Source organism: Hyphomicrobium sp. GJ21, assembly GCF_001006785.1.
Lineage (GTDB): Bacteria > Pseudomonadota > Alphaproteobacteria > Rhizobiales > Hyphomicrobiaceae > Hyphomicrobium_B.
This window is the reverse complement of record NZ_CDHO01000002.1, coordinates 456,634-512,303: the sequence shown is the minus strand read 5'-3', so window position 1 is coordinate 512,303 and position 55,670 is coordinate 456,634. Positions and strand designations below refer to the sequence as shown.

The 55,670-nt window shown below is 62.0% G+C and carries 55 protein-coding genes and 2 tRNA genes (2 of these 57 only partly in view); 24 read left to right on the top strand and 33 right to left on the bottom strand.

Going from position 1 to position 55,670, the window contains the following annotated elements; translation table 11 throughout:
• The 3 genes from HYPGJ_RS05410 to carA all read right to left on the bottom strand — a co-directional run.
• A protein-coding gene (locus HYPGJ_RS05410; RefSeq protein ID WP_046846223.1) for a hypothetical protein crosses the window boundary here: on the bottom strand, positions 1-340 show its 5' portion. Its footprint begins 404 nt before the window's first position; the window shows 340 of its 744 coding nt (coding positions 1-340); its start codon is at positions 338-340; its stop codon lies beyond the left edge, outside the window.
• A gap of 37 nt (positions 341-377) precedes the next feature.
• Positions 378-1,001: a hypothetical protein gene (locus HYPGJ_RS05405; RefSeq protein WP_046846727.1), complete on the bottom strand. Its 624-nt coding sequence runs from the start codon at positions 999-1,001 to the stop codon at positions 378-380.
• Between the two features lie 113 nt (positions 1,002-1,114).
• On the bottom strand, positions 1,115-2,314 hold the full coding sequence (gene carA, locus HYPGJ_RS05400; protein WP_046846222.1) for a glutamine-hydrolyzing carbamoyl-phosphate synthase small subunit: 1,200 nt from the start codon (positions 2,312-2,314) through the stop codon (positions 1,115-1,117).
• A gap of 169 nt (positions 2,315-2,483) precedes the next feature.
• Here carA and HYPGJ_RS05395 point away from each other — a divergent pair, with 169 nt between their 5' ends.
• The 3 genes from HYPGJ_RS05395 to rpoD all read left to right on the top strand — a co-directional run bounded on the left by HYPGJ_RS05395 (position 2,484) and on the right by rpoD (position 7,164).
• A complete protein-coding gene (locus tag HYPGJ_RS05395; RefSeq protein ID WP_013215780.1) occupies positions 2,484-2,921 on the top strand; it encodes a GatB/YqeY domain-containing protein in 438 nt (145 codons plus the stop codon).
• A gap of 143 nt (positions 2,922-3,064) precedes the next feature.
• Complete coding sequence (gene dnaG / locus HYPGJ_RS05390; protein WP_046846221.1) at positions 3,065-5,050, top strand: DNA primase; 1,986 nt, start codon at positions 3,065-3,067, stop codon at positions 5,048-5,050.
• Between the two features lie 113 nt (positions 5,051-5,163).
• Positions 5,164-7,164, top strand: a complete 2,001-nt coding sequence (rpoD, locus tag HYPGJ_RS05385) for an RNA polymerase sigma factor RpoD (RefSeq protein WP_046846220.1) — start codon at positions 5,164-5,166, stop codon at positions 7,162-7,164.
• 56 nt (positions 7,165-7,220) lie between these two features.
• Here rpoD and HYPGJ_RS05380 read toward each other — a convergent pair whose 3' ends face one another.
• Positions 7,221-7,535, bottom strand: a complete 315-nt coding sequence (locus HYPGJ_RS05380) for an EthD family reductase (RefSeq protein WP_046846219.1) — start codon at positions 7,533-7,535, stop codon at positions 7,221-7,223.
• Positions 7,536-7,643: 108 nt separating this feature from the next.
• Positions 7,644-8,102 carry a transcription elongation factor GreA gene (gene greA / locus HYPGJ_RS05375; protein WP_046846218.1) on the bottom strand — a complete coding sequence of 153 codons (459 nt, stop codon included), beginning with the start codon at positions 8,100-8,102 and terminating at the stop codon, positions 7,644-7,646.
• Between the two features lie 37 nt (positions 8,103-8,139).
• Between greA and HYPGJ_RS05370 the strand changes: the two genes are divergently transcribed.
• The 4 genes from HYPGJ_RS05370 to HYPGJ_RS05355 all read left to right on the top strand — a co-directional run bounded on the left by HYPGJ_RS05370 (position 8,140) and on the right by HYPGJ_RS05355 (position 10,677).
• On the top strand, positions 8,140-8,559 hold the full coding sequence (locus tag HYPGJ_RS05370; RefSeq protein WP_046846217.1) for a secondary thiamine-phosphate synthase enzyme YjbQ: 420 nt from the start codon (positions 8,140-8,142) through the stop codon (positions 8,557-8,559).
• A 153-nt stretch (positions 8,560-8,712) separates the two neighbouring features.
• On the top strand, positions 8,713-9,147 hold the full coding sequence (locus HYPGJ_RS05365; RefSeq protein ID WP_046846216.1) for a ketosteroid isomerase-related protein: 435 nt from the start codon (positions 8,713-8,715) through the stop codon (positions 9,145-9,147).
• 13 nt (positions 9,148-9,160) lie between these two features.
• The gene (locus tag HYPGJ_RS05360; protein WP_046846215.1) at positions 9,161-9,769 is read left to right on the top strand and encodes a hypothetical protein; all 609 of its coding nucleotides are present in this window, start codon (positions 9,161-9,163) and stop codon (positions 9,767-9,769) included.
• Positions 9,766-10,677 carry a carbon-nitrogen hydrolase family protein gene (locus HYPGJ_RS05355; protein ID WP_046846214.1) on the top strand — a complete coding sequence of 304 codons (912 nt, stop codon included), beginning with the start codon at positions 9,766-9,768 and terminating at the stop codon, positions 10,675-10,677. Before HYPGJ_RS05360 ends, HYPGJ_RS05355 begins: the two co-directional genes overlap by 4 nt.
• Before the next feature lie 7 nt (positions 10,678-10,684).
• On the opposite strand, the gene HYPGJ_RS05350 is transcribed toward HYPGJ_RS05355, so the two are convergent.
• Entirely contained in the window at positions 10,685-11,422 is a 738-nt protein-coding gene (locus tag HYPGJ_RS05350) for an SIMPL domain-containing protein (protein ID WP_046846213.1), read from the bottom strand.
• 108 nt (positions 11,423-11,530) lie between these two features.
• On the opposite strand from HYPGJ_RS05350, the gene HYPGJ_RS05345 reads away from it, so the two are divergent.
• From HYPGJ_RS05345 to HYPGJ_RS05335, 3 genes are all read left to right on the top strand, one after another.
• Positions 11,531-11,606, top strand: a tRNA-Ile gene (locus tag HYPGJ_RS05345).
• A 511-nt stretch (positions 11,607-12,117) separates the two neighbouring features.
• Entirely contained in the window at positions 12,118-13,509 is a 1,392-nt protein-coding gene (gene nhaD, locus HYPGJ_RS05340) for a sodium:proton antiporter NhaD (RefSeq protein ID WP_046846212.1), read from the top strand.
• A 191-nt stretch (positions 13,510-13,700) separates the two neighbouring features.
• Positions 13,701-14,000 (top strand): hypothetical protein, encoded by a 300-nt coding sequence (locus HYPGJ_RS05335; protein ID WP_046846726.1) that lies wholly within the window; start codon positions 13,701-13,703, stop codon positions 13,998-14,000.
• A 103-nt stretch (positions 14,001-14,103) separates the two neighbouring features.
• Here the strand turns inward: HYPGJ_RS05335 and HYPGJ_RS05330 are convergent, their stop codons facing one another.
• Positions 14,104-14,457, bottom strand: a complete 354-nt coding sequence (locus tag HYPGJ_RS05330) for a YbaN family protein (protein WP_046846211.1) — start codon at positions 14,455-14,457, stop codon at positions 14,104-14,106.
• Between the two features lie 185 nt (positions 14,458-14,642).
• Between HYPGJ_RS05330 and HYPGJ_RS05325 the strand changes: the two genes are divergently transcribed.
• Positions 14,643-15,047 carry a GNAT family N-acetyltransferase gene (locus tag HYPGJ_RS05325; protein WP_046846210.1) on the top strand — a complete coding sequence of 135 codons (405 nt, stop codon included), beginning with the start codon at positions 14,643-14,645 and terminating at the stop codon, positions 15,045-15,047.
• 8 nt (positions 15,048-15,055) lie between these two features.
• On the opposite strand, the gene HYPGJ_RS05320 is transcribed toward HYPGJ_RS05325, so the two are convergent.
• From HYPGJ_RS05320 to HYPGJ_RS05305, 4 genes are all read right to left on the bottom strand, one after another.
• Complete coding sequence (locus tag HYPGJ_RS05320) at positions 15,056-16,198, bottom strand: alpha-hydroxy acid oxidase (protein WP_046846725.1); 1,143 nt, start codon at positions 16,196-16,198, stop codon at positions 15,056-15,058.
• 48 nt (positions 16,199-16,246) lie between these two features.
• The gene (locus HYPGJ_RS05315) at positions 16,247-16,624 is read right to left on the bottom strand and encodes a cyclophilin-like fold protein (protein ID WP_046846209.1); all 378 of its coding nucleotides are present in this window, start codon (positions 16,622-16,624) and stop codon (positions 16,247-16,249) included.
• A 272-nt stretch (positions 16,625-16,896) separates the two neighbouring features.
• The gene (locus HYPGJ_RS05310; protein WP_046846208.1) at positions 16,897-18,141 is read right to left on the bottom strand and encodes a beta-ketoacyl-[acyl-carrier-protein] synthase family protein; all 1,245 of its coding nucleotides are present in this window, start codon (positions 18,139-18,141) and stop codon (positions 16,897-16,899) included.
• Between the two features lie 93 nt (positions 18,142-18,234).
• The gene (locus HYPGJ_RS05305) at positions 18,235-18,504 is read right to left on the bottom strand and encodes a phosphopantetheine-binding protein (RefSeq protein ID WP_013215797.1); all 270 of its coding nucleotides are present in this window, start codon (positions 18,502-18,504) and stop codon (positions 18,235-18,237) included.
• A 316-nt stretch (positions 18,505-18,820) separates the two neighbouring features.
• On the opposite strand from HYPGJ_RS05305, the gene HYPGJ_RS05300 reads away from it, so the two are divergent.
• On the top strand, positions 18,821-20,533 hold the full coding sequence (locus tag HYPGJ_RS05300) for a long-chain fatty acid--CoA ligase (protein ID WP_046846207.1): 1,713 nt from the start codon (positions 18,821-18,823) through the stop codon (positions 20,531-20,533).
• Positions 20,534-21,274: 741 nt separating this feature from the next.
• On the opposite strand, the gene cysS is transcribed toward HYPGJ_RS05300, so the two are convergent.
• Entirely contained in the window at positions 21,275-22,684 is a 1,410-nt protein-coding gene (gene cysS, locus HYPGJ_RS05295; protein ID WP_046846206.1) for a cysteine--tRNA ligase, read from the bottom strand.
• Between the two features lie 286 nt (positions 22,685-22,970).
• Between cysS and HYPGJ_RS05290 the strand changes: the two genes are divergently transcribed.
• A complete protein-coding gene (locus tag HYPGJ_RS05290) occupies positions 22,971-24,173 on the top strand; it encodes a DUF2865 domain-containing protein (protein WP_046846205.1) in 1,203 nt (400 codons plus the stop codon).
• Between the two features lie 30 nt (positions 24,174-24,203).
• On the opposite strand, the gene gltX is transcribed toward HYPGJ_RS05290, so the two are convergent.
• The 9 genes from gltX to rpiA form a co-directional block, all read right to left on the bottom strand.
• Complete coding sequence (gltX, locus tag HYPGJ_RS05285; protein WP_046846204.1) at positions 24,204-25,574, bottom strand: glutamate--tRNA ligase; 1,371 nt, start codon at positions 25,572-25,574, stop codon at positions 24,204-24,206.
• A 67-nt stretch (positions 25,575-25,641) separates the two neighbouring features.
• The gene (locus HYPGJ_RS05280) at positions 25,642-27,369 is read right to left on the bottom strand and encodes an NAD+ synthase (RefSeq protein WP_046846203.1); all 1,728 of its coding nucleotides are present in this window, start codon (positions 27,367-27,369) and stop codon (positions 25,642-25,644) included.
• 96 nt (positions 27,370-27,465) lie between these two features.
• On the bottom strand, positions 27,466-27,879 hold the full coding sequence (locus HYPGJ_RS05275; protein ID WP_046846202.1) for a universal stress protein: 414 nt from the start codon (positions 27,877-27,879) through the stop codon (positions 27,466-27,468).
• Between the two features lie 175 nt (positions 27,880-28,054).
• A complete protein-coding gene (locus HYPGJ_RS19310) occupies positions 28,055-28,213 on the bottom strand; it encodes a hypothetical protein (RefSeq protein WP_200185673.1) in 159 nt (52 codons plus the stop codon).
• An 88-nt stretch (positions 28,214-28,301) separates the two neighbouring features.
• Positions 28,302-29,705: a 3-deoxy-7-phosphoheptulonate synthase class II gene (locus HYPGJ_RS05270; RefSeq protein WP_046846201.1), complete on the bottom strand. Its 1,404-nt coding sequence runs from the start codon at positions 29,703-29,705 to the stop codon at positions 28,302-28,304.
• 133 nt (positions 29,706-29,838) lie between these two features.
• Positions 29,839-30,594: a glucose 1-dehydrogenase gene (locus HYPGJ_RS05265; RefSeq protein WP_046846200.1), complete on the bottom strand. Its 756-nt coding sequence runs from the start codon at positions 30,592-30,594 to the stop codon at positions 29,839-29,841.
• 55 nt (positions 30,595-30,649) lie between these two features.
• On the bottom strand, positions 30,650-32,029 hold the full coding sequence (gene gor / locus HYPGJ_RS05260; RefSeq protein ID WP_046846199.1) for a glutathione-disulfide reductase: 1,380 nt from the start codon (positions 32,027-32,029) through the stop codon (positions 30,650-30,652).
• Between the two features lie 16 nt (positions 32,030-32,045).
• Positions 32,046-32,564 (bottom strand): DUF2059 domain-containing protein, encoded by a 519-nt coding sequence (locus HYPGJ_RS05255; RefSeq protein ID WP_046846198.1) that lies wholly within the window; start codon positions 32,562-32,564, stop codon positions 32,046-32,048.
• Positions 32,564-33,289 (bottom strand): ribose-5-phosphate isomerase RpiA, encoded by a 726-nt coding sequence (gene rpiA, locus HYPGJ_RS05250; RefSeq protein WP_046846197.1) that lies wholly within the window; start codon positions 33,287-33,289, stop codon positions 32,564-32,566. Before rpiA ends, HYPGJ_RS05255 begins: the two co-directional genes overlap by 1 nt.
• A 171-nt stretch (positions 33,290-33,460) precedes the next feature.
• Between rpiA and HYPGJ_RS05245 the strand changes: the two genes are divergently transcribed.
• Positions 33,461-34,144 (top strand): HAD family hydrolase, encoded by a 684-nt coding sequence (locus tag HYPGJ_RS05245; RefSeq protein WP_046846196.1) that lies wholly within the window; start codon positions 33,461-33,463, stop codon positions 34,142-34,144.
• Here HYPGJ_RS05245 and HYPGJ_RS05240 read toward each other — a convergent pair.
• Positions 34,134-34,511 carry a DsrE/DsrF/DrsH-like family protein gene (locus tag HYPGJ_RS05240; RefSeq protein WP_013215811.1) on the bottom strand — a complete coding sequence of 126 codons (378 nt, stop codon included), beginning with the start codon at positions 34,509-34,511 and terminating at the stop codon, positions 34,134-34,136. The genes HYPGJ_RS05245 and HYPGJ_RS05240 overlap by 11 nt on opposite strands.
• Before the next feature lie 72 nt (positions 34,512-34,583).
• A complete protein-coding gene (locus HYPGJ_RS05235; RefSeq protein WP_070104057.1) occupies positions 34,584-36,896 on the bottom strand; it encodes an MMPL family transporter in 2,313 nt (770 codons plus the stop codon).
• A 285-nt stretch (positions 36,897-37,181) separates the two neighbouring features.
• Here HYPGJ_RS05235 and HYPGJ_RS05230 point away from each other — a divergent pair.
• From HYPGJ_RS05230 to msrA, 3 genes are all read left to right on the top strand, one after another.
• A tRNA-Val gene (locus tag HYPGJ_RS05230) sits at positions 37,182-37,256 on the top strand.
• A gap of 114 nt (positions 37,257-37,370) precedes the next feature.
• A complete protein-coding gene (locus HYPGJ_RS05225; protein ID WP_046846194.1) occupies positions 37,371-37,919 on the top strand; it encodes a YSC84-related protein in 549 nt (182 codons plus the stop codon).
• A 103-nt stretch (positions 37,920-38,022) separates the two neighbouring features.
• Entirely contained in the window at positions 38,023-38,769 is a 747-nt protein-coding gene (msrA, locus tag HYPGJ_RS05220) for a peptide-methionine (S)-S-oxide reductase MsrA (protein ID WP_046846193.1), read from the top strand.
• Positions 38,770-38,898: 129 nt separating this feature from the next.
• Here msrA and HYPGJ_RS05215 read toward each other — a convergent pair whose 3' ends face one another.
• Together HYPGJ_RS05215 and HYPGJ_RS05210 are read right to left on the bottom strand one after the other, a co-directional pair.
• A complete protein-coding gene (locus HYPGJ_RS05215) occupies positions 38,899-40,077 on the bottom strand; it encodes a decarboxylase (protein WP_046846192.1) in 1,179 nt (392 codons plus the stop codon).
• Positions 40,078-40,302: 225 nt separating this feature from the next.
• Positions 40,303-42,627, bottom strand: a complete 2,325-nt coding sequence (locus tag HYPGJ_RS05210) for a DUF4384 domain-containing protein (protein WP_244466015.1) — start codon at positions 42,625-42,627, stop codon at positions 40,303-40,305.
• A gap of 340 nt (positions 42,628-42,967) precedes the next feature.
• Here HYPGJ_RS05210 and HYPGJ_RS19305 point away from each other — a divergent pair, with 340 nt between their 5' ends.
• Positions 42,968-43,132, top strand: a complete 165-nt coding sequence (locus HYPGJ_RS19305; RefSeq protein WP_200185671.1) for a hypothetical protein — start codon at positions 42,968-42,970, stop codon at positions 43,130-43,132.
• Positions 43,133-43,230: 98 nt separating this feature from the next.
• Here the strand turns inward: HYPGJ_RS19305 and HYPGJ_RS05205 are convergent, their stop codons facing one another.
• A complete protein-coding gene (locus HYPGJ_RS05205) occupies positions 43,231-44,466 on the bottom strand; it encodes a threonine ammonia-lyase (protein ID WP_046846190.1) in 1,236 nt (411 codons plus the stop codon).
• Positions 44,467-44,683: 217 nt separating this feature from the next.
• On the opposite strand from HYPGJ_RS05205, the gene HYPGJ_RS05200 reads away from it, so the two are divergent.
• The gene (locus HYPGJ_RS05200) at positions 44,684-45,346 is read left to right on the top strand and encodes a hypothetical protein (RefSeq protein WP_046846189.1); all 663 of its coding nucleotides are present in this window, start codon (positions 44,684-44,686) and stop codon (positions 45,344-45,346) included.
• A gap of 100 nt (positions 45,347-45,446) precedes the next feature.
• Positions 45,447-46,340 (top strand): NAD(P)-dependent oxidoreductase, encoded by an 894-nt coding sequence (locus tag HYPGJ_RS05195; RefSeq protein ID WP_046846188.1) that lies wholly within the window; start codon positions 45,447-45,449, stop codon positions 46,338-46,340.
• 12 nt (positions 46,341-46,352) lie between these two features.
• Here the strand turns inward: HYPGJ_RS05195 and HYPGJ_RS05190 are convergent, their stop codons facing one another.
• The 3 genes from HYPGJ_RS05190 to HYPGJ_RS05180 form a co-directional block, all read right to left on the bottom strand.
• Complete coding sequence (locus HYPGJ_RS05190) at positions 46,353-46,850, bottom strand: Lrp/AsnC family transcriptional regulator (protein WP_046846724.1); 498 nt, start codon at positions 46,848-46,850, stop codon at positions 46,353-46,355.
• Positions 46,851-46,962: 112 nt separating this feature from the next.
• Complete coding sequence (locus HYPGJ_RS05185; RefSeq protein WP_046846187.1) at positions 46,963-47,574, bottom strand: glutathione S-transferase; 612 nt, start codon at positions 47,572-47,574, stop codon at positions 46,963-46,965.
• 5 nt (positions 47,575-47,579) lie between these two features.
• Positions 47,580-48,146 carry a thermonuclease family protein gene (locus HYPGJ_RS05180; protein WP_046846186.1) on the bottom strand — a complete coding sequence of 189 codons (567 nt, stop codon included), beginning with the start codon at positions 48,144-48,146 and terminating at the stop codon, positions 47,580-47,582.
• A gap of 98 nt (positions 48,147-48,244) precedes the next feature.
• Here HYPGJ_RS05180 and HYPGJ_RS05175 point away from each other — a divergent pair, with 98 nt between their 5' ends.
• The 4 genes from HYPGJ_RS05175 to HYPGJ_RS05160 all read left to right on the top strand — a co-directional run bounded on the left by HYPGJ_RS05175 (position 48,245) and on the right by HYPGJ_RS05160 (position 52,814).
• Positions 48,245-49,873, top strand: a complete 1,629-nt coding sequence (locus tag HYPGJ_RS05175) for a HAMP domain-containing sensor histidine kinase (protein ID WP_046846185.1) — start codon at positions 48,245-48,247, stop codon at positions 49,871-49,873.
• Positions 49,874-49,879: 6 nt separating this feature from the next.
• The gene (locus tag HYPGJ_RS05170) at positions 49,880-50,584 is read left to right on the top strand and encodes a TIGR02281 family clan AA aspartic protease (protein ID WP_046846184.1); all 705 of its coding nucleotides are present in this window, start codon (positions 49,880-49,882) and stop codon (positions 50,582-50,584) included.
• Positions 50,585-50,627: 43 nt separating this feature from the next.
• On the top strand, positions 50,628-51,203 hold the full coding sequence (locus tag HYPGJ_RS05165) for a TIGR02281 family clan AA aspartic protease (RefSeq protein WP_046846183.1): 576 nt from the start codon (positions 50,628-50,630) through the stop codon (positions 51,201-51,203).
• A gap of 105 nt (positions 51,204-51,308) precedes the next feature.
• On the top strand, positions 51,309-52,814 hold the full coding sequence (locus HYPGJ_RS05160; RefSeq protein ID WP_046846182.1) for a phosphomannomutase/phosphoglucomutase: 1,506 nt from the start codon (positions 51,309-51,311) through the stop codon (positions 52,812-52,814).
• Between the two features lie 63 nt (positions 52,815-52,877).
• On the opposite strand, the gene HYPGJ_RS05155 is transcribed toward HYPGJ_RS05160, so the two are convergent.
• The 4 genes from HYPGJ_RS05155 to HYPGJ_RS05140 form a co-directional block, all read right to left on the bottom strand.
• Positions 52,878-53,702, bottom strand: a complete 825-nt coding sequence (locus HYPGJ_RS05155; protein ID WP_046846181.1) for a sulfite exporter TauE/SafE family protein — start codon at positions 53,700-53,702, stop codon at positions 52,878-52,880.
• Between the two features lie 9 nt (positions 53,703-53,711).
• Positions 53,712-54,719 (bottom strand): tRNA dihydrouridine(20/20a) synthase DusA, encoded by a 1,008-nt coding sequence (dusA, locus tag HYPGJ_RS05150; RefSeq protein ID WP_083984039.1) that lies wholly within the window; start codon positions 54,717-54,719, stop codon positions 53,712-53,714.
• A gap of 146 nt (positions 54,720-54,865) precedes the next feature.
• A complete protein-coding gene (locus tag HYPGJ_RS05145; protein ID WP_046846179.1) occupies positions 54,866-55,576 on the bottom strand; it encodes an MOSC domain-containing protein in 711 nt (236 codons plus the stop codon).
• A 90-nt stretch (positions 55,577-55,666) separates the two neighbouring features.
• Positions 55,667-55,670, bottom strand: partial view of a methanol/ethanol family PQQ-dependent dehydrogenase gene (locus HYPGJ_RS05140; RefSeq protein WP_046846178.1) — the final stretch only. 1,820 nt of this gene lie beyond the right edge of the window; only the last 4 of its 1,824 coding nucleotides appear in the window; its start codon lies beyond the right edge, outside the window — the gene reads right to left on this strand; it ends in the stop codon at positions 55,667-55,669.

Genomic DNA, 55,670 nt, shown 5'->3' with positions numbered 1-55,670 from the left:
AGCTTCCCTCGCCGCGGCGCGACCACGCTTCGCGGCCGATGAGGATGATCTCCGATGACGCCTTCGTCACGGTGTTTGTCACCTTCTGGTGCATACGATCGGGGAGGATGTAGTCGACCTCCATCGTCGACGGACCGTTCTCGGTGATCATGTTGCTGGTCATGCGGAACCAGGACGACTTGCGCAGCTTCTGCAGCGACGCGGCGACTTCCTGGCTGCACGGGTTCGGCGGCGTCTTCGCTTCGGCGGCTTCAGGCGCGGTTCCGAGCGGGATCGGCTCCGCCTGCGCAACGCTCACGAAGGAGGCGACGGCGGCAAGGGCACTTGCAAAGCGGCGCATTGACGAAATCCTTGAGAAAAGCCGGACGCAGCGAAACCTAGTGAAGCTTTTGCACGGGCGCGTTTGCCGGCGCAACGATCTCGACATCGGTCGGATAAGAATACTTCACTTTCAACGCGGGAGGCGCGCTGCCGCCGAGCGCCGCGATGATGTTGTAGGCGGGTTTGCCGCTTGCCGGATCGACGTAGACCGTACGCGCCATGACCGTTGATGGGTCCGCGCCCTCGGCGGCTTTCTCCGCAAGCCGGTACGCGACGAAATCCTGATCGTCGAGCTTCAAGTTGCCGACGCACTCGAAATCACCGAGGTTTTTCGGCTCGCCGACCGCTGAGGCAAACTCCGCGATGATCGATTGCGTGAATTGCGGCAGAAGCTCTTCGAACGCCCCACCGGATCCGGCATAGGCGCGATTGCCGATCAGCATCGTCTGCTGCTCGCCGGGCATCGCAGGCGACGTCACCGTCTGCAGCATCTTATCGGGCGGCATATAGTCGATAACCATATGCACTTCGCCTTCCGCCGACGGCTGGCTGAACTCGACGCGGAAGACCTTGGATGTGCGCTGCTTCTCGAATGCCGCGAGAACGTCCTTGCTGCAATCGGCAGCGGATGCGGGGGCGGCCACCGCAATCATGAGACAAGCCAAACCAAGTGCGCGCATCATTCCTCCGGGTGTTTTTTCCTGGCTTATAGCCAAGTTTGCCCGTGGCGCGTGCTTAAAGTTCAGCAAGGTTTATCGGGCGGCAATGGCTCGGCCGCCTCGGTCGCTTCGGCTCAGCGCTCGCGGCGCACGGCCTGGCCTTTCTGCTCGCGCATCAGGTTGACGAAGCGCGTGAAGAGATAGTGGCTGTCCTGCGGGCCGGGCGACGCCTCGGGGTGATGCTGCACCGAGAACACCGGCTTGCCTTCGAGCGCGAGGCCGCAATTCGAGCCGTCGAACAACGACACGTGCGTTTCGACGACGCCTTTCGGCAGGCTCTCGCGATCGACGGCGAAGCCGTGGTTCATCGAGACGATCTCGACCTTGTTGGTCGTGAAGTCCTTCACGGGATGGTTGGCGCCATGATGGCCCTGATGCATTTTGCGGGTCTTGCCGCCGAGCGCGAGGCCCAGCATCTGGTGGCCGAGGCAGATGCCGAAAACGGGCTTGCCGCTGTCGACCAGCTTCTTGATTTCGGGCACCGCGTATTCGCCGGTTGCCGCGGGATCTCCAGGGCCGTTCGACAGGAAGACGCCGTCGGGATTGCGGGCGAGCACGTCCTCGGCCTTCTCGGTGGCAGGGACGACCGTCACCTTGCAACCCGCCGAGGCGAGGCAGCGGAGAATATTGCGCTTCAAGCCGTAGTCGATGGCGACGACGTGGAACTCGGGATTTTCGTTGCGGGTAAAGCCCTGGTTCCACACCCAGCGCTGCTCGTCCCAGGAATAGCTCTGGCCGCTCGTCACGTCGGGGACGAGATCGAGACCGAGAAGGCCGGGCCAGGCTTTCGCCTCGGCTTTCAGTTTATCGATGTCGAAATTGCCTGACGGATCGTGCGCGATGACGGCATTCGGCATGCCCTTCTCACGGATGCGGGCGGTGAGCGCGCGCGTATCGATGCCGCTGATGGCGATGATGCCGCGCGTCTTCAGCCAGGCATCGAGATTTTCGGCGGAGCGATAGTTCGAGGGCTCGGTGATGTCGGCGCGCAGAACGCAGCCGCGCACACCCGAACGCGAGGCAAGGTTCGACGTTTCGGTGTCTTCCGAATTGGCGCCGACGTTGCCGATATGCGGGAACGTGAAGGTGATGATCTGGCCGGCGTAGCTCGGATCGGTCAGGATTTCCTGATAGCCGGTGATGGCGGTGTTGAAGCACACCTCGCCGACGGCCGAGCCTGTCGCGCCGAGACCGCGCCCGGCGATCACGGTGCCGTCGTCGAAAACGAGGCGTGCGGTCAGGGGCACATCTGTCCAGGGTTCAGGTGCAGTCATCGGTCATCCGGGTGTTGGAGCGCCAAGCCGCTTAGCGGCTGAAATTGCGCCGGAACCTATGGGAACGTCCCTGCTCCGTCAATTGCGCGAGATATGCCGCACCGGGGGCCTCTCTTGCCCTGGCGGACATGCCCTCCTAAACCACGGTCTTGCAATTCAGGAGGCGACCATGCGTGCCAAGATCAGCAACGACCTCAAGGGGGCGATGAAAGCCGGAGAGAAACAGCGCGTCGCGACGCTGCGTCTCATCAACGCCGCCATCCAGTCTGCCGAGATCGAAGCGAAGAAAGACCTCGACGACGCAGGCATCCTCGCCGTCATGACCAAGATGGTGAAGCAACGTCGCGATTCCATCGAGCAGTATACCAATGGCGGCCGTCCCGACCTCGCCGAGACCGAGCAGGCCGAGATCGCCATCATCGAGGCGTATCTGCCCAAGCAGATGGACGAGAGCGAGGTCGCGGCCGCGGTCCAGTCGGCGATTCAGGAAGCTGGCGCTGCTTCGGCGAAGGACATGGGCAAGGTCATGGGCGTGCTGAAAGCGAAGTACGCCGGGAAGATGGATTTTCAGAAGGCGAGCGCCGCCGTCAAAGCCGCGCTCGGCTAGAGCTTTCTCGCTGGCCCGGCAGGGCTGTGGAAAGCGGGTATGCCTGCTGGCATTTTGCTCAAGCCGCGCAACGCGCTCCGGCGAATCACTTAATCCGGTCGTACAGGACGAAATCTGGGATTTGCCGAGGCTTCCGCGCACCGATGCGATTCAATCCGAATTTTCTGGATGAGATCCGCGCGCGGCTGCCGGTCAGTCAGGTCGTCGGGCGCAAGGTGGCGCTGAAGAAGGCCGGGCGCGAATACAGGGGCCTGTCGCCGTTCAAGACCGAGAAAAGCCCGTCTTTCTTCGTCAACGACCAGAAGGGCTTCTACCATTGCTTCGCCTCGGGCGAGCACGGCGACATCTTCACCTTCCTGATGAAGACGGAAGGCCTCGAATTTCCGGAGGCCGTCGAGCGTCTCGCGCAGGAAGCGGGCGTTCCGATGCCGAAGCAGCCGGAGCGCAACGTCGCCGAGGAAGACCAGCGCGACAGGCTTTATCGGCTGCTCGAAGCCTCAGCGGCGTTTTTCGAGGAGAGCCTGCGTTCGGGCCTCGGCGCGGAGGCGCGGCGCTACATCGAAAAGCGCGGGCTTCAGCACGAAACCATTCAAGCCTTCCGGCTCGGATTCGCGCCAAGCTCGCGCACGGCGTTGACGGCGCATCTCAAGGGCAAGGGATTCTCGCTCGCCGACATGGCGTCGGCCGGAATGCTGATCGCGGGCAACGATATCCCGGAGCCCTACGATCGCTTCCGCAATCGCGTCATGTTTCCGATCCTCGATCTCAAGGGGCGGGTTATCGCGTTCGGCGGGCGGGCGCTCGAAAAGGACGTTCCGGCGAAGTATCTGAACTCTCCTGAGACGCCGCTCTTCCACAAGGGGCACACGCTGTTCAACGCAGCGCGGGCGCGATCGGCGGCTCATGACAAGAACCGCGTCATCGTCGTCGAAGGCTACATGGACGTGGTGGCGCTCGCCGAGGGCGGTTTTGCCGAGTCCGTCGCGCCTCTGGGCACGGCGCTGACGGAAGATCAGGTCAAGCTGCTCTGGCGTTTCGCGCCGGAACCGACGCTTTGCTTCGACGGCGACAGTGCCGGTCGCAAGGCCGCCGACCGTGCCGTCGAGGTCGCGCTGCCGTGGCTGAAGCCCGGCCATAGCCTCGGCTTCGCATTCCTGCCGGACGGGCTCGATCCGGACGACCTCATCCGTCAGCAGGGCGCGGCGGCGATGTCGGACGCGTTGTCGAAAGCGCGGCCGCTGGTCGACGTTCTCTGGGAGCGCGAGCTTCGGGCCGCCCCCTCCGATACGCCGGAACAGCGTGCGGCGCTCGAAGCCCGTCTTTTTGCCCTGGTCGGTACGATTCAGGATGCAACCGTGCGTTCGCACTATCAGCGCGAACTCCGCGACAGGTTGTATCAGCTTGGACGTAATCGATTTCCGCGCCCGATGGCGGGATTGCCTACCGGCCGGCAAGGTGGTGGCATCGCACAGGCGTCTTATGCTCGCCCCGTCGCGGCGCCGGACTGGAAGGCACGCGACCGTGCCCGCCTCAACGGTCCGGAACGACGTTTCACGAAGAAAAACAATGCGCCTGAGCTGGTTAACGCCAGTCCAGAACTCGCTGGACACATGCAAAGCGTACTCCCGCGCGAGGCGCTGATCATGAAGACGTTGCTCAACCATCCCTGGCTGATCGACGAGCACTCGGAAGCCATCGCGGTCATCGAATTTTCGTCGCAGCCGCTCACCGCGCTCCGGGACGAGATTTTAGCGGTGCATGCGCGGCAGAATTCCCTTGACAGGGCCTCTCTAGGCACCCAATTGAGCAAATCGGGGGTTGCAAAGGTGGTGGACCTCGTCGCGCGAACGATTACGCACATCAGCGACCGTTTTGCCGAGCCAGATGCCTCCGCCACCGATGTCGAAGCCGCCTGGAACCATATTCTTGCTTTGCATCAGCGGCAGGACGCTTTGGGGCGCGCGCTGAAGGCAGCGGAAGAAGCTTGGTACCGGGATTGCACGGAAGAGGCTGAGACTCACCTTCTCGACATCAAACGCCAGATCGCCCGCGAGGCGTCGATGGACCAGATGGATACCGAGATCGACCAACCCGCCGACGACACTCCGATCGTTAAGCGCGCCGGTTAGGCGCGTGGACGTTTATCCGGCCCCGGGCATTGCGATGCGGCAACCGTCTGGGACCTGAAAAGATTGATCTTAAGGCCGGTCCCTCAGAACGGCCTGTACACAAGGACAGCAGAATGGCACGCGCCCAGCAGGCAGCTCAGAAAACGGAAGAGAAAGAGCAACCGGCAGCCGACGCGCCCGAGCGCGACAGCCCCCTGCTCGATCTTTCCGACCAGGCGGTCAAACGCCTTTTGAAGTCGGCGAAGGCCAAGGGCTACGTGACGCTCGATCAGCTCAACTCGGTGCTGCCGTCGGAAGAGGTTTCGTCCGATCAGATCGAAGACCTGTACGCGACGCTTTCCGACATGGGCATCACGGTCGTCGAGAACGAGGACGGTGAAGAAGCGGCCGAAGGCAGCGAAGAGAGCGGCGACGAGGAGGAAGGCCGCGCGCTGGTCGCGCAGAACAACGCGCTCGTCAAAAGCGAAGCGAAGTCGGAGCCTGCCGAGCGCACCGACGATCCCGTGCGCATGTACCTGCGCGAGATGGGCTCCGTCGAACTCTTGTCGCGCGAAGGCGAAATCGCCATTGCGAAGCGCATCGAGGCCGGCCGCGAAGCCATGATCGCGGGCCTCTGCGAAAGCCCGCTGACGTTCCAGGCCATCATCATCTGGCGCGACGAACTCAACGAAGGCAAGATTCTGCTTCGCGACATCATCGATCTCGAAGCAACCTACGAAGGGCCGGAAGCGAAAGAGGTTCAGGAGACCGCATCGGAAGATTCGCCCGAGCCGGAGCAGCCTGCTGCTAATCAGCGTCCCTCGGGCGCGCCGGAAGGCGAAGGCGACGACGAGGACGAATTCGAAAATGCGATGTCGCTCGCCGCGATGGAAGCCGAGCTGAAACCGAAAGTCCTCGAGACGTTCGACCAGATCGCTGCGACGTACAAGAAGCTCCGCAAGCAGCAGGACAAGAAGCTCGAGCAGCAGCTCGTCGGCGACCAGGGCTCGCGCCAGCAGCAAAAAGCTTACGAGAAAATCCGCGACGAGATCATCGTCGACGTGAAATCGCTGTCGCTCAACAACAACCGCATCGAGAGCCTCGTCGAACAGCTTTACGCGATCAACAAGCGCTTGATCGGTCTCGAAGGCCGGCTGATGCGTCTTGCCGACAGCTACGGCGTGCCGCGCCAGCACTTCATCGACGAATACTACGGCAACGAGCTCGACCAGACGTGGCTCGACCGCGTCGCCGGCAACGGCAAGAAATGGGGCCAGTTCGTCAAGACCGAGCGGACCCAGGTCGTGGATATTCGCACTGAAATCCATCAGCTCGCGACGGAAACCGGCCTCGAAATTCCCGAGTATCGCCGCATCGTCAAGGCGGTGCAGAAGGGCGAGCGCGAGGCGCGTCAGGCGAAGAAGGAAATGGTCGAGGCCAACCTTCGCCTCGTCATCTCGATCGCCAAGAAATACACCAACCGCGGCCTGCAATTCCTGGATCTCATCCAGGAAGGCAACATCGGCCTGATGAAGGCGGTCGACAAGTTCGAGTACCGCCGCGGCTACAAGTTCTCGACCTACGCGACGTGGTGGATCCGTCAGGCGATCACGCGCTCGATCGCCGACCAGGCGCGCACGATCCGCATCCCGGTGCACATGATCGAGACGATCAACAAGATCGTCCGCACGTCGCGCCAGATGCTGCACGAGATCGGCCGCGAGCCGACACCGGAAGAACTCGCAGAAAAGCTTGCGATGCCGCTCGAAAAGGTTCGCAAGGTTCTGAAGATCGCGAAGGAGCCGATCTCGCTCGAAACGCCGATCGGCGACGAGGAAGACTCGCACCTTGGCGACTTCATCGAGGATCGCAACGCGGTGTTGCCGATCGAAGCGGCGATCCAGTCGAACCTGCGCGATACGACGACGCGCGTGCTCGCCTCGCTGACGCCGCGCGAAGAACGCGTGCTGCGCATGCGCTTCGGCATCGGCATGAACACCGACCACACCCTGGAAGAAGTCGGCCAGCAATTCTCGGTGACGCGCGAACGCATCCGTCAGATCGAAGCCAAGGCGCTGCGCAAGCTCAAGCACCCGAGCCGGTCGCGTAAGCTGCGGAGCTTCCTCGATAACTGATCCAACAAAAAGGGCCGCGAAAGCGGCCCTTTTTCATTGATGCGAAACCTCTCGCCTTATCCGACGACGACGTCGCTGATCTGGATGACGGGAGACAGGTCGGTGTAGTTCTTGATATCGCCCATGATCTCTTTCGCGTGCGGTCCGAAGCCCGCCTGGAAGGCATCGACGGAATCGCAAAACAGGTGGCACATCGCAACGTAGGTCGCCGGAGCGCCGGGCGCGCCGCCCGCGATGCCTTTGTCGACCGTGTACGATTTGCAGTGATCGCCCATTTTGGCTTTGACCATCGGCATGTGCTTTTCGGCGTAATAGGCATGATCGAAACGCGCGCCGGGAACGTTCGGGTACATCACGCTGACCTTGATCATAGTGGGGTTCCTCCTCCAATCGCGCGGAAGCGCGCTCTGGCGCGTGCTTAGAGCTGCCGGCGCACGTGTGCAACCGGGTTCGCGCCAGGTCATCGTATACGCGGCGGTCTATTCGATTTTTATGATTTCGGCTTCGCCGCTTCCGGCCTTTACGGTATCGCCTTCCGCTTTTCCAAGCAGGGCTTGCGCCAAGGGCGAAACGTAGGAGATCGAGCCTTTCGCGGGATCGGCTTCGTCCTCGCCGACGATGCGGAATTTCTGCATGCGGCCATCGTTGCGTTCGAGCGTGACGCGGGCGCCGAACGCTACGACGGAGGCGTCGCTCGCAGGCGGCTGAAGCTCCGCCGTCGCGAGGCGCTGGCTCCAATAGCGCAGATCGTGGGATGCGCGTGCGATCGCGTTGCGGTCGTCCGACTCGCGCCCAGCGTTCAGGTCCTCCTGCAGCCGCTTGATCTCGCCCTCGATCAGCGCGAGGCCTTCCGGAGTGACGAGGTTGCGATGCTCGGAAACCAGCCTCTCGGGAAGCTCGTCGAGCGCCTCTGTTTCTTTGACGAATGCTCTGCTCATTGCGTTAACATAGGAAGTTCAGGAGCCCGGTTCCAGCATGCGCCAATTGCAACAGACCATCACGATTAACACGAATGGCGTCAGCCTCACCGAATTTACGGAGACAGTCGCCGAGATCGTCGAAGCTTCCGGGATTGAAGCCGGGCTTGCGCATGTTTTTTGCCGCCACACCTCGGCATCGCTTCTGATCCAGGAAAACGCCGATCCCGACGTGCAGCGCGATCTCGTCGCGTTTTTCAAGCGGCTCGTGCCGGACGGCGATTCCCTCTTCATTCATCGCGCCGAAGGCCCCGACGACATGCCCGCGCACGTCAAAACCGCACTGACGCAGACGACGCTGACCATTCCGGTTGCAAGCGGCAAGCTGATGCTCGGCACCTGGCAGGGGATCTATCTTTTCGAGCACCGGCGGCGGCCGCACGCGCGCTCCATCGTCGTTCACGTCGTCGGCGAGTGAGAACTCTGCTCGCCGGGCGCGTTTTTATGTTTCGAACTCGCCCGGACGTCAGAAATGTCGCGTTTACCGCACTCAGCATGCGCATGGAAGGCGGGGGGCTGACCTGCTAAGACCGCCACGAGTTTTCATGAATCGGAAGCCTGGAGATCCCCGATGTCCGACACGACTGCTGAATCGCAAGCCCGCAGTGCAACCGCCGCTTTGATCCGCGATTACTACGCCGCCTTCAACCGCGGCGACACCGACGCGATGATCGATTTCATGACCGACGACGTCATCCACGACATCAACCAGGGCGAGCGGCGTCAGGGCAAGGAGAAGTTTCGCGCCTTCAACGCGCGCATGACGCACAATTACAAGGAAGAGCTCAAAGACATCGTCGTGCTCGTGTCCAAGGACGCGACGCGCGCGGCGGCGGAATTCAACGTACACGGCGTTTATAAGAACACCGAGGAAGGCCTTCCCGATGCCATCGGTCAGAAATATGTGCTGCCCGCCGGAACGTTTTTTGCGATCCGCGACGGCAAGATCGCGCGCGTCACAACGTATTACAATCTGACCGACTGGATTGCTCAGGTCGCAGGCTGAAGGAAAGAGACGGATGGCAGCGGCGGAGAAAAAGAAGCTCGACGTCAAGTCGGTCACGGGTGAGGACATCTACAAGATCCTTCCCGATCTCGCGCGGCTGCGCATCGTCGTCTTCCGCGACTGGCCGTATCTCTACGACGGCACGCTCGAGTACGAAGAAAAGTATCTGAAGAGGTTTGCCGCTGCGAAAGGCGCCGTCGTCATCACGGCCTACGACGGCGCGGAGATGGTTGGGGCGTCGACCGCCGCGCCGATGATTGAGCACGCGGACGAGTTCGGCGAGCCGTTCCTCAAGGCGGGCTACGACATCTCGAAGATCTTCTATTGCGGCGAGAGCGTGCTGCTCAAAAGCCATCGCGGCTATGGCCTTGGTCACGCGTTCTTCGACGGTCGCGAGGCGCAGGCGCATAAGCTCGGTGGTTTTCAGTATTCGACATTCTGCCGGGTCGTCCGTCCCGACGATCACCCGTTGAAACCGGCGGATTATGCCCCACTTGATCCGTTCTGGAATAAGCGCGGCTACCATCCTGTCGACGGCATCGTTGCCACCTACGACTGGAAGGATGTCGACCAGCCGGACGAAACCCGCCACGACATGCAGTTCTGGATGAAGACGCTTTGACGAAGCAGCCAAAGTCTTTGAAAGTCGCGAGTGCGCAATATCCCATCGGCCAGCCGAATACGCTTGCCGAATGGGAGCAGAAGGTTGCTGTCTGGGTGAAGAACGGCGCCGCGACGGGCGCCTCGCTTCTCGTCTTTCCGGAATACGCCGCGATCGAGCAGGCCGCGTGCTTCGGGCCTGAGGTCTACAGCGATCTGAAGCTGACGCTGGCGAAGGTCGCGGAGCTGACGGCCGAGCGCGTGCAGTTCCACGCCGATCTCGCGAAGAAGCACAAGGTCCACATTCTGACCGGATCGGGGCCGCTGCTCAAATCGGACGGCAGTTACGTCAACGCGGCGCAACTCGTGACGCCGGACGGCTCAATCGGCGAGCAGGAAAAGCTCGTGATGACGCCATTTGAACGCGACTGGGGAATTTCGGCTGGCACGAACGTGCGCGTGTTCAAGACCAAGCTCGGCACGTTCGGAATCGCGATCTGCTACGACAGCGAATTTCCGCTGCTCGTCCGCGCGATGGCGGAAGCCGGCGCAGAAGTCGTGCTGGTGCCGTCGTGCACCGAGCGCGTCTCGGGCTATCACCGCGTGCGCACGGGTTCGCTGGCGCGGGCGCTCGAAAACGGCATCGCGACGGTGCAAAGCCCGACCGTCGGCGATGCACCGTGGTCTCCGGCTGTCGATTTCAATGCCGGTGCGGCGGGCATTTACGTGCCTTCCGAACAGGGCGTCTCCGACACCGGCGTGCTCGCGCAAGGAACGCTCAACGCCGCCGAATGGGTTACGGCGGCGATCGATCTCGAGCGGCTGCGCCGCGTGCGCGAGATGGGCGAGATGCACAATTACTGCGACTGGGCTTTGCAGCCTGGCGCGCCGATGCGGCGAGTCGACGTCGAGACCGTCGAACTCGCCTAACATCTGCTTATTTCAGCGCCCAGGTCGTCGTAACGCGCGCTTCGAGCGTGCTCGTTCCGCGTTCGACTGGAACGGACGCGTCGTGCGCCTTGGCAAGGCGCGGCGCGGCGAAGACCACCGGAGCATCGGTCGTCGTTTCTTCCGATATCTGAAGCACCTGCCCGACCTCGGCGCCTGCGGCGGTTGCCAACAGCTTGGCGCGGCGCAAGGCGTTTGCGATCGCATCCTTGCGTGCATCGTCCTTCAGCGTTTCGGCTTTCGAAACCTCGAATGCCAGACCTTGAATCTGATTGGCGCCTGCGCTCACCAGATCATCGAGCACGGTTCCGAGATTTCCAAGATCGCGAACGAGCACGACGACCTGATTGCTGACGCGGTAGCCTCTGAGCGTCGGCGGCTGGCCGTCCTTGGAATAATCCATCACCGGCTCGACATTGAACGACGCCGTCTGAATGTCCTTCGCGTCGATGCCTTTGGTTTTCAGCGCCGCAATGACTTTGTTCATTGCCTCGGAGTTGGCGGTCAGTGCGTCGCGTGCGGTTGGGGCTTCGGTCGCGACGCCGGACGTGATGCGCGCCTGATCGGGCTCGGCCTCGGCCGTTCCCGTCGCTGAAACCGTGATCGTACGTTCCATGTCCTTGTCCCCGGCATAGCTTGCGGAAAGCGGCAGCATCGCGATCAAAGCGGCGGCGACGACGCCTGTGAGAATTATTCCTTCAAAAGCGCGCAGCTTATTGTTCAACATCGATTTTCAACTCCTCAGACTGGCGCAAATGTCGCTATAGATCGTTGACGGAAAAAAGAAGGCAAAAGGCTGTCGGGCCGTTGAACATCTGGTATGAGAGCCCGGCGTGGGCCCGTAGCTCAATGGTTAGAGCTGACGGCTCATAACCGTCTGGTTCCAGGTTCGAGTCCTGGCGGGCCCACCAATCATATCAATAACATAGATCGTTTCACCAGAGCTGACCGCGCGTTTCGCGCGAGGCGCCGGTCGATGTCGCGTGACCGCTCCTCGCATTGCATGAGCATGTCTCTCCGGCAATTGCCGATCGCCTTTGCTGCGCTCAACGCTTTTTCCGAGATTTGACGAGCGAGCCGCATGCGACGCTTGAGCGACGCGTGGCGATGCATAAGGCCTCCGTGAGTGAGACGCCGATAATGATTTCGCGTTCGTCTGCGTCGGTCCTCGCGCTGCGTGAGTCAGCCCCAGCATCGCGTGCAACAGATGCGATTGCGCACTCATCTTCATGTTGCGACAACGCATTGCGATCTGCGACGCATTCGCAGAGACTTCGCTCGTGTGCGGTTTCCGGCGATTGCAGGGTTTCGCAATCTGCATTCTTCAGTGTACGATTTTCTGTGCGTGACAGATTGCGTCGCTGTCGCGGTGCATTGAACTTGATTTTTTGGAGGCTGCGGCCCGGTTAGAGAGGAGACACGATGAGTGGCATTTACAGCAGGCTGTGGCTTTCGCTCGCCTTCGTCTTTGCCTTCTCGCTTGCCTCATCTGCTCACGCGATTGAAACCACAGCAAATATCGACCTGACGCGCCATCCCGTCGGGATTCTGAGCCTCGCCATTTTCTTCATCGCCTATGGACTTGTGGCCGTCGAGAAGGCCATCCAGCTGCGCAAGTCGAAGCCCGTCATGCTCGCGGCCGGCCTCATATGGGCGCTGCTTGGCATCATCTACGCGATGCATGGCGAAAGCAAAGCCATCGAAGCCGCCGCCAAGCACGTTATTCTCGACTACGGCGAGCTGATGCTGTTCCTCGTGGTGGCGATCACCTACGTCAATACCATGCAGGAGCGGCGCGTTTTCGACGCTTTGAGAAGCAAGCTCGTCAACCTCAATCTCTCATACCGCCAGCTTTTCTGGCTGATCGGCGGATTGGCCTTCGTATTCGGCCCGATCATCGACAACCTCACCACGGCACTGGTGATGGGCGCCGTCGTCGTCGCAGTCGGCGTCGGCAACTACCAGTTCATCGTGATGGGGTGCATCATCATCGTCGTCGCCGCCAATGCCGGCGGCGTCTTCTCGCCGTTCGGCGACATCACGTCCCTCATGGTCTGGCAGAAGGGCAAGCTCAGCTTTTTCGAGTTTTTCTATCTGTTCCTGCCGTCGCTGGTGAACTTTCTCGTTCCGGCGACGCTGATGCATTTCGGCGTTCCGAAAGGCGTGCCCGAACCCTGGGGCGATGCGAAGCGTCTGAAGCCCGGCGGCATCGCGGTCATCTGGCTGTTTCTCGCGACGCTCGTGACGGCGGTGTCGTTCAAGACGTTCCTCGGCCTGCCGCCCGCGCTCGGGATGATGCTCGGTCTTGGATACCTGCAGATGTACAGCTACTTCCTGCAGCGCATCGCGCAACGTCGCAACGACAAGGATTTCGGGTTCGACTCGCTGCGCGAGATGCGGCACGTCGAATGGGATACGCTGCTGTTTTTCTTCGGCATCATTTTCGCCGTGGCCGGACTTGGCGTGGCGGGATATCTCGCGCTGCTTTCCAATTATCTTTACGGCACTCTCGGCGCGACGACGGCGAATATCGCAATCGGAATTCTCGGCGCGGCATTCGACAACATCCCGCTGATGTTCGCGGTGCTCACCATGAATCCCGACATGTCGAACGGGCAATGGATGCTCGTGACGCTGAGCACGGGCGTCGGGGGCAGTCTCGTGTCCATCGGGTCCGCTGCCGGCGTCGTGCTGATGGGGCTCGTGCGCAATCACTACACGTTCATGAACCATCTCCGTTGGGCATGGGCGATTGCGATAGGCTTCGTGGCGAGCATCTTCACGCATTTATGGGTGAATGCTGCGCTGCTCTAAGGCTCGCTGCGCGAGACACATCCGCGATCGCAATGAAGCGCTAATTTGAATCTGGTTTTCATAACAATGAAAGCTCAATTCGGGCTTGCGGGTGCGAATTGCGCTATCCGACGCCGGAATAATCGCTAACATCGCGGCACGGGCCAGAGGACACTTGGGGGAAGACGCTCAAAACCAAGGAGTTCATGATCATGAAAAAGATGATTATCGCGACCGCCTTCTGCGCGCTTCTCTCTGGCGCGGCCCTCACTCCCGCACTTGCTGACGATCAACCTGCAAATGATCCGGCGCGCCACCGCATGGGCGATGACGGAAAGCTTCCGGCAACGAACAGCGCGACGACGCGTGTGCCTGACATGGGCGCGGGGACGGGAGAGAGCAGCGGCGCATCGGGCTCGCATCGCATGGGTGACGAGGGCACGCTTCCCGCGACCGGCAATGTCGGCACGCGCGTTCCCGATCAGGGCGCAGGCTCGCAAAATCCGAAATAGCAATTCCGCAAACGTTCGAGGACGGCCACACCCATGCGCAACCGGCAGGACGAGCGTGCCGGTTGCGCTTGCGATGGTTCTTCGCCCTCAATCTCGCGGACGACTATGACGGCCGCGAGAAAACGTAAGCGAGGCCGGTGAGCATCAGTGCGGCTACCGCGATCGCGGGGACGGCCGACGGTTGCGTTCCGATCCAGAATAGAACGTAGCCAACCGCACATCCGCCGAGCGCGGCGAGCTTTGCGTGCCGGGGGATCGCGCCGCGTTCCCGCCAATCGCGCAGCAACGGACCGAAGACCTGATGCGACAGCAACCACGCTTCAAGGCGCGGCGACGATCTTGCGAAGCAGGCTGCCGCGAGAATGATGAAGGGGGTCGTCGGCAAAATCGGCAGGAACGCGCCGACGACGCCCAGCGCGACGAAGAACAATCCGGCTGAGGCGAATAAGATGCGCAACGGATGAGTATCTTTCGTTGGAGCCTAAGCTTCGGCAAACCGGCGTTTCGACGTCGACGATCGCGACGGATTGTGTGTACGCTCGATGAGCGACGATATCGACTCTGTGCCGGGTGGACACTACGGGAACGCTGTCGAATTTCGCCGCAGCCCGCCTCAGCCTAATCGGCAGAAAGATATCAGCCTTGGCCATTGCCTACGAACGAGCCGACGACCTCGATGCGGAAACCTTTATCCGTGTTCTTAGAAGCTCAGGCCTTGCCGAGCGGCGTCCGGCGGAAGACCGCGACCGCATCGCGCGCATGCTCGCGGGATCGAATCTGCTCGTCGTCGCGCGTGATGGCGACGATGTGATCGGCGTGGCGCGGTCCGTCACCGACTTCGCGTATTGCTGCTATCTTTCGGACCTCGCGGTCGATCGCGCCTATCAAGGCCGAGGCATCGGGCGGCGATTGATCGAGGAGACCCGGCGCGCGGCCGGGCCGGAATCGATGTGTCTGCTGCTGTCGGCGCCAAATTCGGTCAGCTTCTATGAGGCGATCCAGATGCCGAGCCAGCCGCGCGCTTTCATGTTTCCGCGCGAGCGCTAAAACCGTCGTCACTGCGGATCGACAAGCGATGTCTTGCCGATGTCGGCAATTGTCCGCAGACCCGCGAGCGCCATCGTGACATCGAGTTCCTTGGCGATGATCTCGAGAGCCTTCGTCACGCCCTCTTCGCCTGCCGCGCACACGCCATAGAGATATGCGCGGCCGAGCAGGCAGCCGCGCGCTCCGAGCGCCAGCGCGCGAAACACGTCCTGGCCGGAACGGATGCCGCCGTCGAACAGAATTTCCGTGTCCGACCCGACCGCGTCGGCGATGCGGGGCAGGATCGAGATCGACGACGCCGCGCCGTCGAGCTGGCGTCCACCGTGGTTCGAAACGACGATGGCGTCGGCGCCGGCTTTCACAGCCTCGCGCGCATCTTCGACGTCGAGAATGCCTTTGACGATCAGCTTGCCCGGCCAGCGCTCCCTGATCCAGGCCACGTCGTCCCACGACAGCGCCTGATCGAACTGGCTGTTGATCCAGTCCATATAGGACGTGAGGTTTTCCGTGCCCGCGATGCGGCCTACGACGTTGCCGAATGTTCTACGCTTGCCGAGCAGCACGCCCGCGATCCAACGCGGCTTGGATAGAATATGCGCGATGGTCTTCAGGCGGATGCGCGGCGGCACCGTCATGCCGTTATGAATGTCGCGATGGCGCTGTCCGAGAACTTGCAAGTCGGCGGTTAGAACCAGCGCGCTGCACCTCGCGGCGTGAGCGCGTGCGATCAGATCGGCAATGAAGCCGCGATCCTTCATGAAGTAGAGCTGAAACCAGAACGGCTTCTCGACCGCGTTTGCGACGTCTTCGATCGAACAGATCGACAGCGTGCTGAGCGTATAGGGAATGCCCGCCTTTTCGGCCGCGCGCGCGGCTGCGATCTCGCCGTCGCGATGCGCCATGCCGGTCAAGCCGACGGGGGCCAGCGCCAACGGAAGCGGCTGCTTCACGCCGAGCAGAGATTGCGAGAGATCGCGGTTCGAAGCGCCGCACAGAATGCGCTGGCGAATTTTTATGCTGGCGAGGTCATCGCGGTTGGCGCGCAGCGTCTGTTCGGAATACGAGCCGGACTCGTAATAGTCCATGAACTCGGGTGGCACCTTGCGGTGCGCGATGCGCCGAAGATCCTCGATGCAGGCTACGGATTTCAGCGACACGCGACGCATCCATCGATTGTGCGTTGTCGACGGGACTTCGCGTCAGCCATCTTCTTGAATGGAAATCGCGACGCCCGGGTGGACGCACTTGAGCTGGCGGACGTCGTCGAGAGCTTTCGCCCAGACGTTACTTGGCCCGGCAAGGCGGATTTCTCCGCGCGTGCGCGAGAGAGGCGTTGGACCGAAGCCGATCGCGATCGCGTCGCCGTCGGGCCAGAATGCGATGTCGCCCGGTTTGACGACGACACGGGCGTCAGGTTCAGCGGCGGACGAAACCGGTGCATCGAAGTAGACTTCCTCGCCCCACGTCCTGGCGGCGGCTTCGATCGGCAGCGCGGCCCATATTCGCTCTGCAGTCGGCGTATCGAGCAATTTCGCGCGAATTGCTACGCCTCCGGCCCGGATCACAATCTTCCGCATACGCCTCAACCCCTTAAGGCCTGCGCGACCGGGACGAGACGCGGCCGCAAGGGCCAAGCTTCTCATTGCAGCGCGAAGTCTTCAAGGGTCTCGGCGGCACATGCGGCAAACAATTTCGCAGGATCGCGACCGAGAACACCGGCGCCGCGGAGGCACCCGATCCCGTTCAAAGGGTCGCACGGCGGAGCACAAAGCGGATTTGCGTTCTACGACCGGGCGCGCTCCGGCGGCGTACTTTTCGCCGGAGCATCAGGCAAAGCCTAGGATTTTACTCAGGCCGGCGGCGGGCCGAAAATCATCACCGCGTTGAGGCCACCGAATGCGAACGAGTTCGACATCGTGTAGGTGACCTTCTTTTCGCGACCGACGTTCGGGATGTAGTCGAGGTCGCAACCCTCGCCCGGCTCGTCGAGACCGATCGTCGGGGGCACCCAGCCTTCCTGCATCGCCTTGATGCAGGCGACCGCCTCGATACCGCCGCCGGCGCCGAGCGGGTGCCCGTGCATCGACTTGGTCGAGGAAATCGGAAGCTTGTAGGCATAGTCGCCGAAGACGTTCTTGATCGCCTTGGTCTCGTTGATGTCGTTGTCCATCGTCGCGGTGCCGTGCGCGTTCAGGTAGTCGATCTGCTCCGGCTTCAGCCCTGCGTCGTCGAGCGCACCCTGCATGGCGACGCTCGGACCTTCGACGGTCGGCTTCACCATGTCCTGGCTGTCGGAGGCCATGCCGTATCCGCACAGCTCGGCAAGGATCGTCGCGCCGCGCGCCTGCGCGTGTTCCAGGCTTTCGAGCACGAGGATGCCCGCGCCTTCCGCCAGCACCGTTCCGTTGCGCTTCTTCGCGAACGGGAAGCAGCCTTCCGGCGAAAGAACGTGCAGCGCCTGCCAGGCCTTCATCGTTCCGTAGTTGATGACAGATTCCGAAGCGCCGGCGATCGCGACGTCGACGACGTTGTCGCGGATGTAGTCGCGGGCGATGCCGATGGCGTGCGTCGCCGTCGAGCAGGCCGAGCAGGTCGCGAAGGTCGGGCCTTTGACGCCGAACTCGATGCCGACGTGGGCCGCAGCCGAGGAACCGATGATGCGCAGCAGCGTCAGCGGATGGGTCGCGCGCTTGTTGAGAATGAAGAGGTCGCGATAGGCGGTTTCAAATGTGACGAGACCGCCCGCGCCCGAACCGATGATGCACGCCGAGCGATAGGGATCGGCTTCCGGCAATTCGAGGCCCGACATGCGCACGGCTTCGTCGGCAGCGGCCGCCGCGAACCAGGAGTAGCGGTCGGCGAGCGTGATGATGCGGTCGCGCTTGAAGTGCTTCAGGCGCTGCTTCGGGTCGAAATCCTTGATCTGCGCCGCGATCAGGATCTTGAGATCGTCGAGAGGAAAGCCGCCCAGCGCGCTGACGCCGGATTTACCTGCTTTCAATCCGGCCCAGAATTCATCGACCGTCGTTCCGATCGGCGTCACAACGCCGAAACCCGTTACGACGACACGGCGGCCTGCTTTACTCTTCGACATTCATCAGCTCTTTCTCATCTCACGAGTCAGCGGACGCTCGACCGTGGCCGACGTCCGCTTCATCGCATTCGTGGGAAGATCGCCGCAGAAACGTTAGGCTTTTGCGGCGGAAGCCTGTTTGGCTGCAATCAATGATTTGACGCGATCGACAACTGAGCCGACCGTCTTAAATGCCTCGACTTCCTCGTTGGCATTGTAGGGAATTTCGATTCCGAACCCATCTTCGATGTCGAACACGATCATCGCAAGATCAAGCGACTCGATCTTCAGATCGGTGAGCTGGGTGTCGAGCGAGATATCGTCGCGCGGCTCCTTCATATGCTTCTTTAGGATATCGATAACCTTCGTCGCGACTTCGTCCATTGGCCTCTCCCACCCTCGCAGACCTCTGCGATGGGCCAGTTTTGCTTGGCATCTACCTAAATCAAGACCACTACATCAGCAAGCGGGGGGGTCACTTATCCTTAAACGTCCGCCAAGTCCAGCCGCGGACGGTCGCGGGCGGCCTCCTCCTTGCCTGAGATCAGCTGAACTCCCTGTTCAAATGCCGATTTTCTAAGTGCTGCAATAACGGCGGCGGCTAGCCTTTACTCAACAAAAGTAGTTCACTCCAGGTTGCGACTCTTAGGCCGGAATCGGCCGAAAGCGACCTGTTCCAGCACTGAACGATCGGACGACCATGACGCCCGAAGCAACCCAGCCACCTGGGTCTCCCAATCCGCCCTGGATTGCCTCGTATCCGCCGGAAATCGACTGGTTCATGCCAATTTCGACGGGTCCGGTGCCGGAACTGCTGGAACGTGCCCTCCGCCGCTTCCCTCATAACCCGGCCATCAGCTTTCTTGGCCGCACGACATCCTACGCAGAACTCGCTGCCGAGGTCGACCGCGTCACGGCCGGATTGCAGAAATCCGGGATCGGCCGTGGCACCAAAGTCGGTCTATTTCTTCCGAACACCCCGACCTTCATTGTTTATTATTACGCAATACTCAAGGCCGGCGGCACGGTTGTTAATTTCAACCCGCTTTATACTCTCGAAGAGCTTACATTTCAGGCGCGGGACAGCGAAACCGAAGTGATGGTGACGCATGACCTCGCCGCGCTATTCCCAAAGCTCGAAGAGCTCATGCTGCGGGGTGTCGTCGCACGCACCATCGTCGTGCCGTTCCGGAGCGTCCTGCCGCCGCTCAAGGGGCTGCTGTTCTCGATCTTCAAGCGCGGCGACATCGCCAACGTCGCGGGGTCGCGGGCGGCGGATAAGGTGATCGACGGGGCGAGGCTTTCCGCCACCAGCGAACCGCCGACGCCGGTCGCCATCAATGCCGACGAGGACGTGGCGGTGCTGCAATACACCGGCGGCACGACCGGCACGCCCAAGGGCGCGATGCTGACGCATGCCAACCTCACCGCCAACACGGCCCAGATCATGGCCTGGGGCGTCAACCTCAAGCCGGGCGAGGAAAGCATTCTGGGCGCGCTGCCGCTGTTCCACGTCTTCGCAATGACGGTCGTGATGAACATGGCGGTCGAGCTTGCAGCCAAGATCATCCTCATCCCACGCTTCAGGCTCATCGAGGCGCTGAAGCTGATCGACCGCGAGAAGCCGACCGTGCTCCCCGCCGTGCCGACCATTCTGACGGCGATGCTGCATTACCCGAAGTTCAAGTCCTACGACGTTTCGTCGTTGCGTTTCTGCCTGTCGGGCGGCGCGCCGCTCCCCATCGAGGTGAAGCTGCAGTTCGAGGAGGTTTCGGGTTCGAAGGTGGTCGAAGGCTATGGGCTTTCGGAGGCGTCGCCCGTGCTGACGTGCAACCCGGTGCACATGGAGCCCGTCGCGGGCTCCATTGGGCCGCCGCTTCCGGGCACGATCATCTCGCTACGCGATCTCGACGATCCGACGAAAGAGGTTCCGCAGGGCGAGCGTGGCGAACTCTGCGCCAAGGGTCCGCAGGTCATGAAGGGCTACTGGAAAAAGCCCGAGGAAACGGCGAAGCAGTTCGTCGGCGATTTCCTGCGCACCGGCGACGTCGCGATCATGGACAAGAACGGCTATTTCTCGATCGTCGACCGGATCAAGGATCTGATCATCTGCTCGGGCTACAACGTCTACCCGCGCCGTATCGAGGATGCGATCTATCAGCATCCGGCCGTCGAGGAAGTGACGGTGATCGGGATTCCCGACGATTACCGCGGCGAAGCGCCAAAGGCCTTCATCAAACTGAAGGCCGGCATGACGGCGACGGCCGCCGACATTCAAAAGCATCTCGAAACCAAGATTTCGAAGATCGAGCTACCGGCTCAGATCGAGTTCCGCGACGCCCTGCCGAAGACAATGATCGGCAAGCTGTCGAAGAAGGAGCTTGTCGCGGAAGAACGGAAGAAGAGGGAATAGGTTTTAGGGACTGGGGGATTAGAAAAACATGGGCGATGCCCGTGTTCTCCTGGCCCTTGCGCGAGACAAGCACCGTAGATCCACTTCCCTCCCCTGGAAAGATTTCTCTCTTCTGGTCTCTGAAATACGCTCAGCTTGGAAAGCGAAGCGCCAAATGCGCCATCTCTCAATTCCCCTCCCCCTTGCGGGGAGGGGTTAGGGGTGGGGTAAATGTCCAGGCGCGATATTCGCGGTGCGACCAACGCGATCCGAACCGCGCCAATTGAACGTTGCCTCTTAGAATTCGCCAAGCCCTTCACCCCACCCCCGACCCCTCCCCGTCAAGGGGAGGGGTGAAGTGGCGCGGCCGCAAATTCCTGAATGTGAGGCTGGGCTTTAGGTTTTAGTGTTTGGATTTTGGATTTTTGATTTTTGATTTTTGATTTTTGATTTTTGATTTTTGATTTTTGATTTTTGATCAGGGGCGCGACTAGGACTCGGGACGTCAATACACCCTCTTCCCGTTATGGCCGAGACGGCGGCCATCTACGACAAATCTAGAGAATATCGGCTCGGTGAAGGATTGTCGGCAGCACTAGCCACATACGCGAAAGCAACACCGCAGACGCAGTTCGCGACAGATGTTCAGTGCGCCGCCTATGTGCGTAACGCGAACCTGTCGTGGATGGCCGCCTTCGCGGCCATGACGTTGTTGCAGCGAATTCGAAACAAGTTCCGACGCTATTCCCTAAAACCTCTTCCCTACCTCGCGACTTCCCAGGTGGTTTCGATTTCGCCGGTTTCCTTGTTCTTTGTGTCTTTCAGCGAAATGCCCATTTTCGCGAGTTCGTCGCGGATGCGGTCCGACTCGGCGAAGTCCTTGCGCTTGCGCGCATCGAGGCGCGCGATGATCAACGGCTCGACTTTGGAGGCGACAGACTGCGCAGTTTCGGCGGCACGTGCGTCCGCCTTTTTAAGTGTTGCGCCATCGAAGCCAAGGAAGCCCAACGCAGCGCGAAGTTTCGTCGTATCTTTCGCCGCCGCAAATCCGTGAAGCTCGGCGATGGCTTTCGGCGTATTGAGATCGTCCGCAAGCGCATCGAGAAACGCGGGTGAAAGCTCCGCCCGATCATCCGTACTCAAATCGTTTTGCGAGAACCAGCCGGACAGGATTTTCTGGCTTTCTTCCAGCCCCTTCTTCGTCCAGTCGATCGGCTGGCGATAGTGCGTGCGCAGCATGTTGAAGCGCAATACCTCACCCGGCCAGCCGTCGCTCAGCAATTCATTGATCGTGACGAAGTTGCCGAGGGATTTCGACATCTTCTCGCCTTCGACCTGCAGGAAGCCGTTGTGCATCCAGACGTTTGCCATGAACGGCGTGCCGTGGGCACAGCGCGATTGCGCAATTTCGTTCTCGTGGTGCGGAAACGTCAGATCGATGCCGCCGCCGTGAATGTCGAACTCCGGGCCGAGCAGTGCGCCCGCCATCGCCGAGCATTCGATATGCCATCCCGGACGGCCCGGCGTCGCAATTCCGCACGGGCTCGGCCACGCCGGCTCGCCGGGCTTCGACGGCTTCCAGAGCACGAAATCCATCGGGCCTTTTTTGTACGGCGCGACTTCGACGCGGGCGCCCGCTTCCATCTCGTCCAGCGAGCGGTTTGAAAGGCGGCCATAGTCCGGCATCGACGCGACGTCGAACAGCACGTGATCTTCCGCGACGTAGGCGTTGCCGCGCTGAACAAGCGCTTCGATCAGCGACACCATCGTCTCGCGGCCGTCGTCGCGGCGGATGTATTCGGTCGCGCGCGGCTCGAAGGTTGGCGGCAGAACGCCGAGCGCGGCAATGTCGTCGTGAAACTGCTTCTCGGTCGCCTCGGTGACTTTGCGGATCGCGTCGTTCAGAGGCAGGTCCGGATAGTCGCGCGCCGCCCGCGCGTTGATCTTGTCGTCGACGTCGGTGATGTTGCGGACGTAGGTGACGTGATCGGCCCCATAGACATGGCGCAGCAGGCGGAACAGCACGTCGAACACGATGACGGGCCGGGCGTTGCCGATGTGGGCATAATCGTAGACCGTCGGGCCGCACACATACATGCGGACGTTGTTGGGATCGATCGGCGCGAATTCGGCCTTCTGCCGTGTCAACGTGTTGTAGAGCTTCAGAGCCAAGTCTCGACCTCGTCCGTCTTTTTCGTCTGCGTCAGACCGCGCCGGGCGGTCCGGCGCGAAGTATGGCACAGGGCGGTGGCGTGGGGATATCTTCCGCCCAGCGCCTTAGCGATTTGCCCGCTCGCGTCAAGGTTCTGAATGCGTTCGGAAAAATGGCGCGGTCGCAATTGCTCCGCATTGACCGGCTAGCAAATCGGCGTTTAAGGCTTCAAAACTGCGCCTTATCTTGGGATTAGGCGTGATCAGCTGTGCGCAGATTCGTTTCACTCAGGTTCGAGAGGCTGGCGTGAGCCAAGCGGGATCCATCGGAATTTTCGGCCGGCGCCTGATGCTGGCGCTCACGGCGCTGGCGCTCGTGTCGGTGGCCGCTCCGGGCCCGGCTTCGGCGCAGGGCTGGTGGCCGTTCGGCGGTGGTGACGACGAACGTCCCGAGCGCCCGCCGATGCCGCGCGAACCGGTTTATCGCCAGCCCGACGCCGTCCCCGCACCTATGCCGCAGGATGCCCCGCCGCCGATGGCGCCGCCACAACCCGGCGCGCCGCGATCGCCGTCGAGCCCTGCTCCGGCTCCTGCGCCGTCGGCCGGCAACTGGTCGCAAAAGAATCCGATCTGCTTCCAGCTTGAGCAACGCCTCGTGCAAGAGGGTCAGAAGAACGGACAGTCGCGCGATGCGCTGCCGGGCATCGAAAACGAGATCCGGGCGATGGAGCGCGCCGTCGACAGCGGCAAAGCGCAGCTCGACCGCGGCTGCTACGAATATTTCCTGTTCACGAAATCGCTGCGCAACACGCCTCAGTGCAAAGACCTCTCGCGGCAGGTCGATGCGTCGAAGCGGAAGCTCTCCGAACTCGATGCGCGACGGCAGGACATTCTCGGCTCGTCGGGGCATTCGTATCAGGACGACATCATCCGCGAACTCGCGCGCAACAACTGCGGCGCGAACTACGTCGACATGGCGCGGCGGCGCAGCGACGGCATGTGGGAGGATGAAGAATCGAGCGGCGGCAGCACATGGTCGCCGCGCGCATCGAACGGCGCGCAGACGTACCGAACGGTGTGCGTGCGCCTCTGCGACGGCTATTATTTTCCGATGAGTTTTTCGACGCTGCCGAGCCACTTCCCGCAAGATGCGGATGCCTGCTCGTCGAAGTGCGCGGCCCCGGCCGAGCTTTACTATTATCCCAACCCCGGCGGCTCGATCGACCAGGCCGTCGCGCTCCGCTCGCAGGAAGCCTACAACAAGCTCAAGTTCGCATTCCGCTATCGCAAGGAAGTCGTCAAAGGCTGCTCGTGCAAATTGGCGGAGTATGTCCCGGCCGATGGTTCAGCGCCGAAGAAAGCCGAGATCGCGCCGGGCCAATCGGCGCCACAACCGCGCGCAGGCGACGCGTCAGGATATGACGCTCGTGCGATGGCGGCGCAGTCGGCAGCAGCGGCGGCCCCGGCACCGGCCGACAGCGGCGGCTGGCAAACGCAATCGCAGCACTAGGCGCGCCGCAGGGATCGTCGGAAGTTCTGGCTAGGCGCGCTTGCCTTCGAGGCGGGCCAACACGCGGTCCCGTCCGATCAACGGCAGAAGCGATTTCAGCTCGGGACCTGACTCGCGTCCCGTCAGCGCAAGCCGCAGCGGATGAAACAGCGCCTTGCCCTTCGCTCCAGTCCGCGATTTGACGGCAGCCGTCCACTCCGACCACGTGTTCTCGCTCCACGGTTCCGACGGCAACGCGTCGGCGGCCGCGACCGTCATTTTCGCGTCTTCGATGACCGGCTCGATGTCGCTGGTGACGACATCCCACCACAGCCGCGCGTCGCTCAATACTTCGAGGTTCCCGCGCACGGCATTCCAGAACGTCTCGCCGCCTGTGACGCCGAGCGCGTGAAGCCGTTCGGCAACGTCGCCATAGTCGAGCATGTGCAGCAGTTTGCCGTTGAGGGACTTGAGCTCTTCGACATCGAAGCGGCCGGGGGCCGTTGAAATCTTTTCGAAGTCGAGCTTTTCGGCGAGCGCGTCGCGCGAGGCGAGCGGCTCGATGGCGTCGGAGGTTCCGACCAGCGCGGCGTGGCTCAGCACCGCCATCGGTTCAAGTCCGAGATCGCGGAAACTCTGCACCGACAGCGCGCCGAGACGTTTCGACAAGGCCTGACCGTCGGCGCCGATGAGCAGCGAGTGATGCCCGAAGGCTGGCGGCGTTGCGCCCGCCGCTTCGAACAGCGCCAGCTGTACGCCGGTATTCGTGACGTGATCCTCGCCGCGCACGATATGCGTGATGCCGAAGTCGATGTCGTCGATGACGCTGGTGAACGTGTAGAGATAAGTTCCATCCTCGCGGATCAGAACCGGATCGGACAGCGAGCCGAGATCGACCGTCTGGTCGCCTCGGATCAAATCGTTCCAGGAGACGAGCGTCGGCTGCGGCACGAGCCCGGTTCCATTCGCGGTATTCGGCAGACGAAAGCGCCAGTGCGGCTTTCGTCCTTCGGCGATTTTTTCCGCGATCTCTGACTCGGACAGTTTCAGCGCGGCGCGGTCGTAGATCGGGGGGCGGTGCATCGCCAGCTGACGCTTGCGCCGCCGGTCGAGTTCTTCCTCAGTTTCGAAGGCAGGATAAAGCACACCGCTGGCCTTGAACGCCGCGGCCATCGAGTCATAGCGCGCGGTCCGGTCCTGCTGACGGGCATCCGCGTCCCACGTCAGGCCGAGCCATTCGAGATCGTCGCGGATGGCCTGCGCGAACTCGTCGGTCGAACGCGCAGTGTCAGTATCATCGAGTCGAAGCAGAAAATGGCCGCCGTGCTTTCTCGCATAGAGCCAGTTCAGTGCCGCAGTTCGGATGTTGCCGATGTGCAGGCGGCCTGTGGGGCTCGGAGCGAAGCGGACGCGCGGTTTCATTCGATTGTCTCAGGTTTGAACGCGCTGCACCCTACCGGCCGGCTGTCAGATGGCAAGGGCGGGCTGATTATTTTGCGACGTTTGGATGTGTCCGTGCGCCGTCCCTTGTCCCGGGTTCGGCGGAAGCCGTCCTTTCCGGCTTCTCAGAGGGAACGTCCTCCCGGAACCGGTTGGTGATCGGATAGCGGCGGTCGCGGCCGAAGTTGCGCGAGGAAATCTTGACGCCGGGCGCGGCCTGGCGACGCTTGTATTCGGCGAGATAAAGCAGCCGCTCGACCTTCTTGACGGTTTCGAGAGTGTGGCCGCGGGCGATCACAGCGGCGACCGGCATTTCCTTTTCGACGAGGCTGACGAGAATATCGTCGAGCGCATCATAGGGCGGCAGCGAATCCTGATCGGTCTGATTGGCGCGCAATTCAGCGGTCGGCGCCTTGGTCAGGATGCGTTCCGGAATGACGATGCCCTGCGGCCCGAACGCGCCATCGGGGCGCTGCTCATTGCGCCAACGTGACAGCGCATAGACCTCCGTCTTGTAGAGATCCTTGATCGGGTTGAAGCCGCCGTTCATGTCGCCGTAGAGCGTCGCGTACCCGACGGACATTTCGCTCTTGTTGCCGGTCGTGACGAGCATGGCGCCGAACTTGTTCGAAATCGCCATCAGGATCGTACCACGTACGCGGCTTTGCAGGTTTTCTTCCGTGATGTCGGAGTTCGTGCCTGCGAAGAGATCCTTGAGGCTCCAGGTCAGACCGGCGACGGCCGGCTCGATCGAAACCTTGTCGTAGCGGATGCCGAGCGCCTTGGCACATTCGGCCGCGTCCTGCAGGCTGTCATCGGACGTGAATTTCGACGGCAACATCACCGCGTGGACGCGATCCGGACCGAGCGCATCCACCGCGATCGCGGCAACGAGGGCGGAATCGATGCCACCCGACAATCCGAGCACGACGCCGGGGAATGCATTCTTGTCGACGTAATCGCGGAGGCCGAGAACACAAGCGTCGTAAGCTGCGGCCGAGCCTTCGGCGAGCTTCGCCACTTCACCCGACTGACACCGCCATCCCGACGGCGTGTGCTGCCATTCCGTCACCACGAGGGCTTCGCGCCAGGCCGGAAGCTGCAAGGCGAGACTGCGATCGCCATTCAAAACGAACGAGGCGCCGTCGAAGACGAGTTCGTCCTGACCGCCGACCTGATTCAAATACGCGAGCGGCAAACCGCTTTCCGTTACGCGCGCGACGGCGATGTTCATGCGCGTATCGGGCTTGTGCCAGTCGAACGGCGAGCCATTGGGCGAGATGATGATCTCGGCTCCGGTCTCGGCCAGCGTCTCGACGGCTTCCGGCGTCCAGATGTCCTCGCAGATCGGAACACCGATGCGCACCCCGCGCACGTTGAGCGGCCCCGGCATCGGGCCCGAGGCGAAGACGCGCTTTTCGTCGAACACGCCGTAGTTCGGAAGCTCGGCCTTCGCCGTGATGGCTTCGATGCGGCCGCGATCGAGCAGCGCGACGGCATTATAGACCTTGCCGTCCTTGCGCCAGATCGTGCCGATCAGAATGGCCGGACCTTCGGCGCACGCCGTGGCGAGGCGCTCGAGCTCGGCGCGAGTCGCGTCCTGGAATGCCGGCTTCAGGACGAGGTCTTCGGGCGGATACCCGTTCAGAAAAAGTTCCGGGAAAACGATGACGTCGGCGCTGAGCTCAGCGGCTTTGGCGTGCGCTTCGGCAGCGCGGCGCGCGTTGCCGGCGAGATCTCCAACGGTCGCGTTGAGTTGAGCAAGTGCAATACGCATGCGGCGGCCGGATCCTCAAGAAAGTGTCGGCGCGCCATGACTCTAGGGCGCGCCGATATCCGTCTTATGCCGCTTCAAGGTCAGTGTTGTCACGCTTTAACGCGCGATGATGACCGTACAATGCGCCCGGCCAGCGATGTCCGCAGCGACAGATCCGAGCACAAGACGCGACAGTCCGTGCTTGTCACCCGTTCCGGTAACAATGATATCGAAGTCCTCTTGCTCGGCATATGCGACGACACCCGCTGCCGCTTCACGGCTGCGCAGGTAGGCCGTGGCTACGTCCTTGGCACCGCCAGCTGCTGCCGCTTTTGCCGCTGCGTCGAGCGCCTGCTGCACGTCGCGATCTTCCTTGAGATACATCGCGCCGCTGCGGGCTCCGCCGATCATCACGTTGACCGAAGCGATCGTCAGCTTCGAGCCGAGCTTGCTTGCGAGCTCCGCCGCAAACTGGACTGCCTTATCGGAATGAGACGTGCCATCGACTGCACAGAGAATTTTATGAACCATGATTTCCTCACTGGTATGACCGTGGAAAACGTTATGGAGCGCTGAACCGTATGCCATTGTCCTAAGTCAACGGGCGGCGCGTCACTTTACTTTTCGGAATGCGATTTTACCAGCTGGAAAGAACTCCGCACACGGCGGAACCTGCCGCTTAAGCGAAAACGTGCATGACGATAGGTTAATCGTCGTCCTCATCGCAGGGCACGGGAAACTCGATATCGGGCTCCCAGCAAATTTCCGAGGGATGCACCTGTTGCGCAAGCGTGGGTTTCTTTTGCGCGGCGACGGGGCCCGATACGTGGACGATGCATGCGAATGCCAAGACGATGCGAAGCATGCTTGCGCTCCCAGTCGGCGCGATGTGTGCACCGCACCCAAGACAGACGCATCGCCGGCCGATATGCACACGGCCGGCGACCTTGGTCTCAAGCGATGAGCGTTCTCGGCTCGAGCCGCGCATCGGCTGCGCGTTCTTTCTTCAGCTGCTCGGCAACCAGGAACGCCAGCTCCAGCGCCTGATCGGCGTTGAGGCGCGGATCGCAATGCGTGTGATAGCGATCCGACAGATCCTGTTCGGAGATTGCCGTCGCGCCGCCCGTGCATTCGGTCACGTTCTGGCCCGTCATTTCGACGTGAATGCCACCGGCATGCGAGCCTTCGGCGCGATGCACCTCGAAGAACGACAGGCTCTCCTTGAGGATGCGATCGAACGGCCGGGTCTTGTAGCCGTTGACGGCCGAGATCGTGTTGCCGTGCATCGGATCGCAGGACCAGAGAACCGTGCGGCCAGCTTTCTTCACGGCGCGGATGAGCTTCGGCAGATGCGCTTCGACCTTGTCGTAGCCGAAGCGGCAGATGAGCGTCAGGCGGCCCGGCTCGTCCTTCGGATTGAGCAGATCGATCAGCCGCAGCAGACCGTCGGGCTCAAGCGAAGGACCGCATTTCAATCCGATCGGATTTTTGATGCCGCGGCAGTACTCGATATGCGCGTGATCCGGCTGACGCGTGCGGTCGCCGATCCAGATCATGTGGCCACTGGTTGCGTACCAGTCGCCGCTAGTCGAATCCTTGCGCGTCAGCGCCTGCTCGTATCCGAGCAGCAGCGCCTCGTGGCTCGTGTAGAAATTCGTCGCGCGAAGTTGCGGCGTGTTTTCCGACGTGATGCCGCACGCGCGCATGAACTGCAGCGTCTCGGCGATGTGGTCGGCAAGCTCCTGATAGCGGTGACCCTGCGGGCTATCCTTGACAAAGCCCATGTTCCACTGATGCACGCGCTCGAGATCGGCATAGCCGCCCGTCGCGAAGGCGCGGATCAGATTGAGCGTTGCCGCCGACTGGCGATACGCCTCGAGCTGGCGAACCGGATCAGGGATGCGCGCCGCCGCCGTGAACTCGGTGCCGTTGATGATGTCGCCGCGATAGCTCGGAAGCTCGCTGCCGTTTTTCTTTTCGGTCGGCGACGAGCGCGGTTTAGCGAACTGCCCGGCGATGCGCCCGACCTTCGTCACCGGTTCACCGCCGGCATAGGTCAGCACGACCGCCATCTGCAGGAAGACGCGGAAGAAGTCGCGGATGTTGTCGGCGCGGTGCTCGGCGAAGCTTTCGGCGCAATCGCCGCCCTGGAGGAGAAAGCCGTTGCCCAGCGCGATCGACGCAAGCTGCTTTTTGAGGTCGCGTGCCTCGCCCGCGAAAACCAGCGGCGGAAACGTTGCGAGACGAGCCTCGACGTCCTGCAGGGCCTTGGCGTCCGGATAATCCGGAACCTGCTGGACCGGCTTCGTGCGCCAGCTATCGGGTGACCATTTTTCGGACTGTGTGGCAGGTGCCATCTTGAACTCCTGGCGAGCGTTCGGTTGCCGGGCCTCGCGGCCGGCCGGCCAATGCGCTCCGTATCGCTTTATTGGGGCTTATACGCCAGCGACGCTCAGCCGGGCAAGCTGGGTTGCAGGCGGAGATTGTACCTTAGAGCCCAGCTGCCATGCCGCCGTCGACGAACAGCTCCGCACCCGTGCAATATAGGCTGTCGTCGGAGGCAAAAAAGACCGCCGCGCCAACCAGATCTTCGGGCTGCCCCAGGCGTCCCATCGGCGTCTTGTCGACGAGGGCCTGCTTGATGGGCGGCAGCTTCAGCAGGCGGTTGGTGATCGCCGTCTCGATATAGCCCGGAGCGATCGAATTCACGCGGATGCTGAACGGTGCGTATTCGACGGCAAGGCCCTTGGTCAGCGCTGTCACCGCACCCTTCGTCGCCGTATACGCCGCCAGCGGACGCAGGCCACGATGCGCCATGATCGACGAGATGTTAATGATCGACGGGTTCTGGCCCTTGCGCAGCAACGGCAGCGCATCGCGGCTCAAGCGCAGAATGGCGTCGACGTTCACTTCGCGCAGCTTGTCCCAGTCGGCATCCGACAGCTGGCGCAATTCGCTTCGCACGAGAATACCGGCATTATTGACCAGAATATCGGCGCGGGCGTGGGCTACTTCGACGTTGCGAACGAGCGCCGTCAGATCCTGCCCCTTCGAGACATCGACGACCATCGCCGTCGCGGCGCCGCCCTTGTCCTTAATCTCGCGAACGGTTTCCTCGGCCGTCTCGCCGTTGATGTCGGTGACCCAGACATGCGCGCCTTCGGCCGCAAATCGCTTTGCGATCGCCTGGCCGATGCCAATTCCCGCTCCGGTGACGATTGCGATTTTTCCGCTGAGACGTGTCATGCCGCCCTCTCTGCCTGGGATCGAGGAGAACCCTTAGATTTCCGTCGGACTCGGATCAACCGGCGGCTTCGCCCGGAGCTACCCATTTTTCGCGCAAGGTCACAAGTTCTTCCGCGGCGGATGGATGCAGCGCCATTGTTTGATCGAAGTCAGACTTCGTCGCGCCCATGCGCAGCGCGATCGCCGCCATTTGCGCAATTTCGGCCGAGTCGGGGCCGAGCAGATGGACGCCGACGACGCGGTCGCTCGCGGCTTCGACGATGACTTTCATCATCATCCGCTCATCCCGGCCCGCGATGATCGACTTCATCGGCCGGAAGCTGCCCTTATAGACATCGACGGCGCCGAATTGCGTCCGGGCTTCGTGCTCGGAAAAGCCGACGGTTCCGATTTCAGGCGTCGCGAAGACGGCGGTCGGGATCATCTTGTAGTCGACGGACTTCGGCTTACCGCCGAAGACGGAGTCGGCGAAGGCGTGTCCCTCACGAATGGCGACGGGCGTGAGATTGACGCGATTGGTGACGTCGCCGACGGCGTAGATCGACGCCACGGTCGTTCGCGATCCTGCGTCGACGACGACGGCGCCATCTCCGTCGAGTTTGACGCCAGCGGCTTCAAGCCCCAATCCGGTCGAATTCGGCGAGCGGCCGATGGCGAACATGATCGCATCGGCCTCGAGGATTTCGCCACCGGTCAGATGACCAGCCAGCGCACCGCCCGATTTTTCGATCTTCGTGAAAACCTGGCCGGTGACGATGCGGATGCCGCGCTTCGTCATGGCGGCCGTCAGGCCGTCGCGCAAGTCCTCGTCGAACCCGCGCAGGATTTTCTCGCCGCGATAGACGAGCGTGACGTCGGCGCCAAGGCCGTTGAAAATCGACGCGAACTCGACCGCGATATAGCCGCCCCCTGCGACGACGACCCGGCGCGGCATCGTCTTCAGGTCGAATGCTTCGTTGGAGGTGATGACGTGCTCTCTGCCGGGCAGTTTTGGATCGATGTTCGGCCGGCCGCCCGTTGCGATGAGGATGTATTTCGCGGTGATTTTCCGCCCCGAAGCGAGGACGATCTCGTTCGGGCCGGAGACCGTCGCGCGCTCCGCGAAAACCTCGACGTTGAACTTCGCGAGCGTCGAACCATAGGCCGCTTCGAGCCGCGCGATTTCCTTGTCCTTGGCTGCGATCAGCGACGGCCAATCGAAGCTCGGTTCAGAAAACGACCAGCCGAACCCGGCTGCGTTTTCGAACTCGTCGGAAAAGCGGCTGGCATAGACGAGAATTTTCTTCGGCACGCATCCGCGAATGACGCACGTTCCGCCGACGCGATATTCCTCGGCGATTGCGACGCGGGAACCGTAGCTCGCCGCGATCCGCGCGGCTCTGACGCCGCCGGAGCCCGCGCCGATGACGAAGAGATCGTATTCGAATTCCTGCATGAACCTGTAATGGCTTCTATTTCGGCTGCGCCGGGGTGGGTTGATCGGACGGTGTCGCGGGCTGGGACGGCTGCGTGGCTGCTTTCATCTCATCCGCGATCTTCTCGCTGTATTTCATGCCGATGGTCGCACCCTTCTGCATCAGCTCCGGCGTCTTGGCGATGAACTTGGCACCAGCGCCCGAGCGATAGAAATCGGCGACGGTTTTCATTTCCTCTTCCGTGAACGTCTGAGCATAAAGCACGGCAAAGTCCGAGATCATTTGATCTTTGTATTCCAGAAGCTTTTTCATTCCGGAATCGAACTGCGTCGAAAGCTGCTTGCCCGCTTCCGAATTTTCGGCGCCAGCGCCCTTGGCGAAGCCGCGCGACATGGCTTCGACCATGCCGTCCATCTGCCGCGTGACGCCCGTCACCTCGAGAAGATCGCGGGCTGCGGCGACGCGAGCGGGGTCGACGGGCGGTTGTGCATCGTCGGCCAGCGCCGGAACGGCGAAAGCGACGGCAAGGCAGATCGCAGCAATGATCGAACGCATTATGAATTCTCCTCGTCGAAATCAGCATCGACCGCCGAAAGAACTTCGACGCCCATCGGTCCGGCAACAATTCCCACGTCGGCGATGCCGAGAAACAATCCCGTTTCGACGACGCCCGGAACGAGCTTCAGAGCGTCGTCCAGCGCCTCCGGATCGTCAATCGCGCCGAACGAGCAATCGAGAATATAGTTGCCATTGTCTGTCACGAAGGGGGCACCGCTCGCGCCCAGGCGCAGTTTGATTTCGCCATCGCAACCGGCGTCGGTGGCCATCTGAAAGATCAGGCGTTGCGTCGATGCGAGGCCAAACGGCACGACTTCGATAGGCAGCGGAAAGCGCCCCAGCACATCGACGCGCTTCGAGCTGTCGGCAATGATCACGACCCGGTCGGACGCAACCGCGACGATCTTTTCGCGCAACAGGGCGCCGCCGCCACCTTTGATCAGACGCATCTCCTCGTCGATCTCGTCGGCGCCGTCGACCGTCAGATCGAGGGCCGGATGCTCGTCGAGGGTGGCGAGAGGAATTCCCAAAGCCGCCGCCTGCGCGCGCGTCGCCTCGGATGTCGGAATGCAGACGACTTTAAGGCCGCCTTTCACTTTTACGCCGAGAAGTTCGACGAACTTGGCGGCCGTCGACCCCGTGCCAAGGCCGAGCTTCATGCCGTCCTCAACGTAGCTCAAGGCTTGTTCCGCTGCCTGACGCTTCCAATCGTCGCTGCTCATGTCTGCCCCAACGAGTTATACCGCTATGACGTGCCCTTCGACCTCACTTCGCGCGACTTCTGTAGGCTGACGGTGAAACCCTTTCAAGCTGCACGCTGCCAAGCCGGATGCCTCACCCGCAATGATGTCGATCATGACGCCGTTTCGATAGCGGCCGTCTAAGGAGAGTTCATGAAAGACTGGACGATCGTTTTCGATCTCGACGGAACACTTGTGGATACGGCGCCGGACCTTGCCGAAGCGACGAATTACGTCCTGTCGACACTCGGCCTCGGGCGGGTGAACGAACTCGAGATCCGGCGCTTCGTCGGTCATGGCGCGCTCGCGATGATCGACGGCGCGGTCAAAGCGCACGGCCGGACGCTGCCGGAACGCGAGCTTCACGATCTCTTCGAAGTCTTCATCGCCTACTACACCGCACATATCGCCGACCGGAGCATCCCCTATCCCAACGTCGTTGCGACGCTCGAAGCGCTGCGCAGCAGCGGCGCGACGCTTGCGGTGTGCACGAACAAGATCGAAATCCAGGCGCGGCGCGTGCTCGAAGAACTCGATCTCGACGGCTATTTCTCGGCGCTTACCGGGCGCGACACTCTCGGAAGCTACAAGCCGGACCCGCGACACCTGACGGGCACGATCGCGCGCGCAGGCGGGCGACCGGCGACGTCGATCATGGTCGGCGACAGCGAAACGGACATCCGCACGGCGAAGGCGGCGCAGGTTCCAATCGTCGCCGTCAGCTTCGGATACAGCGTCGATCCGATCGCGTCATACGGCCCGGACGCGATCATCGACGATTATAAGGATTTAACTGCGGCCCTCGATAAATTCGCAGGAAAGACCGTCAGTACGTGAGCACTTTGCTGTCGGGGGACATGATCGCCTCGATCAGGTGCGCCGCACCGACGACCCCTTTGCATTCCGGGATCAGATCGCATTTGTGAAGGCCTCCGAGATCGAGTCCCTGCGAGCAGTAATAAAATCTCACGCCGGCAGCGTGCGCTTCCTTGATGAAGTCGTGGATCGAGCGCGTGTCGGCGGATTTGAGGCGGATTTTGTCCGCGACGCCGGACTTCAGCAGTTTTGTCGACGTCCCGGTGCAGATGACCTCGACATGAAATGACATCGTCGCGGCGACCATCGCCTGGACGATCGGTGCACCGATCGCCTCGCCGTCGCAAGGATCGGTGTTGGCCAGGATGATGATCAGCTTCTGCGTCATAGCGATCGCCTCACCCGCGAGTCCGCCTGCGCCAGAGTGCGCTCATTAATCCGGGATCGCAACCGCCGGCGATCAGAAATGCCGGCTGATATAGCGACGATAGACAAGAATGCTCGCTGGCAGAAACACGAGGTCGGCGACAAGGGACGCGACCAGCGTCACGCCGCAAACGAAGCCGAAGAGTCGAAGCGATGGGAGATCCGAAAACACCGTCACGCCGAGGCCGAAGGCGAGCACGATCGTCGTCAGGATGATCGCCGGGCCGACGAGCACACGCGCATTGCGTATCGCCACCTCCGGCGACACGCCCGGTCCTTCTTCAAGTCGCAGCCGGTTCAAGAAGTGAATGAGCGCATCGACGCCCAGACCGAACACGACGAGCAGCGCGACAACGGACGCGAACTCCAATCCGCCATTCAGGTACCAGAGCAATGCGCCCGACGTGACGACAGGGAACAGCCCAGGCAGCAAACTGATGAATCCCACGAAGACCGAGCGGAATGCGATCGCGAGAAGCACGGCCGCGACAAGCACGCAAAGCGGAATGCTCTCGTCGAGCTGCGAGATCATGCGGTAGCTGTTGCGCGCGGCGAGCGCCGGCAGACCGGTCACGGAAATCTCATACTGCGGGAACTGCGCGCGGATCGGGTCGAGCGCCTGATCGACCTTATGAACCACTGGCAGAATCTGGCTCGCGTCCACGTCAGGCAGCCGTCCCGTCACAAGGACTGCATCCTGCTCCTTGGCGATGAAGCGGCGGACCAGATGCTCGGGCAGCAGGCCCACGTATTTCTTGATCGTCTCGACGTTGTCGTCGCCATTCTCGCGTAGCCAGCGCCTGAGGCTTTCAAGCGACCAGACGTTGCCGAGGCCTGCCGACTTCTCCAGCGACTCGTGCGTTTCCTCGATGACCTTGAGGGTCGTGGGGTCGTAGAGGCTGGCGCCGTTTTTCCAGCGGATCATGACGTGGAACGGGTTGGCGCCGGTGAGCTTGGAGTCGATGCGGCCGGTTGCGGCGAGCGCCTGCTCGCGGTCCGGGACCTGATCGGCGAGGCGATAGCGCGGCTCGAGCTGCAGGTGCAGGTACGCAAAGATGCCGAACAGCGCAAAGCCGAGGAGCGTGTAAAGTACGGCATGCTTGACGACGCGATCGACGACGACGCCGACGAAGTTGCCGAGCGCGTCCATCATCCGGTCAGCGGGCGAATGTTCGCGCGCCAGCGACTTCTCGTTGCGGATGAACAGCAGCGCCAGCATCGGCAGCACGACGATCACGGCGACAAACGAGATGCAGACCGCCATCGCACCGGCTTCGCCGAATGTGCGGATGAGGCCGGACTCCGAGAACAACAGCGCCAGGAATGACAGCAGCGCCGCTCCGTGCGCCAGCACGCACGCGGGTCCAACGACGTTGATCGCGAATTTCACGGCTTCGAGCTTGGTATCGCCCTCACGCAACCGAATGCGGATCGCGGACACCATCTGCATGCTGTCGGCGAAACCCATCACCATGATGAGCGGCGTCATCACGTTCAGGAACAGGTTGAGCTTAAATCCGAGCCAGCCCAGCAGCCCGAGCGACCAAATCACCGCGATGACCGGCGGCAGGGCGGCGACCAGCATCAGCGAGACACGGCGGAAGAAGATCGCGGCGATCGTCGCGCCGAACAGCAAGCCCAGGCCGTTGTAGACGATCTGGTCGCGCTCGACCGAATTGCGGATCTCGAGTTGCATCACCGGCGCACCGGCGAGCTTGACCGAAAGACCGGCGGGATTGAGATCCTCTTTCGCGACCTGCTCGATCGCGCCGATGACGGTTTTCGCCGATTTTTCGGCAACGACGCCACGATCGAGCGCCAGCACCATCAACGCAAGCTGACCGTCATTGGACAGAAACTTGCCTTTGACGATGTCGTTGTTCTTCAGCGCCGAGATGATCGCGTCGAAGGCGGCTTTGTCCTGGGGCAGATCGTCGGGCACGACGGGCGGCGCATAGCCGGTCGCGTCCGGCTTGCCGCGCGCCGAGAGCATCGAGACGATGCCGTCGACGCCATCGGCAAGTTGCAAGTCGGCGGCTGCGTTTGCGAACGCGGCGAGGCCTTCATGCGTCAAAAGCTTCTCGCCTTCGACGACGACCAGCACGTCGTATTCGCTCGACGGAAAGCGGCGATCGATTTCTTCGTAGGTCTTGAATTCGGGCGTGTTGGTGCGGAACAGCTCGGACAAGCTGTCGTCGACCTTCAACCGCATCAGGCCTGTCGCCGCGATCGCGGTGATGAGGAGGATGAGAACCGCGGTCAGCCAGGGAATCCGGAGCCCGATCAAGCCCAGCTTATTCAAACCCAGCGACATCGGAAACGGACGTGGCGGCGTCTCGAGCTGCAAACCTTCCTCCCGAGCGACCCCCGAATAAAGACACCGTAGATCAGCATCTTCCGCGGTCGCACGTTTTTCGGCACATCGCACTATGAATCGGGCGAGCGCAAGGGCACGTGGCAAGCGGGCCACGGTCAAACAACAGCTTTCCGTCCGCAAGGTCCCGGCAGGAGCTGGCGGCAGAACCCGATTCCGCGAGCCCGAGAGTCGGGCATCCGTCGGATATCGGGCGGCGTCTACGCAGCGCGCTTGACAGGTTCGGGCCCGGCCTCGCATAAGGGCCGTCTTCGAACAGGGCGGTTAGCTCAGCGGTAGAGCACACGCTTCACACGCGTGGGGTCACAGGTTCAATCCCTGTACCGCCCACCATGCCCCGGCCAACATCCCGCGTCGCAAGTTGTCTGGGCAATTTTAGTCTCCCTGGCTCCGAATTTGGCCACGAATCCGCGCCACCAGTGCTGCGGGAGGCGAGGGAGAGCAAAAATGTCACTCAAAGGTCTAACTGTCGCGTTTCTGGCGCTCGCTGCGGTGCTCGTTGCGTCGCCTCACGTCAAAGCCGCCTCGGCTCCGGACATCGATGCCGGCGTCGACGCGACGCTCGACACCTTTTTCTATCAGGTCCGCGGCGCGCGGGAATTGGCGCACAAGGCGGTCGGCATCCTCGTCTTTCCGTCGATCGTCAAAGCCGGGTTCGGGTTCGGCGGCGAATACGGCGAAGGCGCGCTGCGCGTGCACGGCCGGACGGCGGGCTACTATAACAACGTCTCGGCGTCGGTCGGCTTTCAGCTCGGTATTCAGTCGCGCTCGGTCATCATCATGTTCATGACCCCGCAGGCGCTCGATCAGTTCCGCCGGACGTCGGGCTGGAAAGTCGGCGTCGATGGTTCCGTCGCGATCATCACGGTTGGCGTCGGCGGATCGGTCGATACCAACAAGATCACCAGCCCTGTGGTCGGTTTCATCCTCGATCCGAAGGGCCTGATGTATAACCTGACGCTCGAAGGCTCGAAGATTTCGCGCATATCGCGGTGAGCGTTTCCGCAGCCGTCATGTAGTCATGTAACGGCACTCGGGACTTAGACGTATGAAAGGTGTCCGAGACATTCGGGCGCCTTTTCTCGTTTGGGAGCGTTTCATGGATGCCTCGTCGTCACCGAAACCGACACGCTCGCGCCTTGCTTGGCTGAACGGCATTTTCTTGTCCGGTGCACTGATCGTCGCTGCCGCATTCGTTTTCGGCGCGTCGCGTTCGGTGTCGGAGGAAGGCCGCCCGCTCCCTGCTCCCGCGCTTGACGAACCCATCACGGCGGCCGTTGAAACCGCCGTATTCGCAGGCGGATGCTTCTGGGGCGTGCAAGGCGTTTTCCAGCACGTCGCGGGCGTGAAGGAAGCCGTGTCGGGTTACGCAGGCGGCAAAGGCGAGGACGCGACGTATCGAGTTGTCGGAACCGGACGCACCGGGCACGCGGAATCCGTGCGCGTCACGTTCGATCCGAAAACGGTGAGCTACGGACGCCTCCTGCAAATCTACTTTTCCGTCGCGCACGATCCGACGGAGCTTAACCGGCAGGGACCGGATCGCGGCACGCAATACCGCTCGACGATCTTTCCGACGTCAGATGAACAAGCGAAGGTCGCGAAGGCCTACATCAGCCAGCTCGACACCGCGAAAGTCTTTTCAAAACCAATCGCGACGACCATCGAACCGGGCCGCAGTTTCTACGCGGCGGAAGCGTATCATCAGAACTTTCTGACGCTCAATCCGTCGTATCCGTACATCGTCATCAACGACATGCCGAAGATCGAGAACTTGAAGCGGCTTTATCCGGAAGCCTATCGCGCCGAACCGGTTCTCGTCGCCGTCGCCAAGCCGACGCACTGAGGCGGCGCTGCTTCGCGACAGACCCAGCCATCCAGAGACGCGCGCGACGCTGCCCGAATGCGGTGCCCTGGATGGCCGCCTCGAGGGGCGGCCATGACGTGTGGGTCTGCGGGAAGTGCGGGAGCAAGCTCAGGCGTTGCGAGCGACCGGCGCGGCTTCTTCCGTATAGATCGAATACATCGGCTCATCCTGCAGGATGACGTCGGTGTATTCGCCGTAGCCGTTGAAGCGCGTTGCGAGAGCGCGACCGTAAGCGCCGATATTGCCGATCTCGATGTAATCGCCTTCGCGCACCGAAGCGGGCAGCATGAACGGCCCCTTCATGCGATCGATCGAGTCGCACGTCGGTCCCCAAAGCTCGAACGGCTCCAGCGGCTCATTCGGATCGAGGCCGGGACGAATCAAGCGCACCGGAAAAACAAAGCCGATGTGAGCGCTGTCGAACAGCGCGCCATAGCCGCCGTCGTTGATGAAAAGCTGATTGCCCGACTTCCTGAGATCGACTTTGACGATCAGGCTTTCCGCCTCAGCGACGAGGGCGCGGCCGGGCTCGCAGATCAGGCGGCAATGCTCAGTCACCGGCATCTTGTCCATCGATGCCTTGATGACCTCGATGAAATCGGAAAGGCGCGCGGGCACACTGTCGGTGTAGCGCGACGGGAAACCGCCGCCGATGTCGATCGCATCCACGACGACGCCAGCTTTCACGATGTGCTTTTTGACTTCCTCGAACGCCATCGCATAGGCGTCAGGAGTGGTCGTCTGCGAGCCGACATGAAACGTGATGCCGAGTTCGTCGGCGACCTGCCGCGTCTTGACGAGCAGCCGCTGCGCCTTCTGGCCGGTGATGCCGAACTTGTGCTCGAGCGGCACGCGGCTGTTTTTCGCCGGCACCGAGATGCGCACGAAGAGTTCGAGATCTTTCGCGCCGTCGGTTTCCTCGACGATCTTCTGCAGTTCGTCCTCGGTGTCGAGCGCGAAGCACTTGATGTCGTAGTCGAAGTACGCACGGCGAATGGCGTACCGCGACTTCACGGGATGCATGAAATGCAGGCGCACGCCGGGAATGGTCGCGGCATCCTCAAGCTCGGCGACGGAGGCGACATCGAACTGCGTGATGCCGGCGCCATAGAGCGCGCCGAGCAGAAACACGGAGCTGTTCGCCTTGTAAGCGTAAGCGACTTCGCCCGGAAAATTGTTGATGAACCAGCGCGCGGCGCGCCCAGCTGCGTGCGGACGTGCCGCGAAGACCGGACCTTCCGGCTTCATCTCGGTCACCATCTCGAGCGCGGTTGCGAATTTCTCCATCGCGAAAGAACCTCCTGCAGAAGGAACCATCCGTGTTGGTCTGCGGCGGCCGAGCGGTGCCCACTTTCCTTGCGGCAATAAGGGCCTGCATTTAGGTGGCGCGATCCCGCATGTAAAGGTCTTTAGGACGGGTGCGCGCGGATGCTGCAAAATTGGTTTCCGTCACGTGCTCACCGTCAGCACCGCGATTGTCACACGCGCGTCACAACCTGCGCCGTCGCGCCGCTACCTCGGCCCGAGAACAAGAACGGCGCGGCCGTCGCGCAACGGCTTGTCGGTCGGAACGTCGGGCCGAGGCGGCTCGATGCGTTCGCCGCGATCCCGGCGCCGCCGCAGGGCGCCCGAGCGAGCGACACGCGCGCGTTCCGCCTTTTCCGGGCTGGCTCGCAGTTCCCATTCGGTGACGAGCGTATCCTCAATGAAGTTTTCCCAGTTGCCGAGGGCGGTAAACCTCTGGCGCTCGAAATCGTGCTCGATGCCGAGCGGCGGCGTCGCGCTCGTCGAGCAGCGTGCGAGAAGCGTTTCGCTGCCCTCCGACTTATAGCGGAGCTGGAAGGGCGCTTCCGCGGGCGGAATGCTGACGGGCCGCGACGCAGAAAGCAGATTGTCGGTCTGGAAATCGTTCGGGAAGAGGACGGTCGCAATACCCGCCGCGTCGACGCTGATGACCGTCAGATAGCAATCGTTGTCGGCCTCGATCTTGACCGTCACGAGATCACCGGAAACGGGACGCGGCTTGTCCAGCCACATGCTGAGCCCGATGTCGGATTTCGTTTCGTGCAGGAAGCCGCCGGGACGCGCGACCGCAGGCGACGGCACGTCGATGCCTTTCAGAAGCGCGAACAGCCGCTCGAGTTCGGAACGCGACAGCACGCCGTGCAGGAGACGGCGCGCGAGCGGAGCGGCCGCGCCGCGAGCATCCGTCAACTCGGCGAGAAACGCGTCGCGTTCGCGGTCGATCTGAGCGAGCGCCGTCTCGAATACCGCGCCCTCGCGATAGCGTTCGGCGAGGCCGGTGACGAGTTCGGCGCCGCGCAGGCGCGCGTTCGGATCGATGCCGACGCTGCGAACCGCGAGGTGATAGCGGTCGCGGCTACCGATCAGCAACAGCGTGTTTTCGCTATCCGTACCGAACAGGCGAAGCGCTGTCGCACGGCTTGGGCTCAGCGGCGCCGATGCATCGAAGGCCGTTTTGAAATCGTCCTTGGCTTCAACGAGGCCATCGCTGTGGCAGGCGAAGCATTTGACGCCGGTTTTGGTCGTCGGCTCGACGGCATCGGCCTCGACGCCTGCGTACGGTTTTTCAATGCCCGGCAGAACGCGGTCGATGCGATTGCCTGCGGCGTCGTAGAGAGCGAACGCGTAAAAGCCGTTTGGCAGAACGTAGATCGCGCGGATTTCATCGGGCTTGAATGGCTTTTGCCCATAGAGCGCCGAGTGCGGGCCTTGCGGGTTCTCGAAGATATTCTGATCGCCGGAGGTCGTCGTGAAATCATAGACCAGCCAGAGCCCGCCGCGGCTGCCGGGATGGCGTTCGATCAGGCGATTGCCGCGCGTAACGGCACTGGTTGCGATCGCGATGCGTCGCGCCGCCGCCGTCTTGATGCTCTGCTCGATATCGACGGAATTGAGCTTGGCGAGATCCGCGAGTTTTTCCGGCACGCCAAGCAATTCGTAGTAGAGCGGCGCTTCGCCTGCAGCGGCGGCAAGCCAATCGCCGTCGACGATCGGGACTTTCGTTCCTGCCGTTCGCAGTACATCCGACGCGACCGGATGCGCGAGCACGGCGGGATAGGCATTTTCGATCAGCTTCCATCGGCGCGCATCCCAACCGAAATCGGACATGCGGAACGAGAAGACCGTTCCACCCGCGTTGAGCGGCGTCAGTTTCACGGGCTCTGCGGACGACGAGAGCGAGTTCATCAGCTTGTTCAGCGCTTGCGTGTAAGCCGACATTTCTGCGGGCGACGCGCACGCGTTGTCGAGATGCGCCAACGTGATGAAGCGCACGTCACTGGCCTGGTCGCGTTCCAGGCGCTGCGCGTCGCGCATCATCTTGTCCATGTCGTCGGGCCGCACCGGGTGGCGCACCGGACATGCTTGCGTGGACGGTGGCAGATCCTTGATCCATCCGCGAATGCTTTCGATGTCCTCGGGCTGGGGCTCGGCGGCGACGGAGCCGCTCGTGAACACATCGAGCGGCGCATGCCGCGTTTCGAGCACATCGTAGAGGCGCGACGCGTCGGGCACGCCGGGCTTCACCAGAACCGGATCGCGCGCGAGATCGTCGATGGCGAGAATGTTCGAGAGCCCGCCGGACGCCAGTGGGCGCTCGAGGCGTCCCGTCTGGTGGCAGCGGGCGCAATGCGTGCTGAGCGTGTCGTATGCTTTGGCGGCGCGCGGCTCTTCGGGACGCGGCGGAACGCCCGGCGCGTCTTTGGGTGCCGGCGGGGCGGCAGCCGCCTTGTCGGGCAGCGACGGCACAACGTCGTCGGCAACCGCCGCGCCGAGGCCGCACGCGGCACCGACGATCAGGCAGAGCGCGAGCACGTGCTTCCGCAATTTTATGAGCGCACCAACCAAAGTACCCCTCGGACCCCTTCCCCCATTCCGCAGTTCTGTCGCTACGGCCATGGCGCGGCACCATAGTGGCGAGACGGCCTTATCGCCAATGCGCCGATATCGCGTCGAGCTTGCCGGCCGTAGCCCTGCCGTACCGCCCTCGCTGATGCGCCGCATTAACAGGAGTGAACAATCCGTTAAATTTACAATTCTTGCATTAGCGATAGAGCGAGTTCGGCTTCGACCGCCCGGCAAAACTCGGTTACAAGAATCTTACTTGGTTTGAAGCGACGACGTACTTGGTTGAAGCGAAGATAGGCGACCGACGATGGATCTCGAAGCCGCTTATGACCGGAATTCACGCGCGAACAAGCTGACACGCTTGAGCATGACGCTGTGCTTCCTGATCTCGGGCGGGATCCTGCTCGGCACGCTCGCGCTGGCAGCGCCCGATCCGTTGCCCGCAAGCGTCGCGGCTTCCACCTCCAGGTAGGTTTGTTTTCAGAGTTTCACGGCCCGATCCCCTCGACCCGATCTAACTCAGCCTTACGCTTCATCAGCGTAAGGCTTTTTCTTTGCCGCGTTCGCCGTTCAAAGCGCGCCCGAACCCGAGCCTTTGACAAGCACCGAGTAGCCGCCGCCTTTGAGCCCCGCAACGACCTGATCGAGATGCGCACGATCGCGCGTTTCGATGACGAGGTTGAGTTCCGTGCCCTTGGCGGGAACGTCGGTGAAAATCCGCTGGTGATAGACCTCGAGGATGTTCGCGCCGACGCCGCCGATGAGGCCTGAGACGCGCGCAAGCTGGCCCGGCCGGTCGGGAAGATCGATCGACAGCCGCGACAGACGGCCTTCGCGGGCCATCTCGCGCGTCAGCACGCTCGCAAGCAGGCGCGTATCGATGTTGCCCCCGCAGAGCACGAGCCCGATCTTACGATCCTTGTAGAGCCGTTTTGCAGCGAGCAGCGCCGCGAGACCGGCAGCGCCCGCCCCTTCGACGACCGTCTTCTCGATGTTGATGAGCAGCGCGACCGCGCGCTCGATGTCGGCTTCCGACACGAGCAGGATGTCGTCGACAAGTTCCTCGATGATCGACTTCGTCACGTCGCCCGGCAGCGTCACCGCAATGCCTTCGGCGAGCGTATCTCCGCCGACGGGCAGTGACGATTTCTTCACCGCGTTGAGCATCGATGGATAAAGCTGAGCTTCGACGCCGATGACCTTGATCTTCGGGTTGATGGCCTTCGCTGCGATCGCCATTCCGGAGATCAATCCGCCGCCCCCGATCGGTATGATCAGGGTGTCGAGATCGGGCGTCGCATTGAGCATCTCCAGCGCGACGGTGCCTTGTCCCGCTATGACGACCGGATCGTTGAAGGGATGCACGAACGTCAGGCCGTGCTCCTGCCCGTAACGGACGGCGAACTGCGATGCGTCTTCGAGCGTCTGGCCTTCGAGAAGCACCGTCGCGCCGTGGCTGCGCGTGTTCTCGACCTTGATGGTCGGCGTCGAGGCGGGCATCACGATCGTTGCCGGAATGCCGAGGCGGTGCGCGTGATAGGCGACGCCTTGCGCGTGATTTCCCGCCGACATGGCGATGACGCCCGCGTTGCGCTCGGCTTCGGTCAGGGACAGCAGCTTGTTCAGCGCGCCGCGCTCCTTGTAGGAAGCGGTGAACTGCAGGTTCTCGAACTTCAGCCAGATTTCCGCATCAAGAAGCGTGCTGAGCGTACGGCTGGGCTGGAACCGCGTTTCGATGATGGCGCCCCGGATTGCATCGGCGGCACGAACGACGTCGCTATAGGTGACGGGCAAGAGCTTGGACATTAGAATGTCTTCAATTCCGCCGCTTTTGCAGCGCTGAGGTTGGGATCATCGAGGCTCATAGCATAGCCCGGTTTCGATTCTCCGCGGCATCTCGGCGATGGAGTAAAGCAACCTGAATGTTCCCTAACGATGCCATTCAGATTTAACTCAGATGCGCGATGGAGACTTGGCGCCGCCAAGCCGTTCAGCGCGTTTACCAGCCATTGGAGCAATCTGAATGTATGGCCGACTTTCGATATCCGTGCTGACGCTGGTGCTTCTGACAGGCGTCGCGCCGACCGTGGCGATGGCCGCCGATAGCGCCGCTGACGCGAAGTACTCGTACCGGCCCTATGGGCAGGGAAACCAGGCGGGCAGCGACGCCGAGAATTCACCGGCCAACTCCTCGGGACGGGTTCCGGCGGAACCGAAATATGCGCCAGCGAATGTCGCGAGGCCGCAGGCCGCCGCGCCCACGGGTCGCGACGATGCATGGCGCCCGCCTCCGCCCGGTCAAGCCGATGAATCCGATCGTGACGATCGCAGCAATCGGGGCGACGCCTACGTGCCTCCTGATCGCCCCATGTCGCCGCCCGCAGGCGGATCCGCGCCGCCTCCGGGGTCCACCGCCAGCCGCCTCATCGAAGCAACGGCGAACGCGCCCGACCGCAGCGTCCCCTTCGACGTGCGCGAGCAGGATGCCCGCCGCGCCGCCATCGAAGCCTGGCGAAGCAAAGCTGCGGCGAGTTTCGGTCCAGAGTTCTCACAATGGCGATTGGCCGATCAAAGGCACGTCGATTGCGTGCGCGACCGACGTGACGACGCGGTCTGCACGGTTCGCGGCGTGCCGACGCGCGGCGATGCGCAATTCGGCGGTCGCTATCCTGACGATCGCGACTAGCTTCCCGAGTAAAGTCGTTTCGCCGCTACGCACGCGGTACACGATCCGCTGTATAAGCCAGCTGCAAAAAAATCCGGCTGGGCGCAGGAGAATTGACGGCATGGCGAAAGTGGCATGGCTCGGGCTTGGCGTGATGGGCTATCCGATGGCGGGGTATCTCAAGACCCGTGGCGGTCACGACGTGGTCGTCTATAACCGCTCGCCTGAGAAAGCCGCCAAATGGCGCGAGCAGTTCGGCGGCGAAACGGCTTCGACGCCTGCCGAGGCTGCACGCGATTGCGACGCCGTATTCGCCTGCGTCGGCAATGACGACGACGTGCGCAGCGTGACGACCGGCCCTGACGGCGCGTTCCAAGCAATGAAGCCCGCCGCGATCTTCATCGATCATACGACGGCGTCGGCGCAGCTTGCGCGCGAACTTGCATCCGCCGCCGATGCTCGCGGTTTGCATTTTCTCGATTGTCCCGTTTCCGGCGGCCAGTCCGGCGCCGAGGCTGGCGCATTGACCGTGATGGCCGGCGGCGATGAGGCCGCTTATGCGCGCGCCGAACCTTTGATCGCAGCATTCGCACGCAGCGTCCGTCGCATGGGACCATCGGGCTCGGGTCAGCTTGCAAAAATGTGCAATCAGATCGCGGTCGCGGGTGTCGTGCAAGGCCTCGCCGAAGCGATCCATTTCGCGGAACACGCAGGCCTCGATATCGAAGCGCTGATCGCGACGATATCAAAGGGCGCGGCGCAGTCGTGGCAGATGGAAAACCGCTGGAAAACGATGCACGCGCGGGAATTCGATTTCGGATTCGCGGTCGATTGGATGCGCAAGGATCTCGGCATCTGCCTGAGCGAAGCAACTTCGAACGGCGCCGAACTTCCGGCCACGCGTCTCATCGATAGTTTCTACGCGGAGATCGCGGCTGACGGTGGCGGCCGTTGGGATACATCGAGCCTTATTGCGCGCCTCGATCCGAAATCAGGTATCAAAACGAAGTCGTGATCGAGCGACGGGTCAGGCTTCGATGCGTTCCGGCTTCGCCTCGCTCGCGGGCAATGCGAACTGTAACGGCAGCGCGGTCGTATACTTGATCTGCTCCATCGCGAACGCCGACGAAACTTTCGCGATTTCGATGCGCGAGATCAGCTTTTTATAGAAGACGTCATAAGCGGCGATGTCCGGAACGGCGACGCGCAGGAGATAATCGATGTCGCCCGACATGCGATAGAATTCCACGACCTCCGGAAATTCGGCGACGGCGGTATGAAATTTCTCCAGCCAGTTGAGCGAGTGCTTGTCGGTCTTGATCGAGACGAAGACCGTCACGCCGGCATTGATCTGATGCGCGTCGAGGATGGCGACGCGGCGCTGAATGACACCGGCTTCTTCGAGCTTCTGCACCCGCCGCCAGCAGGGCGTCGTCGAGAGCCCGACCTCCTTGCCGATGTCGGCAACCGGCCGCGTGCAGTCTTCCTGCAGGATGCGCAGAATTTTGACATCCATTTCATCCAACATCACGGCCTCTCCGGAACATGATTTTAATTTGATCCCGAAATCTGAGATTAATATTTTTCGCAGGCCCTTAGTCAATAAAAATGTTGGAAATATTTTTCAATCGCAGCCGCTAAGCGGATGCACTGGGCCGCGCTGCCACCTCGCGGTACCAGCGCATGACGTTGGCGTGTCCATCGGGCGCCGCCAGCTTGGCCGGCTTCATGAAGTCGATCGCGACCAACGCGGTGATGTCGGCAATCGAGTACGCAGGGCCGGCGATGAACGGGCTTTCGGCGAGGCGGCGATCAAGCTTCGTCAACTCGGCGTTAACCTTCTCCTTGTTGGCCTCGCCCCACGGCGTCACCTGCGGGACTTCGAGATGCGCCATTCGCGGATGCAAGTGACGAAAGACGCTGGCGACGGCGGCGAAGAGGCCGAGTTCGACCCGCCTGTTCCACATCTCGACCTCGGCTTTGCCGACGGCACCCGTTCCGAACAGTGGCGGCTCGGGTTGTAGTTCCTCGAAATAACGGCAGATCGCGACCGACTCTGAAATGGCCGTACCGTCGTCGAGAACAAGCACCGGCACACGCTGCCAGGGATTGACGGCCGAGAAGTCATCGAGGCGCAGATCGCCCGTCATCAGATCGCGTTCCTCACGCGGAACGTCGATGCCTTTTTCCGCGAGAAAGATCGTGACTCGACGCGGGTTCGGCGCGCGTTTTGTTTCGATAATCAGCATGTTTCCTACCTCGCGTATGAGCCGTTGTTTTCGTCGCGCCATTGGCGCGGCATCTGAAATTCCGCGTCCCATATTCCGCGGCGCTCGGCTTTTGCGGCCGCTTGCTCGCGTTCATAGCTGCCATATGCGACCGCCATTCCGGCCGCGACCATCGCGGCGTTGAGGTTGCGATCTCCAATGCGGCAGGTCGCCAGCAGCCGGCCAAAACGGTCCCGCTCGCTCACGGCACAGGTGATGGATTCGCCGCCGATCATCCGTCCGAGCGCATCGCGCGCGGCGTCTCCGCATCGCCAGGGCGTTCCATTCGTCCGGCACGTCTGCCGCCCCTCCGGCGCATCGATGCCTTTCAGGCGAACCTCATGGCCGCCGACCCGCAGACTATCGCCATCGATCAGCTCGGCGCGACCGCTGACGGACGGCGGGAATGGCGCTCCGGGATCGGCATGCCTCGCCCCTCGTCCTCGCTGGAGATACGCCACCACCAAAGCAAGGGCCACCAGCGCCGCCAACCGCACAGCTTTGAGCCGCCGTGCCCGCGACCAGTTCTGCCAAACCCCGGTTTTTCGCTGCATCGCCACTGCTTTAAGCCTTGCATTAACGAATTAACGCCACTTTACGGGAGGTCGCGAGCGTTGGGTTGCTGCGGCACGTCAGTGGGTATGCCGGCAGTATGGACGATAACGCAGACAGCGTCGAAACGGGTCGCGCGCATCAGCCTCGCGCGCCGCGCCGCTCGAACCTCGACGACGAGTTGCGATCGTTTCGCGACCGGCTCACCCACGGCACCGCGCACAAGCCCGAGTTCGAATACGAACTGCTGACGATGTTCGCGCGCAACGAGACCAGCGCGCCGTTCGCCATGCCGGCCCTGTGCTTCATCTTCTACATCGCCTCCATGTTCTGGGCGTCGCTGATGGAAGCGACGATGTGGATCGCGATCGTATCGATCTCTCGCGTCTACATGCTCGACCAGTGCCGGCGGCTGCTCTCCATTCCGCGCGCCGACGTCAACGTCGGACAATGGCGACGCCACTTCGTGCGCGTCGAGGCAATCAACGGCCTGGCGCTCGCCGCGTTCGCGCTGATCGGCATCTCAAGCACGCCGACTGCTCATTCGCTTCCGGCGACGTTCTCCTCGCATGTCTTCATCTTCGCGACGTTGATGGTCGTGCTCGCGATCCGCATGACGTTTTCGTCGACGTTGCCGCACGTGTTTCTTGCCGGCACCGTGCCGATGACGCTGGCGGTCACCGGCCGGCTCTTCATGCTCGGCGACCCGTTCTATTTCGCGCTCGCGTCGATGGCGATCGGCATCCACGTCTTTTTCGTCTACCTGGCGCAAGGCCTGCATTCGACGGCCCTCGCGATGGTCGAGTATCGTGCGGAAAAGGACAGCCTGATCTCGGAACTCGAAGAAGCGAGCGCCATCTCGGACGAAGCGCGGCGGCGCGCTGAAGCGGCAAACAAGGCCAAGTCGCGTTTTCTCGCGACGATGAGCCATGAACTCAGAACCCCGCTCAATGCGATCATGGGCTTTTCCGAGGTCATGGAGAAAGAAATTCTCGGGCCGATCGGAAGCGATACGTATCGCGAATACGCGCACAACATCTACGAAAGCGGCAATCACCTCCTCTGCATCATCAACGAGATCCTCGATCTCTCACGCATCGAAGCGGGACGTTACGACCTGCACGAGGAAACGGTTCGTCTGACGGATATCGCCGAGGACTGCCGACGCCTGATCAAGATAAAGGCCGACGCCAAGACGCTGCACATCGTCGAAGACTTCGCGCCGGATTTGCCGCATGTGTGGGCCGATCCGCGCGCCATGCGCCAGATCTGCCTCAACCTGCTTTCAAACGCGCTGAAGTTCACGCCGCGCGGCGGACGCATCATAATCACCGTCGGGCATACATCCGACGGCGGACAGTTCGTGACGATCTCCGATACCGGACCCGGCATTCCGAAAGACGAAATCCCGCGCGTGCTCCAGGCATTCGGTCAAGGCTCGCTCGCGCACCAGACGGCGGAAGGCGGCACCGGTCTCGGCCTTCCTATCGTTCAGAATCTCATCAGCCTGCACGGCGGAACGTTTGATCTTCAGTCGGAGCTGCGCAAGGGCACCGAGGTTACGGTGACATTGCCGCGCCAGCGCGTTCTGCAGATCATCACGCCGCTGCAGCCCCTCGGCCAGGAACGTCACCGCGATCCCGCGCCGCGCCCCGCACGCCAGCCGCGCATGCGCGTCGCGTCGCCTTACGGTGCAGCAACGCCGTATCGCGCCAGCGGAGGACTGTGAGGCTCGATGTTCGCGTTTCTCATATCGGCGATTGTCGCGCTCGGCGGAGCGCTGCTGTACTTGCTTTTCACCGGCTCCAGTCTCGAAGCCATGCAAGGCCCGCCGATCGCGATCACAGTCATCGGCGCGCTCATCCTTCTGTATCTGCTCTCGCATCATAACAACGAGCGACGCTTCGGACGCCTCGCGGCGATCGCCGCTCTCGGCGCTATCGCTGTCGTCGGCGCCGTCTCGACGCGGGTCGATCCGGTCCCGATGATCAAGAACTTTTTCACGGTGGCGCACGGCGAACTCACGTCGGGCGATCGCGACATCGCTGCGTCGATCGCGACAGCGTCCGCGCCCGCATCGGTGCGCATTCGCAAAATCGATAACGGCTTCCTTGCCAACGCGGAAGTCAACGGACAGGCGTTCCCGATGTTGGTCGATAGCGGTGCCGCGACCGTCGTGCTCCGCCAATCCGACGCCGAGAAGGCCGGCATCGATGTCACTCATGTGACGTTCGACACGCCGCTGAAGACTGCGAATGGCACGAGCTATCTCGCGCCCGTCCGGCTCAAGTCCGTTCGCGTCGGACAATTGACGGTCGATGATGTCGAGGCACTTGTGGCAAAGCCCGGAACTCTTAACGAAAGCTTGCTCGGTATGAGTTTCTTAAGGCGTCTCACGTCTTATCAGGTGGCCGGAGACTTCATTACGCTCAGGCAATAGGCACAGCTTTTCGCTTCCCGTCATGAGGCTCGGAGCTTCGATAATGTCTTCGGCAACCGTCAGTCTTTATGCGTCCCTCGCGCTCGCGACCGCCGGCGCTGCGGGCTTTGCCTATACGCTCACGCATCCGGGAGTCGTCGCGGGGTTCGCGAGAAGTCTTTTCGAAACCACGCCCGACGCTGGCCCCACTGCGAGCGCCGACTCTCCTCAGTCCGTGCAGGAGAAGGCCCAGCGGCCGGTCGCCGAACGTGGCACCGTCGCATTGCCGGCCGGCGCCTACGGCCATTTCCAGACCGAAGCCGAGATCAACGGACGCACCATCGGCGTCATGGTCGATACCGGAGCGTCTCTCGTGGCGCTCACCTACGACGATGCCCGCCGCGCCGGCATCTACGTCAATCCGGCAGACTTCACGGGTATCGCGCAAACAGCCAATGGAACGGCTCGGGTCGCGCCTGTCACAATTTCCCGGATCGAGATCGGAGACATTACGGTTCGCAATGTTGCCGGGGTCGTGTCCGAAAGGGGTAAATCCGACCGAACACTGCTCGGAATGTCATTTTTAGGACGACTTTCCCGCGTCGAAATGCGGTCCGGAACCCTAGTGCTTCAAGAGTAGTTCCTCTAAGTCTCACCCCCGACGCCATTAGCCAGTCCACTGTTGCGCGTGCCGCGCGATCGGTTCCGGTCGCGGTCACGGAACGCCGTTTAAGGATCAGATTGCATGCTGCCGAAGCCACGCGCCGACCTCAAACCCAACACCGCCGATTTCGAACGACTGCCGCTCGTCAAGCCGACCGGCTTTCGCGAATATGACGCGCGCTGGCTGTTCCCCGAAGAAATCAATCTGATGGGTCTCAATGCCGTCGGGCTCGGCATGGCGACGCTGTTCACGCGGCGCGGCGTTCCCCGACGCATCGTCGTCGGGCACGACTACCGCTGGTATTCGGGCGCGGTGAAGCAGGCGCTGATGACCGGACTTCTGGCAGGCGGCTGCGAGGTCCACGACATCGGTCTCGCGCTGTCGCCGATGGCGTACTTCGCGCAGTTCGAACTCGACGTCGAAGGCGTGGCGATGGTCACCGCCAGCCATAACGACAACGGCTGGACGGGCATCAAGATGGGTCTGTCGCGACCGTTGACGTTCGGACCCGACGACATGTCGGAGCTGAAATCGATCGTTCTCAACGGCGACTATGAAACGCGCACCGGCGGCCGTTATATCTTCGTGCACGACATGGCCGAGCGCTACGTCAAATCGCTGACGAACCGCCCGAAGCTGAAGCGCCGTCTCAAAGTCGTGGCAGCATGCGGCAACGGAACGGCGGGTGCGTTCGCGGCAGAAGTTCTGTCGGCTGTCGGCTGCGAGGTCGTTCCGCTGAACACGGACCTCGATCATTCCTTCCCGAACCACAATCCGAACCCCGAAGACATGAAGATGCTGCACGCGGTTGCGGCCAAGGTTCGCGAAACCAACGCCGACGTCGGGCTTGCCTTCGATGGCGACGGCGATCGCTGCGGCGTCGTCGCGAACGACGGGCACGAGATTTTCGCGGACAAGGTCGGCGTCATGCTGGCCCGCGATATTTCTTCGCTCCATCGCAACGCGAAGTTCGTCGTCGACGTGAAATCGACGGGCCTGTTCACGACCGATCCCGTCCTCATCGCGAACGGCGCGACCACGACGTATTGGAAAACCGGCCACAGCTACATCAAGCGCTTCAACTTCGAGAACAAGACGCTGGTCGGTTTCGAGAAGTCCGGCCACTTCTTCTTCAACACGCCGCTCGGACGTGGCTACGACGACGGCCTCGTCGCGGCGCTTGCCGTCTGCGATATGCTCGACCGCAATCCGGATAAGTCGATTGCCGATCTTCGCGACGCGCTGCCGAAGACGTGGAGTTCGCCGACGATGTCGCCGCATTGCGACGACGAAAAGAAATACGATGTCGTCGAGCGCATCACCGAGCACTACAAGCGCCAGAAGGACAGCGGCGGCCATGTCGCGGGTCAGGCTATTCGCGATCTGATCACCGTCAACGGCGTGCGCGTGATGCTGGAAGATGGCACATGGGGCCTCGTGCGCGCCTCGTCGAACAAGCCCGAGCTTGTCGTCGTCGTCGAAAGCCCGACGTCGGAAGCCAACATGAAGGCGATCTTCAAGGACATCGACCAGCAGCTGTCGCGCTTCCCGGAGGTCGGTGAATACAATCAGAAGATTGCTGTTTGAGTTGGCGCCGAGTTTTAGTCGGCGCCGGCGGCCGGCTTGCGGAACGCGAGTCGCCGGCGCCAACTAAATAAGCGTCATTAAAAAGCGCAGCGCGACGCAGGCGAGGAAGGTGGCGAACGCCAGTTCGAGCGCACGTTTCGGAATGCTGTGCGCCATCCTCACTCCATACGGTGCGGCCAAGACGCCGAGCGGCGCGATCAACAGCGCTCCGGCGTTGACATAACCGAGCGAGAGCGGTGGAAGGCCCGCCACGCCCCAGCCCGAAATCACATACCCGACAAGTCCGGGGATCGCGATGATCGGGCCGAGGCCCGTCGCCGTCGCGACGGCTTGCAGAATTGGCCTGCCGAATAGCGTCAGCAGCGGAACCGTGAAGCTAGCGCCTCCGATGCCCATCAGCGTCGAGATCGTTCCGATACCGAAAGCAGCGCCTTCGAGCCACGGCGGGTTGGGCAACGTGTTGGCGATGCGCCAGTCGTCGCGGCCGAGCGCCATCTTGATTGCAAGTGCGGTTCCGAAAATAACCCAGACCCAGCGCAACGCGACGCTGCTGGCATGATCTGCAATCAAAATGCCCGCCGTGACACCGACGAAAATCCAAGGTCCCATGCGCCGCACGATGTCGATGTCGACAGTTCCGCGCGCGCGAAACGCTGCGAACGATCGCAACACCGTCGGCGCGATGACGGCGAGCGTCGTCCCGAGCGTCACATGCATGCGGACGTCTTCCGGCACGCCGATCGCGCCATAAACTTCGTAGAGAACCGGCACGAGGACGCCGCCGCCGCCGATGCCGAGCAATCCGGAAAGGAATCCGCCTAGCAGACCAGCGACTGCGAGCAACAGAAGCAGGACCGCCAGATTGTCTCCCGAGACGACGGCCAGCATTGGGAGTTCCTATGCTGCCCGCGAACTGTCGCTTGCCTCGTCGGCGCGGCGCTCGACGATCGCAATCGCGTCACGCAGCACATCGGCGGTCGCGTCCGCCGACGTCGCGCCTTCACTCAGATGGCGCCGGAACGTCTTGCCGCGCGGCTGTCCGTGATAAAGGCCGAGAACGTGGCGCGTGATGTTCGAAAGGCGGCCGCCGCGCTTCAAGTGCTGCTCAATATAAGGCAGCATCGCTTCGAGAGCGGCTGCTCGCGTCGGACTTTCCGTACCGGCGTCAAAGATCAGACGATCGACGTCGGCGAGGATCGCGGGATTCTGATAGGCGGCACGCCCCAGCATGACGCCGTCGACGTGATCGAGATGCCTGCGAGCCTCTTCGATCGTTTCGATGCCGCCGTTGATGACGATTTCAAGGTCGGGACGCGCGGCCTTCAGACGATAGACGCGTTCGTAATCGAGCGGTGGAACCTCGCGGTTCTCTTTCGGCGACAGGCCTTTCAGCCACGCCTTGCGCGCATGCACGACGAAACGAGTACATCCGGCATCGGCGACGACATCGATGAAGCGGCGCAGGTCTTCTTCCGCGTCCTGATCGTCGATGCCGATCCGGCATTTGACGGTGACGGGCACAGGTTGATGCGCGCGCATCGCGGCGACGCATGCCGCCACGAGTTCGGGCTCGGACATCAAGCAAGCGCCGAACCGGCCTTCCTGTACGCGATCCGACGGGCATCCGACGTTGAGGTTGATTTCATCGTAGCCAAGCCCGGCGCCGATACGCGCAGCTTCGGCGAGCTTCGCCGGATCGGAGCCGCCGAGTTGGAGTGCGATCGGATGCTCGACTTCGGAATATCCGAGCAGACGCGCGCGGTCGCCGTGAATGACGGCATCGGCCGTCACCATTTCCGTATAGAGAAGCGCGCGCGCCGTCAGCTGACGGTGAAAGACGCGGCAGTGCCGGTCCGTCCAATCCATCATGGGGGCGATACTGAATCGATGCGCCGGGTAGGTCACTGATTTCACTTGCTTTCGTTTCGCCTAAGCACGGATCGAGCCGCGCCGCGCATGACTTATGCGGGCATTCGATAAGCCAACGCCGGCCCTTTGGCGAGTGCACGTCGGTCGCAAGGGTGAACGGAGCGTATTGTGCTTCTCTCGGACTAGCTTTCCGAGTTCTGTCCGAGCCGTTTGGACCAGCTTTCAACCTGGCGTGATTCCAAGCGCCGGCGGGCGAGGTTGCGCCAGGACTCAGCGAGAACGGACAGCGCAGCCATCTCGCTCAGCTCGTCATGCGCAAGGCTGCGGGAAGCGATGACGGCGTTGAGCCGCGCGATCGTCCAGTCCGGATGCGGCCGCTCGACGAGGTCGACCGTCGAACCCGGTTCGATCCGGCCGCTCTTCAGAACGCGATAGTACCAGCCCGTGCGTCCGGTTTTCTGCACCAGCCACGCCATGTCCGGCCGATCGAATTTCAGATTGAGCTTCCAGCACGGCTGCCGGCCCTGGCTGATCTGCAGCACCACCTCTCCGATCCGATAGATATCGCCGACGCAGACGGTTTCCTCGGTCATCAGCGGCAGGCATAGGTTTTCGCCGAAAGCAGCCCCCTGCTCCAGGATTGGAATCAAGCTCGGGTACTCGCTCCGCCATACGGCATAGCTGTCGGCTGGATATTGATGGATCGCCTTCTCGGGTCCTCCGTGATTTTTGCGGTCGCCCTGATGATCGCCGAGCAGTCCGTCGCTCGCGACATGCCACGGCCCTGCCGTCGCGCGTTTGAAAATTCCAGTCGGCGCCCGCTGGGGCCCGATCGCAACGATCTCGCCCACGTTTATTTCAGAGATGATCGGATATCTGTGATTCAAGGTCATCGTCGCTGAACTCTTAGCAATAAAAACCGGCACGGTGCGTGGAACCGTGCCGGCCAAAGTTCTCGCAGACCTTCACTATTGGAGGAAGCGCTAG

Bases quoted from the DNA above. Each gene is read 5' to 3' on its own strand.
- gltX (WP_046846204.1), bottom strand. From the start codon at position 25,574: ATGAAACCGCGCGTCCGCTTCGCTCCGAGCCCCACAGGCCGCCTGCAC.
- HYPGJ_RS05270 (WP_046846201.1), bottom strand. From the start codon at position 29,705: ATGGCACCTGCCACACAGTCCGAAAAATGGTCACCCGATAGCTGGCGC.
- HYPGJ_RS05315 (WP_046846209.1), bottom strand. From the start codon at position 16,624: ATGCGGAAGATTGTGATCCGGGCCGGAGGCGTAGCAATTCGCGCGAAA.
- HYPGJ_RS05165 (WP_046846183.1), top strand. From the start codon at position 50,628: ATGTCTTCGGCAACCGTCAGTCTTTATGCGTCCCTCGCGCTCGCGACC.
- HYPGJ_RS05175 (WP_046846185.1), top strand. From the start codon at position 48,245: ATGGACGATAACGCAGACAGCGTCGAAACGGGTCGCGCGCATCAGCCT.
- HYPGJ_RS05280 (WP_046846203.1), bottom strand. From the start codon at position 27,369: ATGCGTATTGCACTTGCTCAACTCAACGCGACCGTTGGAGATCTCGCC.
- carA (WP_046846222.1), bottom strand. From the start codon at position 2,314: ATGACTGCACCTGAACCCTGGACAGATGTGCCCCTGACCGCACGCCTC.
- HYPGJ_RS05205 (WP_046846190.1), bottom strand. From the start codon at position 44,466: ATGTCCAAGCTCTTGCCCGTCACCTATAGCGACGTCGTTCGTGCCGCC.
- msrA (WP_046846193.1), top strand. From the start codon at position 38,023: ATGGATGCCTCGTCGTCACCGAAACCGACACGCTCGCGCCTTGCTTGG.
- HYPGJ_RS05395 (WP_013215780.1), top strand. From the start codon at position 2,484: ATGCGTGCCAAGATCAGCAACGACCTCAAGGGGGCGATGAAAGCCGGA.
- gor (WP_046846199.1), bottom strand. From the start codon at position 32,029: ATGCAGGAATTCGAATACGATCTCTTCGTCATCGGCGCGGGCTCCGGC.
- HYPGJ_RS05360 (WP_046846215.1), top strand. From the start codon at position 9,161: ATGGCAGCGGCGGAGAAAAAGAAGCTCGACGTCAAGTCGGTCACGGGT.
- HYPGJ_RS05160 (WP_046846182.1), top strand. From the start codon at position 51,309: ATGCTGCCGAAGCCACGCGCCGACCTCAAACCCAACACCGCCGATTTC.
- nhaD (WP_046846212.1), top strand. From the start codon at position 12,118: ATGAGTGGCATTTACAGCAGGCTGTGGCTTTCGCTCGCCTTCGTCTTT.
- HYPGJ_RS05240 (WP_013215811.1), bottom strand. From the start codon at position 34,511: ATGACGCAGAAGCTGATCATCATCCTGGCCAACACCGATCCTTGCGAC.
- HYPGJ_RS05265 (WP_046846200.1), bottom strand. From the start codon at position 30,594: ATGACACGTCTCAGCGGAAAAATCGCAATCGTCACCGGAGCGGGAATT.
- HYPGJ_RS05185 (WP_046846187.1), bottom strand. From the start codon at position 47,574: ATGCTGATTATCGAAACAAAACGCGCGCCGAACCCGCGTCGAGTCACG.
- HYPGJ_RS05145 (WP_046846179.1), bottom strand. From the start codon at position 55,576: ATGACCTTGAATCACAGATATCCGATCATCTCTGAAATAAACGTGGGC.
- HYPGJ_RS05200 (WP_046846189.1), top strand. From the start codon at position 44,684: ATGTATGGCCGACTTTCGATATCCGTGCTGACGCTGGTGCTTCTGACA.
- dnaG (WP_046846221.1), top strand. From the start codon at position 3,065: ATGCGATTCAATCCGAATTTTCTGGATGAGATCCGCGCGCGGCTGCCG.
- HYPGJ_RS05195 (WP_046846188.1), top strand. From the start codon at position 45,447: ATGGCGAAAGTGGCATGGCTCGGGCTTGGCGTGATGGGCTATCCGATG.
- HYPGJ_RS19305 (WP_200185671.1), top strand. From the start codon at position 42,968: ATGGATCTCGAAGCCGCTTATGACCGGAATTCACGCGCGAACAAGCTG.
- rpiA (WP_046846197.1), bottom strand. From the start codon at position 33,289: ATGAGCAGCGACGATTGGAAGCGTCAGGCAGCGGAACAAGCCTTGAGC.
- HYPGJ_RS05275 (WP_046846202.1), bottom strand. From the start codon at position 27,879: ATGGTTCATAAAATTCTCTGTGCAGTCGATGGCACGTCTCATTCCGAT.
- HYPGJ_RS19310 (WP_200185673.1), bottom strand. From the start codon at position 28,213: ATGCTTCGCATCGTCTTGGCATTCGCATGCATCGTCCACGTATCGGGC.
- HYPGJ_RS05255 (WP_046846198.1), bottom strand. From the start codon at position 32,564: ATGCGTTCGATCATTGCTGCGATCTGCCTTGCCGTCGCTTTCGCCGTT.
- HYPGJ_RS05170 (WP_046846184.1), top strand. From the start codon at position 49,880: ATGTTCGCGTTTCTCATATCGGCGATTGTCGCGCTCGGCGGAGCGCTG.
- greA (WP_046846218.1), bottom strand. From the start codon at position 8,102: ATGAGCAGAGCATTCGTCAAAGAAACAGAGGCGCTCGACGAGCTTCCC.
- HYPGJ_RS05155 (WP_046846181.1), bottom strand. From the start codon at position 53,702: ATGCTGGCCGTCGTCTCGGGAGACAATCTGGCGGTCCTGCTTCTGTTG.
- HYPGJ_RS05180 (WP_046846186.1), bottom strand. From the start codon at position 48,146: ATGCAGCGAAAAACCGGGGTTTGGCAGAACTGGTCGCGGGCACGGCGG.
- HYPGJ_RS05215 (WP_046846192.1), bottom strand. From the start codon at position 40,077: ATGGAGAAATTCGCAACCGCGCTCGAGATGGTGACCGAGATGAAGCCG.
- HYPGJ_RS05370 (WP_046846217.1), top strand. From the start codon at position 8,140: ATGCGCCAATTGCAACAGACCATCACGATTAACACGAATGGCGTCAGC.
- HYPGJ_RS05310 (WP_046846208.1), bottom strand. From the start codon at position 18,141: ATGTCGAAGAGTAAAGCAGGCCGCCGTGTCGTCGTAACGGGTTTCGGC.
- HYPGJ_RS05405 (WP_046846727.1), bottom strand. From the start codon at position 1,001: ATGCGCGCACTTGGTTTGGCTTGTCTCATGATTGCGGTGGCCGCCCCC.
- rpoD (WP_046846220.1), top strand. From the start codon at position 5,164: ATGGCACGCGCCCAGCAGGCAGCTCAGAAAACGGAAGAGAAAGAGCAA.
- HYPGJ_RS05365 (WP_046846216.1), top strand. From the start codon at position 8,713: ATGTCCGACACGACTGCTGAATCGCAAGCCCGCAGTGCAACCGCCGCT.
- HYPGJ_RS05300 (WP_046846207.1), top strand. From the start codon at position 18,821: ATGACGCCCGAAGCAACCCAGCCACCTGGGTCTCCCAATCCGCCCTGG.
- HYPGJ_RS05245 (WP_046846196.1), top strand. From the start codon at position 33,461: ATGAAAGACTGGACGATCGTTTTCGATCTCGACGGAACACTTGTGGAT.
- HYPGJ_RS05335 (WP_046846726.1), top strand. From the start codon at position 13,701: ATGAAAAAGATGATTATCGCGACCGCCTTCTGCGCGCTTCTCTCTGGC.
- HYPGJ_RS05380 (WP_046846219.1), bottom strand. From the start codon at position 7,535: ATGATCAAGGTCAGCGTGATGTACCCGAACGTTCCCGGCGCGCGTTTC.
- HYPGJ_RS05305 (WP_013215797.1), bottom strand. From the start codon at position 18,504: ATGGACGAAGTCGCGACGAAGGTTATCGATATCCTAAAGAAGCATATG.
- HYPGJ_RS05225 (WP_046846194.1), top strand. From the start codon at position 37,371: ATGTCACTCAAAGGTCTAACTGTCGCGTTTCTGGCGCTCGCTGCGGTG.
- HYPGJ_RS05350 (WP_046846213.1), bottom strand. From the start codon at position 11,422: ATGTTGAACAATAAGCTGCGCGCTTTTGAAGGAATAATTCTCACAGGC.